The organism is Clostridioides sp. ZZV15-6383 (genome assembly GCF_020657735.1).
Lineage (GTDB): Bacteria > Bacillota > Clostridia > Peptostreptococcales > Peptostreptococcaceae > Clostridioides > Clostridioides difficile_D.
This window is the reverse complement of record NZ_JAGWCV010000002.1, coordinates 1-57,671: the sequence shown is the minus strand read 5'-3', so window position 1 is coordinate 57,671 and position 57,671 is coordinate 1. Positions and strand designations below refer to the sequence as shown.

The window sequence follows — 57,671 nt, the reverse complement described above, 5'->3', positions numbered from 1 at the left end:
CTCAAATGTCCCAATTATATCCACTGTATCTTTGTTTATATCTTTAATCATTTCCCTGTTTTCTTCTATTAATATTTTTGATACTTTTTTATCAGGTCTAAATTTAAAAGTTAGGAAGCTCTGATAATTTATAGAAATCATCCCCAATCCTATGACTCCTAAAACTAAACTGGTACCTATTATAGCCTTAAATTTTTTAATATCATTAGGAAATAATTTATTCATATCTATGTAAATAGCAATTCCAATTATACCACCTAATGAGTTTAAAATAATATCGTCTATGTTACTACTTCCAAGAGCTAGAATATATTGTATTGATTCAAATCCTAAACTGACAAGTATAATTGATATAACGATAGCTTTTTTATTTAAATTTTTGAATATTATAGGAAAAAAAATTCCCATCGGAATAAATATCCCTATATTTCTTACAATATTTACAGTAGCTCTCATAAAGTCAATATTACTATCTGTGATAAATTGACATATCGTATAAAATGGAATTAAATTTACAGACCTAAATATTCCCTTGAAAATAGAGTAAATTGCTGAATCTTTAAATAAAATTATTCTTATAGTCATTAAAATATATATTAAAAATATTATGTATATAATTGATAGTAACAATTTTTCTGACTTTTTACTTTCTACCACTGATAAGTCACCTCTCTTTACTAATATTTCAATAGTACCAATAAATATTTAAGACGATTTTAAAATTTTCTTAAAATTTCCTTAATTTTTAAATAAAAACATAAAAAAGTCTACACTTAAATGTGCAGACTTTAACAAGTTCTCATACAAATATATTTTATTGAATAATGAACAATCTAAGTGTAGAAAAAACAATAACTAAAGTTAAAAGAAGTCTAGCATATAAAAAATTTTTATCTTTCAACATAACTCCTGCAATTCCAAAAATAAAAAATAGAAAAGCAATAAATTTACCAATAATATTATTATTTGGATAATAGCTAAAAAGCATAAAACAAAGTACAAATGCAAGTACTCCTATTGCATTAAATATAATTTTATTAGATGCTATTTTTCCTTTATTAAAAAAGAAGCAGAATATTGATACTAAATCTAAAAATAAAAATACATAAAACATTCCTTTTAAAACGTCCATGTTTATCCCTCCCCCCTAAAAATTCTAATTATAATATCCAATCTATTTCATATAATTATTGATATACTAAATAGTTTATAGTATTAATACAATAATGCTATAAATTTGTATTGCTAACGTATTACCTCATATTCATACATATTATAATCACACTCATGCATATTTAAAGACTCATATGTTGCTTTTGCATTTATGTTTTCTTTTTCTACATATAATCTCATTCCAACAATATTTTCATCTTTATCACATATATTCTTTATATAATTAAATAAATAATTAAAGATACCTTTTCTTCTATATTCTTTCTCTACATATACACTTTGAATCCAAAGGAAATTTCCATTTCTCCAATCGCTCCACTCATATGTATACATAATCTGTGCAACAACTTTATCAAAGACTGTATATACATGATATTTTCCTTTTCTCTCATCTAATAATAATGCTTTTACACCTTTAGTTAAAACATCCATATCAAGTTCTTTTCCTTCAGTTTCTTTAACTAAATTATAATTAAATTTTGCTATTACATCCAAATCATCTATACGAGCTTCTCTTATTTCTATTAATTCTTCATTTTCATATAGCTCTATGTAATCTTTTTGTTGTTCCATATTTATTCCCCCATATCTATTTTATCTATTAATATTTTTTCTATAGTATATTTACAAAGTCTTTTCTAGCTTCATAAATGCATAATCAAGTGTAGCTTCTAAATTTCCATTATTCTTTCCACCACCTTGGGCTAATATTTGACTTCCACCACCCTTGCCATCTATAAGGCTTATTGCATCCTTTAACAAAGTTCCCATATTAATATTTTTTAAATTTTTAGAACAGGCAAAAACTAAATTTATTTTATCATCAAATTTAACAGCTAATAACGCAATATTATTTTCATCCTCTGTAATTTTATTTGCTATCTTATTCACATATTTTAAATCTTCATCATTATAAATTTTTTTAATGACTGCAATATTACCAACCTTATTCGCATTTTCAACCATTTCTTTAACCTGATATGTAGCTACTACTTCTTCAAGCTTTCTTTTTTTACTTAAAACCTCTTCAACTTTATTGTTTAAATTTACAATACCATTTATAGCATCTTCTTCACTACAACTCAAATATCTGCATATTTTAGTTAAATATATATCTCTTTTTAATACTTCGTCTACTGCCCTTTTACCTGCTAAAAATTCTATTCTTGTGCTTGACTTATGTTTTTCCCATTTTTTTATTTTTATCATTCTCAACTCGCCAGTCGATTTTGGGTGTACTCCACAACATGCATTCGTGTCTAAATCGCCTATTTTTACTACTCTTATTTCTTCATCAGTATTTGGCAAATCACGTCTTAACCAAATTTTTTTCAATTCTTTTTTTGTTGGAAGTAATGTCTCTACTTGTATATTCTGACGAATAATTTCATTAGCAAGCAACTCTATCTCTCTAATTTTATCCTCACCTAAATTACCTTCTATATCTACTGTACTATATTCATTCCCTAGATGAAAACCTGTTGTATTTGCTTTGAAAGTCTTAAAAAAGCAGCCTGATAGTACATGTTGCCCAAAGTGTTGATGCATACCATCTTCTCTTCTATCCCAATCAATACTACACTTTACTCTATGTATCTTTATTGGTTTTTTATCTAATACATGGTATACTTTTTTGCCCTCTTCATAGACACTTATTACATCATAATTATCTATTTTTCCTAGGTCTGCAAACTGACCTCCTCCACCAGGAAAAAACGCTGTCTTATCTAATAAAACATGAAACTTATTTTCTACTTCTTTTATTTCAATTATTTCTGCTGTAAAATCTTTTATATACTGATTTGTATAGTATAACTTTTCCATTATAATTCTCTCTCCATTTCCTTAGTTGTAAACTACTTTACTTTTTAAATATATAAATTTTAAGATAAATTTAATTTAATTGTTCTAAAATAGAACTTATCCTATTTTTTACTAATAATCTTCTACTATATTTTAACATAGAGATATCAGTGTTAACAAATTTATAATTTTATATTATTACGATATTTCACAGTGTACGTGCTTACATATTTTCTTACATAAAGTTTCTAAATATAAATAAGATTACATATTTTAATACTTATTAATAATTTTTAGTATTTATTTAATATTCATTAATACAGAGTATATTAACATTGCTTTTTTAAAAATTTTAGTATAAAATCATATTGAATAAATTTTCTGAAATAATAGAATATTAAAATACATAAAAACAGCTTTTTATAATGTATAATTTTCTTATAAATCTATCGTTGTTTTAGGGGGAGTGATTTAAAATGTCAATAAAAACAAGAAAAATATCTATTGTGGGGTCAGGACACGTTGGTTCTCATTGTGGATTCAGTTTGATAACTCAAGGAGTTTGTGATGAACTCTTTATGATTGATATAGATGAATCTAAAGCAAAAGCTCAAGCTTTAGATTTAGCTGATGCAGTTTCATATCTACCACATAAAATACATATAGAAAAAGGAACTTTTGCTGATTGTAAAGATTCTGATATAGTAGTAATAAGTGTTGCAGACTCTTCAGAAGGCCCTTTACGTAGACAAAACACAACTAGATTAGACTTATTAAGACCAACCATTGGAATGATAAAATCTATAGTAAAACCTATAGTTGATTCTGGTTTTGATGGTATATTTATAGTCATATCTAATCCTGTTGATGTAGTTACAAATTATATTTGGGAAAAATCTGGTTTTCCTAAGAATAGGGTCATTGGAACTGGTACAGCTCTAGATTCAACAAGACTTAGAAGACTTTTATCTGAAGAAACTGGAATAGCTCAACAATCAATTCAAGCTTATTGCATGGGTGAACATGGAGATTCTCAAATGGTTCCTTGGTCTCATGTTTCAATTGGCGGTAAACCAATATTGGACATGATAAAGGATAATCCAAATACTTATGGAAAATTAGACTTACCATCAATAGTTGAAAAAAATAAGAAAACAGGCATAAGTATAATAAATGGTAAAGATTGTACAGAATTTGGGATAGGTACTGCTTTAGTAGAAATTGTAAAAGCTATACTACACAATGAGAAAAAAGTTCTGCCAGTTTCTACATTATTAGAAGGTCAATATAATGAAAAAAATGTATTTGCAGGTGTTCCTTGTATTATAGGAAAAGATGGTATTGAAGAGATTATTGAAATCAACCTAACTGAAAATGAAAAAAATGAGTTTAGCAAATCTTGTTCTGTCTTAAGAGAACATATTTCACTTTCAAAAACACTTTAGATTTAAAACTATTTCAATGAGTTTCATTGGCTCATTTAGATACTATTTAAAGTTGATGAAAATGTTCAAATTAGTAACAAAAGTAATACAACTTTAGAGTAATAAAATAATCTTAAATACTTTTTAAATATATATTAAGTTTTATATTAAAAGCAGGTAAATTGTTCATAACAAAAACCATTTAACTGTGTTAATGTTTAAATCATCTATACCTGCTTTTAATTTTAAAACTAAAATACCAGTCTACTTTTTCCCATCAAATTTTATAACTTTATTTTTTTTATTTATATTTTGAGATAAGAACCCTTTCTTTAAACCCATCAATAACTCTAAGTCTTCTGGATAAAGATTTATCCCAAATTCCTCTAAACTTGATACTATACTATTTACACTCATTATTTTATTCTCTATCAATAATTCAACTGCTCTTTTTAAACATGTTGGACTTGAACCTTTTATTTTGTCTAATGGTTCTTCCCTTAACCATCCTTTTTTATCCATCTCATTCATAAGATAATTGTATTTTTTGTAATTTATCTTACCTAGATTATATGCTCTAAAAATCATAGCAGATATAGGTACAATCCACTTTTTCTTTAATTCTATATAATAGTCTAAATCTTCTGCATGAATCAAATCTTCTAAAAAACTCTCTTGTGGCAGTAAAAAGGCACAAGCATACTCATCTGCTGAAAATTGCTTATTTGGTATTCTTAATTCACTTGATATTATGTAACCAAGCTCATATGCTAAATTATAATTTCTAATTGATGCTGATTTTTTATCATTACCAAGAGATATCAGATATTTAACCTCTTTACCAATCCTCTGTTTTTGAGTAAAGACGGTTGCCCCTTTTCTGTCTACATTCATATCTGATATTATAATCCCTTTAGACTCTAACAAATTTACCATATTTACTATTGGATTATTGTTTAAATCCCAAAATTCTCTAGTATTATATGCTAGTTTTTCTATATCATTTATATTAATGTCTGTCATTATTTTTTTATTTGGCAAATTTTCGTTTGGAAACTTAATGTAACTTTCCATAAACGAATATATTTTATGAATGATAATTATTTTTTCCCTGTAAGAAATTTCTTCTACTCTAGGTAGTTTCGATTTAGGATTAAAGTGGCTATCTTCTACAACAACATTTATATTTTCATTTTTATAAAAATACTCTTTTGGAAAATTTAATATATTAGATAGTTTCAATGTATTTTCTATATTTGGTATATACTTATTTTCTTCAAAAGCTTTTAAGTCCTTTTTATTTATTTTAGTTTCCTTAGATAATTGCTCTATCGTCTTTGCTCTAAAAATTCTAGCTGATTTTAATCTCTTTCCATTAAAGTCTTTTAAATTCATTTATTTTCTCTCTTTCAAAATTAAATTATTAATCTATTGATATAAATTATAAGATTACAATTAATAATTTATCATATTATTGAAAAAAAAACAAAAGGTGAAAATATTTCCTTATATTTTCACCTTTTCGATAAGTTTATAATAAATAATTTTAATTATTTAAAAAGTTTTAGGTATTCTACATAACCTAACGCTTCCATATCTTTTTTAGGTATAAATTTAAGAGAAGCAGAATTTATACAATATCTTAAACCTCCAAGTTCTTTTGGTCCATCATCAAATACATGACCTAAATGAGAATTTCCTTTAGCACTTCTCACTTCGACTCTATACATACCTTGTGAGAAATCACTTCTCTCAATTATAGATTTATCTATAACTGGCTTTGAAAAACTTGGCCAGCCACATCCAGCATCAAATTTATCTTTTGAAGAAAATAAAACTTCTCCACTTACAATGTCAACATAAATTCCTTCTTCGTCATTATCATAGTATTCATTTTCAAAAGGTACCTCTGTCATATCATTTTGAGTAACCTCAAATTGTATAGGAGTTAAAGTCTTTTTTAACTCTTCTCTATTTATATTGTTTCCATCCCAGTGACTTTTTACAAAATTATATCTACCTGAACCTTTATAATACATATTGTAGTTTAATGGTCTTTTTTTATAATAATCCTGATGATTATTTTCTGCTTCATAGAATTTAGTTGCTGGAATTATAGAAGTTACTATTTTACTATCAAATATTTTACTATTTTCCAGATGCTCTTTTGATTTTAAAGCTATATTTTTTTGTTCTTCATCATGATAAAATATAGCAGTCTTGTATTGAGTTCCCCTGTCACCAAATTGTCCACCATCATCTGTAGGATTAATCTGTTTCCAAAATATATTTAGGAGCTCATCATAACTTATTATATCATCATCATAAGTTATTTGAATAGCTTCAACATGACCAGTTGTCCCCGAACATACCTCTTGATATGTAGGATTTTCAATATGCCCACCTGTATACCCAGAAATTACCTTTATAACTCCATCATACTTATCAAAAGGTTTCACCATACACCAAAAACATCCACCTGCAAAAGTAGCAAGTTTTATCATTTTCATCACTCCTTAAAAAATTATATTTTATTTATTCCCTAAGAAGTAACTTAATAATCTTCTATTTTGTTATTTTTACCTACTTGATGAAATAACGTGCACAAACAAAATTTCAAATTGAATCTAATTTCTATAAAAGCTCTTTTTATTTATCCATCCAAAAGCATCTTTTATATCACAATTTTCTCCTAAAGATATCAAATATTCTAACGCATCACAATCATCCATTGCTACATCTTTTTCCATCTTAGGATTTAGTCTATAGTAATTATCTCCAAGAAGTTTTTGAGAAAATAATTGACTCATTTGAGAATTTCCTTCTAATGTAATAGATATAATTGGCAAATCGGGCTCTTTATTAATTATCCAATCAATAGCTCCCCATTCAGTAGTATCTGCCTTTATACTATTATATACATATCCAGTTCCTATAGAAAAAAGTCTAGTATTTTTAAGCTTAAGCCCATTATCAATGGCGTGAATTATACACGCTAGACTTGGGTCAGTTGCTATTATTCCACCATCAACATGGCGATTATAGGTTGGGAAAAACACTGGCGCAGCACTGCTTGCCATTGCTACATCTACAACTTTACTAGTCTTTGTAATAGAGTTTGGCATATTGTTATAAAACACTGGTTTCCATGCATTTTCTTCATTTCCTATATAAAAACTTGGTATCATCACTAATTTATTTAAATCTTTTAATTCTAGTTCCTCTGGAAATATACTTAGTAAAACTTCTTTTAAATTTTTGTTTTCATACTTTGGTCTGAGCATTTCTGTATAACTTTTACTAAAAATACGCTTTGAATTTTCGATTGAATAAAGTTCTTTTATCTCTTTAGTACTTACACCGTATGCAAGTCCTAGTGCAATTAGACTCCCTGTAGACGTACCTCCAAACATATTTATATTATATAATAAGTTTGGATACTCTTTTACTATCCTCTCAAGTATGGATATACTCAATGCTCCTTTTAATCCACCACCATCAAATGCCAATATATTAAAATTAGAATTTCTCATATTATATACCCCCACATAAAACACCTTATATACTTCAAACTTTGGTCAAAATAATTTAACTATAGTATATATATTTTATGCAAGTTACATATTACAATGTTCCTCTTTTAATATTTAAGTTCTATACAAACTTGTAATACTTAAAATAAAAGTTATAAGATATTATATATCTAAGTATTATAAGTTTAATACAAAGCTTATTAAAAAGAATATACTAAAAGCAGGTTTATTTTTCAATTATTACAAAAAATAGATAAAGGGTTGTCTTAAAATTGATTTTTTCTAATCAAATTTTAAGTTTAACCCCTTATTTTAATTTCATCTATACTTAAAAATATTTCAACTATAAATATATTTATTTTCTTTATCCTAAAATCTTCTTCATATCTTCTTCAGGAGTAGATATAGGTGTCAATGCAAATTTGTCAACCAATATATCTAATACATTTTTAGATAAAAATGCTGGTAAAGAAGGCCCTATATAGATATTTTTAATACCTAAGTGAAGTAATGTAAGAAGTATACAAACAGCCTTCTGCTCATACCATGATAGTATCATACTAAGAGGTAAATCATTTACTCCACATTCAAAAGCATTTGCCAATGAAACTGCCACTTTGATTGCACTGTAGGCATCATTGCATTGTCCCATATCCATTAAACGAGGTAAACCACCTATTTCTCCAAGATTTAAGTCATTAAATCTATATTTTCCACATGCAAGAGTCAATATAATAGTATCTTTAGGAGCTTGTTTTACAAATTCAGTGTAATAGTTTCTTCCAGGTTTTGCACCATCACAACCTCCAACTAATAAAAAATGTCTTATAGCTCCACTCTTTACAGCATCTACTACTTTATCTTGCACAGATGAAACTGTACCTCTTGCAAAACCAGTAGTTAATGTATCTCCACCATTAATACCCGTCATATGAACATCTTCTTTATATCCCCCAAGTTCAAGAGCTTTTTCTATTACACTAGAAAAATCTTTATCATCATCAATATGAACCATACCTGGATAAGCAACTACTTCTGTAGTAAATACTCTATCTCTATAACTATCTTTAACAGGCATTAAACAATTTGTTGTAAATAGGATTGGAGCAGGTATATTATCAAATTCTTTCTGTTGATTTTGCCATGCTGTACCAAAGTTACCTTTTAGATGTTTATATTCTTTTAATTTTGGATATGCATGTGCTGGCAATAGTTCACCATGAGTATATATATTTATACCTTTATCTTTTGTTTGTTCTAATAATTTGTGTAAATCATAAAGGTCATGCCCTGTAACTACAATGAATGGACCTTTCTCAATCTTCATAGATACTTGAGTTGGTTCTGGTGTTCCATAAGTTTCAGTATTTGCTCTATCAAGCAATTCCATACATTTCAAGTTTATTTCTCCAGTTTTCATAACCAAACCTAAAAGTTCATCAATAGACAAGTCTCCTCCAACTGCTATTAATCCTTCATAGAAAAATTCATTTACTTCTTTTTCTGTATAGCCAAGTACCATTGCATGATACGCATAGGCAGCCATACCTCTTAATCCAAATAAGATTAATGATTTTAATGAACGTATATCTTCATTATCATTCCACAAGTCCTTCATATCATAGTTATCATTTCTACTACAAGTTGTTGAACAATCTGAACATCTAGGTACAAGTTTACTTTTTTCCATCTCAGTTTTTTCAATTTGTCTTTTTATAGCTTCATCGTCAAAGCTCACATTTGTTATAGTAGTGAATAATCCCTCTATCATGACTTTATCTGTTTCACTTGTTGGTCTATTTTTATTTCCAATAGTTGCTCTTGAAAGACCAATTAACACTCCTGTAAGTTCATCTTGTAAGTTGGCTGTACCCCCCTTTTTACCACAAACTCCATTTATAGTACACCCTTTTCCTCCTGCTGTTTGTTCACATTGAAAACAAAACATATTTTCCATTTTTTATTCCTCCATTTTTTTATTAAAATTTATTAGATTTTTCTGTAATTCACTTAATTAAAGTTCTCCATCTACAATTTTTCCATCTACAGATATCGTAACTATTTGCCATGGTATCATCTTTCCACTATTTTGTAGAGCTGTCTTAACAGCATTTACTATACCACCACAACAAGGAACTTCCATACGTGTTACTACTATATTTTTAATATCATTCACTTTTAAAATCTCTGTAAGTTTTTCAGCATAATCAACCTCATCAAGTTTAGGACAACCAATTAATGTAACCTTGTTTTTCATAAATTTATTATGAAAGTTTCCATATGCATATGCTGTACAGTCTGCTGCTATTAAAAGACTTGCATTCTTTAAATATGGTGCATTAGTTGGTACTAATTTTATTTGTACTGGCCATTGATTAAGTTGGGAACCTTTTGTCTCTACTTCTAAATCATTATTTAAAGCTACACTATTTGAAACTTCTCTATTTATTTCCTTAGACTGAGAACCTGGACATCCACATGCTAAACTTTTGTTTTGTGCTTTCTTTGCTTCCATATTTGCTTTTACTGCTGCTTCGTCATATTCTGCTGCTTCTCTATACTCAAATGAAATCGCATTTGTTGGACAAGTTGGTAGACAATCTCCTAAACCATCACAATAATCATCTCTTAAAAGTTTTGCCTTTCCATTTATCATTCCTATAGCTTCTTCATGACAAGCTTCAACACACAATCCACAACTATTACATTTTTCCTCATCAATTTTAATTATTTTTCTCATCATTTATATCACCTCATAAAATTTTTTTAGTTTAAAATATTAATTTCTTAGATATTTATTTTTAAGACCTACATATTTTTCTTTCAATTGTTTTATAGTAAGATTTTTATATCTCCTTGCTTTTATAAATTTAGTATAGTACAATAAAAACAAATTATCGGTTGCATATGCAACAAGGAAGTGATTATTTGAAAAAAATTTTAGAAAAACATATAGACCTACTAAAAAAAATTCCTCTATTTGAAGGAATTAAAAATGATGAACTTGAAGCAATGTTAGAATGTCTGGGTGTTGTTGATAAGACTTACCCAAAAGATAGCATAATATTCTCTGTTGGAAGCGAAGTTACCTCCATTGGAATTATGCTTAAAGGAAGTGCACACATAATAAAGGAAGATATTGAAGGTAATAGAAATATTGTAGCTGAACTTTTACCTGGAGATTTATTTGGAGAAGTATTTGCATGTACTAGACTACACAAAAGCAGTGTTACAGTAACCACAACATCTTTTTGTGAAGTTTTATTTATAAAGTTTAAAAGTGTAACTGGCATTTGTTCATCTACATGTGTCTTTCATAATAGACTAATTGAAAACATGCTACAATTAATAGCTGAAAAAAACATTTTACTTCATAATAAAATAGAATTACTTTCTCGTAAAACGACTCGTGAGAAATTACTTATGTATTTTTCAAAACAAATAGAACAAACAGGTAGCCACAAGTTTACAATTCCTTTTTCGAGAAATGAAATGGCTGATTTTTTGTGTGTTGACAGAAGTTCTATGTCAAGAGAACTTGGAAAGATGAGGGATGAAGGCTTGTTATCTTTTAATAAAAATAAGTTTGAAATATTTTGTTTTCAAAATAAGTTAGATATTTAGACTTATATAACGTCCATATTCAAATAATATTGTTTTTTATTAGTTATTTTCTAGAAATCTTTATACAAAAAAGGAGTATTAACAATTAATGCTCCTTTAACTATGCTCTAAATTAAAATTTTATCTATTCATTGATATCAATGGCTATTTTCATTCCAAGATTATAGGACTTTCTCAATACCTTAAAATTTTTTTTAGTGGAATTCCTTTCAAATGCTTTGGTTACAACTATAGTTTTGTAGTGATTTAAGCCCATGCCCTTTAAATGTTTTGCAGTATACTTAAAATATTTTTTAAATAAAAACGAAATAGGAGCTGCTTGAGTATAGACCATTATTAACCTTTTTTGACCAAACCTAGGTGTATGCTTAGACTTATTTATCTCTGTTAAAGGATACAATCTATCTAAAAGTAGCTTTGTTTGAGCTGATACCTGACATATATATACTGGCGAACCAATTATTATATATTCGGCACTTTTTATATCTTCATATATGTCAATCATATCGTCTTTAAATGCACAAGTAGGAACTTTTCTACAGTATAGACAGCCTTGGCATCCTTTAATATTCATATCATTTAGATAATATTTTTTAACTTCAACATTATTATCATTTACACCTTTTATTATCTCATCAAGTATTGTGTCTAAATTCCCGTTTTTCCTTGGACTGCCCATAAAGGCTAATACTTTTACCATATTGAGTTCTCCTGTCTAATTTATTTTTCTAAATTTAACCTAAAACACACTTTATTCTAACAATATATTTTATATACTTTATCAGAAAATACTTTATATCTGTTTTATGTTATATTTTATATTACAAAAGTATAGCAAAAGATAATTCTTAACACAAGTATTTAAAAGGAGTATAGCAATTTAATCCAGTTATTTATTAAACTCTAATGCTCCTGTAGGACATACCATTACACAAGGCGAATCCATACCACACTTATTTCTTTCAATGCAACCATTACATTTATTTGCCTTACCATCCTTTCCATAAATCAATGCTCCATATTCACAAGCTTTTTCACAAAGTTTACATCCTATACAGTTTTGATTATCTAATACAACGAACCCATCTTCTTTTCTAAAGCATCCTTTAGGACATACATCTAAACATTTTGGCTCATCACAATGAATACATGATAATGAAAAATATTCTACATTTTCACCTTTTTCCACTGTAAATACATGTCTAAAAAGTTCACCATTATCTATATTATTATCATTTTGGTCTATACAAGCAAGTAGACATGCTCCACATGCTGTACATAACTCTTTGTTAAATTTAAATAAACTTTTCATTATATCCCTCCATTTATCTATTCATCTTTTCAATCTTACATTTACAACTTCTATATGCAGGGAATCCACTATAAGGGTCAAAATTATCACAGACAATACTATTTATATCAGCTTCTCTGTATCCATGATACATATGTATATTTCTGTATAAAACTCTGTCAGTAACATTGACCTTTACATTCAAACTTCCTATCTTAGTAGTTATTTTTATATAATCTCCACTAATAACATCCAATTCTTTTGCATCTAGACTAGAAATATCGCAACTAGCTTCATTTTTTAATATTCTTGAAAGTTTGATGTCATGAAGTCTTGAATGTAGTGCATTTGGAATTCTTGCTCCTGATGTCAATAAATAAGTATAATCATCATCTATATCACCATTAAAATCTTTATATGTTGGTAATGCGTCCAATCCAAAATCTTTATACTTTTCAATAATTGTAGATTTTAATTCAAACTTAGATGTACTAGTATCGTATCCATCTCTTGTATATGAGCCTACTATGTATGGCTTAAAATCTCTACATTTTAATGGTAAATCACTTTCTTTAAGTTTATCTATATCTACACAGGTATCTTTGAACATATGTCTTATACTTGCTTCATAACCTGCCTTCAATAAATCATCTTCTATATCCATAACATTTGCTAAATCTGAAAGTATTTCTACATCTGATTTTGAATCATATAATGTATCAATAACTTTTTTAGTATATGTAATATATCCCCCTGGATAACTCTTACATTCTTCTCTCTCAAAAGATGTACATGCAGGCAAAAGTATATCTGCATATTTTGATGCATCTGTCATAAATAAATCTACATTTACAAAAAAATCTACAGTGTCCAATGCTTTGAAAAGTCTTCCTGAGTTAGGAAACATTCTAGCATTTATACCATGACAAAACAAAGCTCTTATTTCATATGGTGTCTTTTCTTCTATCTGTCTAGGTAAGTCCATAGCTTGAAATTGAGTCACCATCTCATTCCATAGAGGGAATCTTTCTCCACCAATTCTTTCATTTATGTTTTTAGGTAGAACTTCTTTTACGAACTCTTTTTCTAGTGATTGAAATCCACCTATCTTACCAGCAAAGTAATCTTGTTTTGGTATATTACCTCCTATCCTGTCATAGTTTCCTGTTATGGCAGATAAAGACATCATTGCTCTATAGTTTTGGAATCCATTTTGATGATGAACTATTGGAGCTGCACTTTCATTTATACAAAATGGACCTTGTGACAACATCTCTACAGCTTTTACTATATCGTCTTTAGAAACTCCTGTAATTCTACTTACAGTATCTAAATCAAATGATTTTACATATTCTTTATATTCATTAAATCCATGGACATGTTTTTCTATGTATTCTTTATCTATTAAATCTCTTTGTATAAATAAATTTGCCATTCCAAGAGCTAAAGCCCCATCAGTTCCAGGTTTAACTCTTAAATGTAAATCTGCTACTTTTTGAGTTGTTGGTGTTATTCTAGGGTCTACAATTATAAATTTTAAACCTTTTGCTTTTAATTTTGTTAGATTTACACTATTTAAAAATTTAGAGTAATATGGATTAAATCCCCACCCTAAATAAGTTTTTGCATTCTCCATATCTTGCATTGTAAAGTTTCTTCCAGTAGCAACATTTCCAGCCATCTGTGCTGATGTTGAACATGAACTAGATTCTGTACCATAATTAGGAGATCCAAATGAAGATGCAAACCTTTGTAAAAACGGTCTGTACCACTTTCCATAACCTGTAAAAAAAGCTACATGTTTTGCTCCATACTCAGACTTTACTTTATTTAATTTTTCTCCTATTTCTCTATAAGCCTCTTCCCATGATATTGTCTTAAATTTACCTTCACCCCTTTTTCCAACTCTCTTTAGAGGTGTCTTTATTCTATCTTCTCTATAAATATATTCTCTATTACAAAGACCTTTTGTACATAACAATCCTTTATTCATTGGATGCTCTTTTGTACCTTCTATTTTTATTACTTTACCATCTTTAACGTATGCATCAATTCCACAGTGTACTCCTGGAGAACAAATATCACATAAAGTTCTCTTTATTTCTATACCAGTTTCCTTACATGGTATTTTAGCTTTAAGTTGTTTGCAACTATCCATATTAATATTTTCCTTTCCTAATAATAAATACAAATTACTAAACTCATTATACATTCTTTTTATTCAAATATCATACTCTATATTTTATGTATTGTAATTTCCAAGAATATTTCTAATAATAAAATTTTATATTTACTAATAATCTATTTGTATAATTATTTTTCACTCATAGTTTATAAGATAATTCAACAAAAATCTAATAGTAAATTGTTATTTACATATATCTTGCAATAGATAAAAACTATTCATATCTACCTTAATTTTAGTCTTAAATTTAGAGTGTAAATTGAATGTATTTAGATTATAATATATACAGTGAGGTAAGGTGAATAATATGAAAATAGATATGATATATAAATTAATAAGAAGAAATACAGAACCATCAAGATGGTCAAGAGGTGTAAAATACTACACCAACCAACTGGTTGATTATATAGACATAGATATTGATGACCTACAAAATAACCTATTAACATTTCGTGGTGGAGTCAATTCTGAAGATAATTATAGCTTTTATTTTAATTCAATAACTATAGATATAATACATTTTAGGATAATTGAAAGTGATTGTAGTTGTGCTGATTGTCAATCAAATAGTACAAATAAAAGTATTTTCATATGTAAACATATAGTTGCTATTGTGATAAAAAGCTTAAAACAAATAAAAAATAAAAAAGATGTCCCTCCTATTCTAGTAGAAATATTAGGTAGTGATAAAATTTCTAATACTAATTCTAAATCCAGCTTAGACTTAAGTAAACAACTACTTTCTTTTCTAGATAACACTAAAAGGGAAAGAGTTAATTTAGATGTATTGATAAACGTCGATTCAAATAAAGCAATTGCTGAATTTAAAATCGGAATTGATAAAATGTACATTTTAAAAAACATTACTGAATTTGCATATTCAAAAATTAATGGATATGAGTTAGATTTTGGGAAGAAATTTATTTACAACCCCAACATTCACTATTTTGCTGATGAAGATGAGCAGTTAGTAGATATCATAGAAGAATATGGTACAAATCTTTCATACAACTTTTCTTCATCATACTCAAAAAAATTTATGGAAATAAATGCAAGTTCTTTAAAACAATTTTTAAATGCTATTAAATACAAAGATTTTACTCTTATTTTTTCTAAAGAAGAATATCATCCAAAAATATTGAATGATAATTTACCAATAAAGTTTAATTTTAAAAATATAGAAGATAAAATAGTCTTATCTTCTCAAGATTCACTGCCTGTTCCACTTACTAGAAAAAATGATGTACTTTTATATAACGGTAATATCTACTTGTTATCACATAAAAAAGCTCATGATTATTCAAAAGTCTATCAAGTGTTATCAAAATCTAAAGAGTTGAAATTTGATAAAGAAGATTCTAAAGATGTTTTAGGATTGTTAGTTCCTAGATTAAAATCAATAGCTCAAGAAGTTTATTTGGATGATAGCATAAAAAATAATATAACAAAAGATTTTAAAGCTGAGTTCTATTTTGATATAATTGATGGCAATATATGTTGTGATGTAAAGTATATATATAATGATGAAGGCAAAAAATTTGTACTTCCCGACACACAAAAAGAAACTAAAATTGAAAATAAACTGACTTCTTCACAATTTATAAAAGAAAATAATAATTATGTGTTTAAAGGAACAGACTATGACCTATTTACATTCTTAGATTTACAATTAGAATCTTTAAAAGAATTTGGAGATATATATTATTCTGAAAAGTTTAAATTGAAAAAGATATATAATTCTTCATCAATTCAAGCTTCAATCAATCAGACTAATCAAAATTATCTAGAATTTAACTTTAATATATCTGATATAAATCCAAAAGAGTACAAAGCTATTTTAAAAGCTTTTCAAGAAAAACGTACTTTTTATAAACTTAAAGATGGAAACTTTATAGATTTATCAGAAAGGGAGACAAAAGATTTTTTTGAATTAGTTGAAAATCTAGATATAATTGATAAATCAAAAAATAATAAGATTCATAATAATAAAGCCCTATATATAAATGACATGATACAAAGTAAAAATTTAAAATTTATAAATGGCAAAAAAGAACTACACAGCATATGCGAAAAATTTAGAAATTTTGATAACATAAATTTAGAAATTCCTCAAAATTTAAAAGCAAACCTTCGTGACTATCAAATAAATGGTTTTAATTGGTTTAAAGTTTTAGATTATTATAAATTTGGTGGTATATTAGCTGATGAAATGGGGCTTGGTAAAACAATACAGACTATTACATTTTTATTATCATTAGCCAATAAAAAAAGTCTAATTGTGACACCAACATCACTCATTTATAATTGGAAAAATGAATTTGAAAAATTTGCCCCAGATATAAAAGTTTTATTGATACATGGAAGCAAAAGAGATAGAGAAAAATGTTTTATGGAATTAGAAAATTTTGATGTAATACTTACAACATATGGTACTCTTAGAAATGATTTAGAAAAATATAGTGAAGTAAAGTTTGATTATTGTATAATAGATGAAGCTCAAAATATCAAAAATCCAGTAGCTTTAGTAACTGAATCTGTAAAAAGTATAAATGCAGAAAACAAATTTGCACTTACTGGTACACCTATGGAAAATAATCTGCTAGAATTATGGTCTATATTTGATTTTGTAATGCCTGGTTATTTATATAGTAAAGCAAAGTTTCAGGAATTGTTCATAAATAAAGAAAATAATGTTAAAAATTTGAAAAAACTAATAAAACCTTTTATTCTTAGAAGAAGTAAAAAACAAGTTATGAAAGAGCTTCCAGATAAGATTGAGAAAAACTTTTTTGTTGAATTGAATAAAGACCAGAAAAAGATATATAGTGTATATGCAAAAGATATACAAGATAAAATAAAAGATAAAAATCTAAATAAAGATAAAATAGTTATCTTTTCTTATTTAACCAAATTAAGACAACTTTGTTTAGAACCAAGCATAGTAGTAAAAGATTACAATAAAAAAAGTTCAAAAATTGAAACATGTTTAGAAATACTTAGGGATAGTATAAACGAAAACCACAAAATATTGTTGTTTTCACAATTTACTTCTGTACTTAAGAGCATAAGTAAAGAACTTGATAGGTATAAAATTAAATACCATTATATAGATGGTAAAACTAATGCTAAAGAGAGACTTGAACTTGTAGATGAGTTTAATAATAGTATGGATAAAAAAGTTTTTTTAATATCTTTAAAAGCAGGTGGAACTGGATTAAACCTTACAACTGCTGACATGGTAATTCACTTTGACCCATGGTGGAATCCATCAGTAGAAAATCAAGCTAGTGATAGAGCTCATAGATTTGGACAAAAAAATTCAGTACAAGTTATAAAACTAATTGCTAAAGGCACTATAGAAGAAAAAATAATAAAGTTACAAGAAAGTAAAAAAGAACTTATAAACCAATTTATAAATGGAGAACTTTCTAATGAAGGTGTATTAAGAAGTCTATCTGATGATGAGATAATGGATTTATTTAATTAAATTATTTAATCTTAAAGTTCCACTACATAAATTTATTCTAAAACTTATGTAGTGGAGCTCTAAAGCTTATGTAAATAGAATTTGATATTATATTCACTAAAATAGATATTATCAATACATAATAAATACACTAACTATTCTTTTAAAAATTTTTTTGCTACATTTGAAAAATTTAGTCCATTTGATAAAATTGCAGGATGACCACCTTCATCAAACAAGTGCATTTTACCATTTTTAATTTTTTCAATAAGCCTTAAAAACAAATTTTCATAAAAGTCATAAGTTACAAATTCATCTTTTCTACTACCAGTTAAAAGTACCTCTGATTGAATAGTCTCTAGTGGTTTATGAAAAAATTTTCTTATAGTTTTATAGTGTTCAAGAATAGCTTCTGTATCATTATCCACAACTTTTTCCCAGTTTTCTCCTTGATTATAAATATAAAAAGCTTTTGCACCATCATCTTGTTTCGATGCTTCACGCTCTATTTTCACATTTTGCACAAATGACTCTAGAGGAACTTCTCCTTCAAAACTATCTGCAATTACCTTATTCACTAAATCAGGTCTTTCAAGTGCAACATTTAGTGCAACAAGAGCTCCTCCACTACTACCAATTATGTTTACTTTTTTATAATTCATTTTTTCTAAAAAACATATCACTTGCATAGCCTCATCAAACCATAAGTCAGCAGAAAACTTATCAACCATTTGAGATTTTCCATGACCTACAAAATCAATTAATATTACTTTATATTCATCTTTATAAAAATCGATTATATCGTTAAACATCTTAGAAGAGGCTGTATTCCCATGTAAAAAAAGTAATGGTGTACCATCTCCAATTTCATTATAGTAGCACTGTTTGTTATTATAGTTAAAATATGCCATATATTTTCCCCTTTAATATTTCTATAATATATATTTATTACTTATATTTAAAATAACTATTATCATTATTAAGGATAGTATAATTCAAAATATAGATAAAATCAATAATCCCTTTATTTTATTTGTTGTTTATTTAATTTATTCCAATTTAACTTCTATAAAATTTCTTTTTTGTGTGAAAATGTTCCTTCCATTTACAACAATCATTCAAATGAATTCTTTGTGTACTTCGCTTAGTCCGTTTCCGAAATATTTCATATAACACCTCTTAATTAAATTCTTTTTCCTATTAATTTTATTTTATCTAAACAAATAATAAGTTCTTTCTCATTTTTATAAAGATATAAAACTAATTCACTTGATTATACTTAGTTAATAGCAATAATTAAATTATCGTATATCTCTTTTCACCTTAGCCATCTTTTTCTTTATAGGTATCTCCTTATATTTTTTTAATATCAAATCTCCCTTATAATTTAATATATCTACATATGAACATAAATCTTGAACTTCAATTACACCTATATCATCATTAGTGATACCTTTTATATTACTAAATGCTCCAACTACATCTAAGACTCTTATTTTCTTCTTTTTACCAGCATTTAAATATAATTTAACAACTTCACTTTCTGTATTTGGTTTTATCTCTTTACTTTTGTAAGAATTTTTATCAGCTTTTTTTCTCTTTGATACTTTTTTTAGGATTGCTTTTGAATGTTCTTCAAATAAAACTTTGCCCTGCGTAATTCTACTTTGTTCTATATCTTTTAATTCATTTATTTTATATCCTATATACATTTCTATACTCTCTATATATTTTTCATCCTTTTCAGTTACTATAGTAATGGCCTTTCCACTATTTCCTTTTCTTCCAGTTCTACCTATTCTATGTATATAGTTTTCTTTGTCTTGTGGCACATCATAATTTATTACTAAAGAAATATCATCAATATGTATTCCTCTCGATGCTACATCACTACTAACTAATACATTAAACTTTTGATTTTTAAAATCCTTAATCACAAAAATTCTTCTTTCTTGCGATAAATCTGCATGTAACTCTCTTATCAAAAAACCTTCTTTACTCATTTTATTATATAATTTAGATACTTTTTCTTTAGTATTACAAAATATTATTACACTCTTTGGATTTTCGCTGTATATTAATTCTTTTAAAATGATATACTTCTCTCTTTCATTTGCCTTGATTATTTTGTCATCTATTTGTCTTGTTCTTTGATTGGTATTACTTTCATTTTCCTTTATATTTATAACACTGTAATCTGGCATATATTTTTCATATACATATTTTATCTCTTCACCTATTGTAGCTGAGAAAAGACCTACTATCTTCTCTTTAGGTAGATTTGTTAATATATTTTCCATTTGTTCAACAAATCCTTTATTAAACATTTTATCAGCCTCATCTATTACTAAATATTTTATGTTTTCCAACTTAACAGTACCTTTATTTATATGGTCAATTATTCTACCTGGAGTAGCTACAACAATATGAACCCTTTGCTTTAACTCAGCTATTTGTTCTTTTATAGATTGTTTGCCAAATATAGCACTACATCTCACCTTTTTTAGCCTTCCTATATTTGATACCTCATCTTTTACTTGCAAAGCTAATTCTCTTGTTGGAACTACTATAAGAGCTTGAATATTATTGCACTCTACATCTATATTCTCACATATAGGTATTGCAAAACTTGCTGTTTTTCCACTTCCTGTATTTGACTTCACTGCTATGTTTTGACCATCCAACAATTTTGGAATAACTTCTACTTGTACTCTAGAAGGTATATTATATTCTAAACTCTTTAATGACTTAAGTATCTTTTCATTTAATTTAAAACTTTCAAATGTATATTTCATATATTCCCACCTTGTTATATTTATCTTGTTTCTTATATTTTTCTACATTATATTATTATAATACAAAGTTGTGATATTTTTATATTATTTATTAGATTGAAGATAAAAATAGATATTATACAAAGCTATAGTTTAACACCAAATCAATTAAATTTTTACATTTAAATACCCCTTGAAAATACTGATAAATCAATATTTTCAAGGGGTATTTCTTGTTGATAACTAAACTAATATATCTTTTGTAAGTTTAAATTATACTAATATATTGTATTTTAGTTTGTATCTAAGATTAAAAGGTATTAATCAACACCTAAATCACCGTAATCTCACATATTTATATCTTTATTCAATATACCTTCTGTAATCAATCGTGCTATATAATCATAACCTGCTTCATCTGCTTTGTTACAATCATCCACATTATCACAGAAAAAACTTTCAATCTGTATTGCAACTGGATTTGTATTTCTCAATATATATAAATTTTCTCTTTTTTTAGCTCCTCTATTTTCAAATAATTCTCCAAGTCTATTAGATACTCTTTTAGCATATTCTAAACCTTCATTACCATAATAAAGCACTTCTGTACCAGATTTTGTTCCGTCACCTTTATTTAAATGTAGCTCTACTAACAAATCGTATTTACCACTATTTACCTTTGGAACTCTATAGAAAAACTCTTCTCTCTCTGACATAAAATGTCTTTCTGGGCAAATTATTACATCTACTGTATTACCTTGACTTATAAGCATCTCAGCTAATATAGGAGCTAATTTTTTGTTATAATTATATTCATCAACTATACCATTTACACCTGTACTTTTACCACCTTTTAGTATACTATGACCTACTGTTATGCATATTTTCATTTACTTTTTTCACCCTCTTTTAAGCCAATTTTTATATAATAGTAATATAATTTTAAAGTTATTACTAATAATAATATATTAATTGGAGAAGGCAAAAGTTCTCTGTGATTATCATTTTTTCAACATATTTGTCTTATTTTATCGTAAATCTATACATTTGAAATATTATATTACACATAATACTTATCATTATTTAAAACTAACAATTTCTATTAATCATTTGCATCTATAAGACATATGATAATATCTTTCTTCCTTTAATCAAAGACTAATGCAACAAATTCAAATTTTAGGTTTGAATAATTAATAATACAATAATAGTGATGTATTTATAAATAATTCATCTGGATTCAATTCATTTATTGATGTATGTTCAATTTTTATATTTATCTCTTTCATATCTTCATAAACAATTCCAACTGGTGAACAAATTAAACAAGAAAATCCAAAAGTTTTCATTATCTTTTTGATTTTATTGTCACTAAAACTTATTTGTTTTCTATAATCACTTATATTTTCATTATTATTTTGTACATCATTGTTATAATAATCATCTTCTTGAATATTATTAGATTTTTTTACCATTTTAAATCTACTCCGATTTTTATAACTATAGTCCATTTCAAACTCTATACTTCCAAAAACTATTAAATCACATAGTTTCGTATCTTTGCCTTTATTTATAGAGTTTTTCATAATTTTAACATCAAATACTTTACTATTTATATTTACTTTTAATATTTCCTTTAAATTTTTAGGTGCCTTTAAAGTATTACTTATATTTAACTGCTTAAAAACAGTTTTATTTATACTCGTATAGACTTTATTGCTTTCTACTGATATTCTTGTTGGAAATTTTTCTAAATCATACTTATAGTAATAGTATATATTGGCATTATTCTTTATAACTCTATATGACGAATTTGGCAAAACCACACTTTTAAAAGATATTATTTTTTTGCAACTTGCATCTATTCTTCCTATGTAAAAACCTTGTTTTGGGTCTAATCCACACTTTATAATACCATTAACTTTTACAGTATTATTTATAAACTCTATATATTTAGAAATATAGTCTTTGAAAAATATATTTCCAGTTTTATACCTACTCATATTTGTAACAATAACAGTATAGGTCAAAATATCAAATACAGATGCACATTTTTTATCAACATATTTTTCTACTTTTAAAATACTTCCACTTACATCATTTGAAAAGACATCATTAAAAGTAGTTTTCGCTATTCTCATTGCATCCACCTTTCTATAATTTAAAGATTACTCTCTTTTAGAATTATTTTCATAACTTATAATTGCAGTCACACTAATAAATAAATTATTATAATCTAAAATAGACGTTGTCATGTCTTGTATAAAATACTTTAAATTAATTTTATCTTTATTTTCTGTCTTTCTAGGCATTTGTATAAATGTGCTAAATGGTATTTTCAATTTAAGTATATTTTTTTTGTTAGAATTTTTATTTCTCTTATTACCTACATAATCTAGTATTACATCAGTATCTATATCGCCAACTAAAATCAACTTCTTTCCTGTCATTTGCTCATCTTCTAATGATGCACATTGCATAGTATCAATAAGACTTATATTATGAACATTCATATTGCAAACAGATGCATCTAATGAATTTATTACATATTTTTTAGAAGCTAATTTAAAATTTTTATATGTATTAAACTGAGATAAATAAAAAGTATTTTCTAGTCTTTCACATCTTTCAAAATTATAGATTACCTTATTATTTTCATACATAATCACATCAATCTCCCTATATCTATATATTAATACTATTCATAAAAACTACTTCAAATTACCATTTTTAATTATTCACTATCTAGTTGCTGCTCATTTTAAGACATCATAATTTTTGACATGCATTAATTTCTATTTGACAGTAAAAATCTATCTTGGCATTTTTCATTTTATATACCCATTGACTTTTTTTATATAATTGATTATAATTTTTATAGACTGACGGTCAGTCATAAAAAAAGAGAGGTGTTCTATAAATGCAAAATTTAGATAAAATAAATAATTCTTTTAACAAAAACTTTAACCTTATGATATTTGGTCAAATTATATCTATACTGGGTTCATCATTATTAAGATTTGGTCTTTCTACTTATATTTTAGACATAACAGGGCGTGCAGATATTTTTGCAACTTTATATGCAATCTCAAATATCCCCCTTCTATTGTCTCCAATTGGCGGTGCAATAGCTGACATATTCAATCGTAGAAATCTAATGGTTATATTTGATTTTATGAGTTCTATAATTATTCTCACTTTTATCTGTCTTTTTTCTACTCTAAATAATTCTATTGTATTAATTGGTATTGTTATGATAAGCCTATCTATTATTAGTTGTATGTATCAACCTACTGTACAGGCAAGTATACCTTTAATAGTAAATGAAAAAGATTTAGAACAAGCCAATGGAGTTGTAAATGGAATAGGTGCACTCTCAAGTATGTTTGCTCCTGTACTTGGAGGTATTTTATATGGTCTTATTGGAATTAAAATGCTTCTTATTATAAGTTGTATTGCTTTTTTTTTATCAGCAGTAATGGAAATGTTTATTTATATACCTTTTAACAAAAGAGAATTTAATGGAGACATAATAATGACCATAGTTAGTGACATGAAAAAAGGCTTCTCTTATGTTATAAAGCAACCTTATATTAATAAAGCTATGATTCTAGCAGCTTCTTTAAATTTATTTTTAACTCCATTCTTACTTGTAGGAATACAATACATTTTACGTATAACAATGCATAGTAGTAATAATATGTATGGCATAGGGATAGGAATTATTGAATTTAGTAGTGTTTTAGGTGCACTTTCAATAGGTCTGTTTGCTAAAAAAATGAAAATGAATACACTATATCGCTGGTTAATGCTAATTAGTATTTTGATGATACCAATGGCTATTTCTATTTCACCTTCAATGCTTAGACTAGGATATTATCCATCTTTTATATTACTATTTATTTGTGTTATACCTATAGCCATGTCTATGACAATTATTACTATATTCGTTTTAACTATTGTTCAAAAACAAACACCTAATGAATTATTGGGGAAAGTAATGGCTACTATTACAGCTGTATCACAGTGTGTTGCTCCAGTTGGTCAAATTATGCATGGAAAATTATTTGAAGTTTTCAGTTCTAAAGTTTATATACCTATAGTATGTATGTTCATAATTATGCTATCAATTTCAATCATTGCTAAGTATCTGTATAAGAATGAATCAAAAGCATAAAATATAAAAGAATTAAAAAACATTTAATTGTTTTATAAAAAGCAACAGATAAATAAAGTATGACACATTATTATTTGTTGCTTTATTCATTAGAACTATCTTTATTAAATATACAATTATACTTCTATGTCTTCAACTTTTGAGATAAGCCATAAATACGAAAGACTAGCTAATACTGCTACTATCCAGACAGTAATAAAAGGAATATATGTGTGAATCATAGTTGTTACAATGTTTGATAACCTCTTGATTATCAAATACTTTTACCAAATCTTGGACTTTAATGACTGTATTTATCTTCTTTAATATTTTCCTTTCTCCATGAATCAGTCTTTGTTTTTAGTGTTTATTAAACCTTTCAAATTTGATTCTTTCATAAAATAATATCACTTTAAATAGACAATATAGTATCTTATTCAAGAATACTATCTTCAATTTAAAAAGTCAATATATTGTCTAAAATAAAATTTATATTTATTGAAAGGTGCAATGGGTATGGTATATATTGAAATAATTCAGATATTTAATATTACTTGGGCAAGGTTTTCAATATTAAAAATAATATAAAAATAGTGACTATCTTAATTATTAAAATTAATACAGTCACTATTTTGTATAGTCTAATTAAATATCATTTTATTTTATATGTGAGTTTAATATAATTTATTTTAATTAAATCTATTGTTCTGGTTTATAAATAACTTTCTTATTATTATCATATATTACCAAAGAATTTGATTTTACAATTTCATTTTTATACTTAACATCTTTTTCAGAGAAATTAGCCACTACTTTTAAATCATCTCCATATTTAGTCATTTGAACTAGTCTATCATCAGAAATAAACTTAAAATCTGTCATTTCTCTTTTAATAGCCTTTTTATTAAACTCTGACCATACTTTATCGTGAGAAATTATTTCTCCTTTATGTTTTTCCCATTCAGTTCTATCTATATAATACATAGGTGGTGTATTATATAGTACTTCTTTCATCATTCTACTTCCAACTTCTCCCTTAATTTTGAGAGTTCCCCATAGCCATTGATGAGAAGATACAACAGAATCATTATAAACTAATCTAAATAAGGGTAAAGAATAAGTTGGGTCTATAAATATTTTTTTATATTTTTCTTTTACAGGTATCTGTTTTGAAAAGACTTCTGGTACTCCTCCTGTTGGAGAATAGTATCTACCAACATAATATTCACTTTCTTTGTTCTTACTCATATCTTTATCTACCCAAGCAAATGCTGGTGTCTCAAGCCCATGTGCAAATGCTATAGTACTACTTGAAAAGTCATTTCCTCCTTCTGAACCTATAACCATATTAGCATTATCTCTTATATATGACATTCTTTCAAGTCTAGCCTTTAAATCTTGTGACTGTGTTGTTATATGATTTGGAGAATAATCATCATATATTTCTCCTGTAGCATCACAGTCTATAAACCAAGAATTAAATTCATATCCTTCATCCAATATACTTTGTACTCTATCTTTTACACTTGGTAAAGATAATGTAGGATTTAGCTTTCTTCCTTCTCCTTGAAATCCAGTTTCTTTTTCACCTTTTTTATTTTCTATAGTAGCATTTTCATATAGTGACTTATCTTTAAATGATGCTGTACTCCATTTTTCTTCTCCTGGCTTGTGTATAGAATGGTATGAATCATATGGTCCTACAAGATAACCTAAATCATTAGCTCTTTTAACCATTTCTAGAGAGATATAACCTTCCTCCATATCATCAAATCCTATCCAAGCATTTTTAATACCAGATTTATTTATATCATTAATCACATCAACAGTATTATATTTTGCCCATGTAGCAACATCATTCACAGCATATCCTAATTTTGATTTTAATAACTTCTTGTTAAACTCTATAAGCTCTACCCTACTTAATTTAGATACATCTTTATCCAATACTTTTTTTATCTCTTTATCCTTGCTTTCAAAAACTTTTTCATTATAAAAAGTATTCATCTGCATAACTTCATTAAATGCTTGTACTATTTGATTCTTTTGATATTTATCTATATAATCTTGAGTTTTTATTTGATTTATTACTTTTAAAAATTCACTATCGCCAGACTTCATACTTAAAAGCTCTTTTATCCAATTAGTCAAATTATCTGATAAGTTTTCTTTTAATTTATTCCATTTAATGTCATTTATTGTGATTATAGATTTATCTCCAAAATAAATCTGTGGCGCTCCATAAAGTTTTTTAATATTTTTATTTTCCTTAGATTTTTCTTCTAATGTTTTAAACTCTCCTTTATCAACTATATATTTTTTATAAGTTTTTGCTACATCTGTAATATTCTTATTAGTCAAATATATCTTAAACCCATACTCTTTATTTTTATTGATACTTGGATATTCATGTTTAAATGTAAAATTAATCTTATCTTTAGAACTAAATTCAATTATATTATTAAATTCATTTTCAATAATGTAAAGTACAGAATATTTTTCCTTGTTTACTGCGAAGAATTGCATTGAAAAAGATTCTATAACACTATAAGTTGACTTATTTAGGTACTCCTTCCAATCCTTATCATTACTTGGTATAAACTTCCCTTCATAAAGTGGTAGTACATAGCTTTCACCTTCAACTTTAGGCCAATTGAAGCTCGTTTCTTTTTCTGAATTAGATTTAATATTTACATCTAAATAGCTGTCCTCTTTTTTTATATTTATGTCTATATTTTCATCAGGATATGTCCATGATGCTTCTGTCTTCGTCTTTTTAAAATTTGATACTTTCCTTTCTTTTGATGGTTCAGATATCTTTTCTTTTGAACCATCAGATTCAACTGATACCTCAAATGTTTCAGGTTTCACCTCAAAACTAAAATCTAAATTTTTAACACTATTAATGGATGCTGTGTTTTTAGTCACCTCACCACTACTGCATCCACAAATAGTAGTTACAACAACCATACAACCTATAAATATCGAGACTATTTTTTTCATAAAAGCCACCTCCTCGATAAATATATCATCCTTGTGTTACGTCGAAGTTACATTTCACTTTGAATTTCACTATCTATTAATTGAAGATTATATTGTTGAATTAGTTCTATCAGACGCATTGCATATATATTATTTCCATTTTCATCCTTTGCAGTACTATAACCTGCTTTTTCTAATGCTTTAGCTTGATATATATACGTTTTTGCATCAAATACACCATTAGTTCTATATCTTTTATTTGTGGCTAAAAACTTTGCATGGTCTTTTATAGATTCATTTTTATCATCATATATTCTAAATTTATCATCTATAATTGTGTCTAAATGTTCTTTTGTTTCTAAAGTTACTGACCTACCTTTCCAAGAAGCATCAGCCTTTATACCAAATAGATTATTATATTGTTTTGCTAAAGTTGACTTGCCCCAACTAGATTCTATTATAGCTTGTGCAATAGTTATAGATGGAAGTATTTTATAATCCTTATAATTTTGTATAGCTTCTGTTTTAATTTCGTTGATAAACTTCATATATTGTGTGTCAGATTTTAACCTTTCTGGTTTTATACCATAATACTTAAGGTCGTCTATATAATTATCAACCAATTTTTTTTGTTTATTATTAAATTCTAAATCATCCAAAACATTACTTAACTTATTTACTTTATCATTTTTAGAAAAATTCTTAACAAATAAATCTGATACTTCTTGTATTTGTGAATCTTTAACATTTTTCAAGTTATTTTTATTTAACACAGCAACAATGGAAGCTACATACTTCCAGTTAACTTGTACATTATTTTCACTTGCTAAATCAGCATATTTTATATACTTACTGACATTTATATCATCCTTATTTATATCTCTAGATGAATATTCCTTCACTAATACACCTATAAAAACTGATATTATCAGTATTATAACAATGAATTTTTTATTCTTCATAAATATTGTCCTCCCTTATATTATCTGCTGAATACAATATATCTTACTTTTGTGACATATTCTTTACGAAATTCTGAAGATTTTATGAAGATTTATGAAATATATTTAATTAAAAGCACGATTATTGTTATAACATATAGTTTTCTATTAAACAAAAAATAGTTAAAATAAATTCATAATTAGATAAACTTATTTTAACTATTTACATAATAAAAATATTATTTAAATCTATTTTTATCAATTTTTATATATTTTTCTAATATATATTTTTTTCCATATACAATAATTTTTATTGGTTTGCCTTTTAAATTTTCTATTTTAATTAAATCACTACATACATCTACATTAATAATATTATCTCTATAATTTATATTGAAAGAATAATTTTTCCACTCTTTAGGCAACTTAGGGTCAAAAGACAGTGTTTCATCCCATGTTCTCATACCTGCAAATCCATGTACAATGGAAAGCCATGAACCAGACATTGAAGTTATATGAAGTCCATCATTTGTATCATTATTGTAATTATCTAGGTCAAGCCTAGCTGTTCTTGAGTATAGTTCATAGGCTTTTTCTAGGTTATCTATTTCAGAAGCAATAATAGAATATATACTAGAAGATAAAGAAGATTCATGGACAGTATATTTTTCATAGAAGTCAAAATTTCTCTTTTTCTCTTCTTTAGTAAATTTATTTCCAAAATAGTAAATTCCCTGTAATACGTCTGCTTGTTTTATAAAACACGACCTAAGAATCTTATCCCAAGACCAATTTTGATTAAGAGGAAGATTTTCTTTTGATAAATCCTTTACTTCTATAAATTCTTTGTCTAAAAAATTATCGTTTTGAATTATTATTTGTAATTCCTCATCATATGGCAGATACATTTTCTTTGATATTATTCTCCAGAATTCAATTTCTTCCCTAGTCACATTATTTCTGTCAATACATTCATTATACTCTTTGTCTAATCGTAAAATATTTTCTACAGCATAATCTAAGCACCATTTAGCTATATAGTTAGTATACCAATTATTATTGATATTGTTTTCAAATTCATTTGGCCCTGTAACTCCATGTATCATATACAAATCTTTTTTTGTAGATAAATGTACTCTACTTGCCCAAAATCTAGCTATTTCTATTATTACATCTATTCCTTTTTCTTTTATGTATTCAAAGTCACCTGTATAATTTGTATAGTTATATATTGCATATACTATACTTCCATTTCGGTGGATTTCTTCAAATGTTATCTCCCACTCATTATGACATTCTACTCCGTCAAAAGTAACCATTGGATATAAAGCACCTTTAAGTCCTAGTTTTTTTGCATTATCCTTCGCCTGTTCTAACTGATTGTACCTATACTCCAAAAGATTTCTAGTTACTTTCTTATCTGCTACACCTAGATACACTGGAACACAAAACGCTTCTGTATCCCAATAGGTAGCACCTCCATACTTTTCTCCAGTAAATCCTTTTGGGCCTATATTTAATCGTGAATCTTCTCCATAATATGTTGAAAACAATTGAAATAAATTATATCGTATTCCTTGTTGACTGATTTTATCTCCTTTTATTTTTACATCTGCACTTTCCCATCTTTTATTCCATAGCTTTGTGTGTTCATTTAATATATCATCATAATCTTTAGATAGCTCTCTATTTAAAATATCTTCACATTTTCTTAATAACTCACTTTCATTATAATCTCTAGTTGAAGTTATGGATACATATTTTTCTATATTTACGACCTCATTTTTTAGAACATCCATTGTTATTGAATTATCACAGTAATTATAATCACTTTTATGAGATATAGATTGTACTTTACCACTTGCCTTAATATGCATCATTGCACCCACAGTGAATACAGGTGTATTAAATGTATTTTCCTTTGTTCGTGAAAGTATACTCCCTTTATATTCTAAAGAATTTGAAGAAATTCCATTCCAAAACTCTTCCTCATAATTTGAATCTTCATTTTTTATATTTGAATCTAAATATGGTATAAATTTTACTTTAGAATCAAAATTTAATGCTTTTATACTGTATTTAATTACTGCTAACTCCTTAACAGATATACTTAAAAATCTAGTGACATTAGCTTCAAATTTTTTATCATTTATATTTACAATAAATCTACGATTTAAAATACCATTTTTCATATCTAATTCTCTATAAAAATCTTCAATTTTACATTTTGCTAAATCTAATTCTACATCATCAATGAAAACTCTTATACCTATATAGTTGACTGAATTAGGAATTTTACCAAAGTATTCTGGATATCCATTTTTCCACCATCCAACACGAGTTTTATCTGGAAACCATACTCCAGCTATATAAGACCCCCTATGTGTATCTCCACTATAATTTTCCTCATAGTTTCCTCTCATACCCATATAACCATTACCTATACTCATTATGGATTCTGCTAATCTATTTTCTTTGATTTCAATATTATCTTGTATAATCTTCCATTCATCTATATTATCAAATAAACATTTCATATAATTCTCCTAACTATATATTCATTATACTTTTCTTGTATATATTTAAAATTTAATTGGCTTGTTGAATCTACAACTAAATTTGCTTTTTTTAAATTATCATAATTTCCAACACCAACAGAAAACATATTGGCTGAGTTTATAGCATCTATCCCTGCACTTGCGTCTTCTATACCTATACAATTTTGTGGATTTACATCAAGCCCTTTCGCTGACATAAGAAATATATCTGGATGTGGTTTGCTGTTTTTGCATTTTGCTGCGTCAGCTATAAAATCAAATTTATCACTTATGCCCAAATGATTTAATACATTTGTTGCATTCTTACTTGAAGAAGATAGACCTATTTTTATATTATTAGATTTTATATCAATTAACAAGCTTTCTATTCCAGATAAAATATCCTCTGAAGTTATATCATTTATTAGCGATACATAATAATTGTTTTTTTCTTCGGCCATTTCCAATTTTTCTTCTTCTGAAAATAAATCTTTTTTGTTTCCAAATTCTAATATTCTATCTAGTGACTCCATCCTACTTATGCCTTTTAAAGATTCATTAAATTTTGTATCTATATTTATACCAACCTTATGTGCTAGCTTTTTCCAAGCCATATAGTGATAATATGCAGTGTCTGTAATTACGCCATCTAAATCAAATATAAATGCTTCAATCATTCTTATTTCCTCTTTCTACAAGAATTTTTATACTAATAATCAACTTATTTTTTTACCTTATCTCTTGTATTTAAGATACTATTTATAGAATTACTTATTTTAGTTCAGTCTTTAATTCAAAATCTACTTCAATTTTACTTTCTTGCACACCATATTTTTTTATTGTTCTATAAAAATTTGACCACATTCTTCCAGAAAAAACTTTTAAATAGTTTATATTACAAACAAATTTTCCCTTTTCAATTTCTTTCTTATATAATTGTGGTCCCACTATATATGTTGGAAACATAGCCCATGCTTCTTTTCCCCCGTATTTTTTTGCAAGCTTTGTATAGTTTCCGTTCTTCATAACACACACTATGAATACACATACAAACGGATTTTCTTCAAAATCTATTCCAAAAGAAAAAGATATATAAGAAATACATTTACAACAATTCCAACTAATAAAAATATAACGCCTAAAATTAGATTTACATTACCAGGTTTTACTATAACTATATGTTCTTTATAGTCATTCATCTCTTTCCTTCCCCCTACTTATTCAGTAATTACCTATTTTTTACTGAATAACAAATCATTAGAAGTTTTAACATTTGTTTTTGTGCAAATAAAAATTTTACTTAATAAATTTTACTAAAAATAATTTCTCTATAAAATTATACTGAATTTATTTGTAATGATTAATAATTCTTTATTTAAATAGTATAACAATTTATCATGAAAACCAAAATAAATACATTTTTGTATTATTTTAAAATAATAAACTTGTATTTCTTTAACATTATTTCTTCTTTTAAATCAACTATTTCTTCTTCATATAAATCTTTTACTTTTTTATTTGCTAAATAATCTGGTAATGTTAAAGTTATATCTTTAGATGAGTTATTTATTATTATATAAATGGATTCTTTTTTTAACATAATTGTTCCATTTTCTTTATCTACTAGCATCCATTCATTAGACACAGACCTAAGTTCTCTATTTTCTTTACGAAGTCTAATAATCTTCTTCATAAAATTAAATATATCCTTATTCCATTTTTCTTCATTCCATTCCATACATTTTCTTTGTCCTTCAGATATTGAACTTAGTTCTCCTTCCATCCCAATTTCGTCACCATAATATATACAAGGACTCCCTGATTGTATAAACATAAATAAGTATGCAAGTTTAAATTTATCAACATTACCATTAGCGTAGTTCAATATTCTTGTAGTATCATGACTTCCAAGCAAATTAAAAATAACTTCACTAACTTGTATTGGATAGCTTACCATTATATCATTTATCATATACTTAAATTCTTCAGCGTTTATCTCATTTGTGCAAAAGAATTTTTTCATAGCTTCATACATTAAATAATTCATAACTGAATCAAATTGGTCTCCCATCAACCATGGTAAGCTACCATGCCAAATTTCTCCCAATATATATATGTCTGGTTTTATTTTTTTAACCTCTTCTCTAAACTTTCTCCAAAATACATGGTCCACTTCATTTGAAACATCCAATCTCCATGCATCTATATCGAATTCCTGTATCCAATACTTGCCTACACTCAGTAAATATTCTATTACTTCTGAATTTTCTGTGTTAAGTTTAGGCATATATTTTTCACATCCAAAGGTTTCATAAGGTATGTTTTTTTCATCTATTTGTTCTATTGGAGTATCAATTTTACTCATATCTTTTATATAAAACCACTCTTTGTATCGAGAATTTTCCTTATTTTGAACTACATCTTGCCACTGTTTAGAATAATATCCTATATGATTAAAAACAGCATCCAACATTATTTTTATATTTCTCTTATGTGCTTCTTTTATTAGTTTTTTTAGAGTATCTTTATCTCCCAATGTAGGGTCTATCTCCATATAATCTATCGTATCATATCTATGATTTGTTTTTCCAACTGTAATAGGACAAAAGTAAATTCCATTTACTCCTAAATCACTCAAATAATCTAAGTGTTCTAACACACCTTGTAAATCTCCACCTGTAAAATTGTCTCTTGTTGGAATAGCCCCCCATTCTTCCACTCCTGTTGGGTTTATAGATGGGTCACCATTTGCAAATCTATCTGGAAATATCTGATACCAAATAGTCTCCTTCACCCAATTTGGTACTTTAGGTATATCTATATAGTTTAAATATGGATATCCAAAGAAATTACTTATTTCACATAGTTCTTTTTCATCATTTTCATTTCCTAATTCTACTATTCTTTTTTCTGTAAATAAAATCTTTTCTTCTTGACCTTCTATTATAAAACTATATCTTGAACGTTTATTTAAAGGTTTGCACTTAGCTATCCAATAATCAAATAAATCAGTTTCTACTTCTTTGCTCATTATTATATTTGTTCCACCAGACCAACCAACTCCAGATGCATTCAAATTTCCTCCTCCTGCACCACCCTTATCCCATACATATTGGTCTCCTATTCTCAAAATTACTCTTTTTACTTCATTTTTTTTAGTTCTAAGTCTTATATGTAATGTTTCTCTATCGTAACCATAGGCATAGTTACTCATTGGTATATGTAATATAGCTTCTTTCGTTAAACTACTTTGAGTTGTTCCTTTGATTTGATTACTTAAAGTTATATTCTCTTTATTTTTATTAGACAATTTAAATTTTCCCTCCTTTATAATAATTTATATAATTTAAAGATAGGTTAATATATTTTACTATTATATCACAATAAAAATATATAATAGTAAAATATATTAACAATAACTATTCAATTTAAAATAAACAATCTCATTTAAACTTAATTTCCTTTAGTTATTTTTGTAAAATAAAAACCTCTAGTATTTTTCTAGAGGATACAATATTATAACTATTAACTTTTTGACTATACATTAATTCACTTCAAAACACGCTCTAAGCTATATTGTTAGATTTAACTTTTTCTATGTCAATAAAATAAGTTTCTCTTTCTTTAAATAAAGATACATATTTAAAATCAAGATACTTAAGCATATCATAAGCCACATCAAAATCTTTACATATATCTTCTACTCTATGAGAATCAGAACCTACAGTAACTATGAATCCTCCAAGTTCTTTATATCTTTTTAATATATCTTCATTAGGATGTATAGCATTTAGTCCATATCTATAACCAGAAGTATTTAGCTCTATACCACTCCCATTATTGATTATTGACTTCAAAACCTCATCAATAACATCTTTAAAGTCATTGTATATAACTCTATTATCTGAATATATTCCATACCTAGATATATAATCCAAATGCCCATATATATTGTAATCTCCAAATTCACGATTAGTTTCAAGTATACTATTAAAATATTTATAATATGCACCTTCTTTGCTCAGCCCTTTAAAGTACTCATTTGATGGAACAGGTATATTATCAATTGTATGAGTTGAACACAATATAAAATCAAAAGGATTAGAATTTATTATTTCTTCTATTTTATTTTTTAGATGTTTTCTATAACCAACTTCAACACCTAGTAATAACTCTATGTCCTTTTTATATTTTTCTTTAAACTTATTAAATACTGGAACATAGTCATTATAATTTATACAAAAACCTCTATCTTCATCATGTTCTAAATGGTCTGTAAAAGTTAAATATCTAACACCAATACTTATAGCCTTTTTTATTGTATCTTCCATTGAATCCTTTCCATCACTTGAAAAATTAGTATGAATATGATTATCTATTAAATTCATATTATCCCTCCCTTTATTTTATCTATCTTAATTATACAACAAGTTTATTGTATGCAATTGTTAAAAGCAAATTATAATGGTTAAATTTTATTTACATATTTATCTTTTTACACAAAAAAGAAGTATCTATGTTTGATTTTAGAAAATCATTAAAGATACCTCCCATTTATTCCATTTATATAGCCTTCAATTTAACTTTTAAAAGTCTTAATTTTGTAATAGAGCTTAGCTGTTATATGTCCAATCATATAAAAAGCTGCATACAGTAAAACATATATATATGCTGAATCGTTTAAAAATATATACATTAATACTATATAAGTTGATAAAGACACAATAAGTGATAAAATCCAACTAATTTTATTTAATGCACAAACTATCCCTTGTATTAAAAAAGAAATTGGAAAAATCAAAACCAGCCCTATTACAAAAATTCCCATAGATTGAATATCTGGAATATTAAATATATCTGTAGCAAAAGTTAAAAATATTAATACCATTATGATTGTAGGAAATATGATACTAAAAATGCTACTCTTTTTCATAATAATCATTCCTTATTTCTTGACTATTTGATAAGCTTAAGTAAGCATATCCTTAAACTAATACTTCAATTACTTTATTGACTCAATTTCTCTCATCATTCTAACTAAATCTTGTCCATATTGACCTCCAGCCCAATTATTAGATAGACTTTCAACTGTTTTGGCTTTCCCAAATAAAGATTTTTCATGTCTAGGGTCTACTGGATTTGAAAGTGGATAACCATCTTGTCCTGCATATAAGCATAAATGTTGAATTTGAGCTAGTATTCCCTCTTCCCAAGTATCAAATCTTGAATGTGCGTTCTTATCAGTATCAGAACCACCTACAGAAGTCTTAAGTCCACAAGGATTTTTAAATGACGCATCTAATACTCCACCAAAATTACAAAAACCAGTTTCTTTTGCAGATTGAGCTACTGCTAAGACAGGATTCACACCTTCCTGAACAGCAGTATCATATAATATTGGTATTAACTCTATAAATAAATCATTAGCTCTTTTAGATTTAGCCCATTTTAAGCAAGCTTCTAAGCTAGCTGTTGGCTGACCTAATATGCTTGTCTCATTTTTCATAGGTGAGTCACCTTTTGTAGATGAATCACCATTATTTTGTGCAGAAGAAACACACTTATTATACACACTATCACTTATTGAACCTAATCTAGTAATCTTATCTGCTCCTGCTAATATAGACTTATCACTACTTTCAGACACCAATACAATTGGATTTTCCTTAGCAATTGTAGAACCTGTAAGTGCATTTACTAAATCATATCCATCACTTAAATAAAATTCTGATGCATCTGGATAAAATTCTTTTATAACTTTCTTATTTGTGTCATATCTATCTGAACCACCAAGTCTTTTAGCATTAGTTTTGTTAACTAGGCTAGTACTCATAGATATACTTCCACCTACTGCATATGTTTTTACATTACTTGTTGAAAAAGGCACACTCTTTCCATCGGTAAGTACGATAGGCGCTACGTCTCTTACTGACACAGGTGCAGCACTTATAGTATCTGCTTCTCCTTTATATGCATTAGTTAGTATCACTTCATCAACTTTTTTAATACCACTTACCTCTTTAGCAACACTATAACTAGTCTTTATTCTGTCATCTCCGCCCAGTCTAGTTACTTGTGCTCCTGTTTTTTTCAGTTCAGTTTCAACTGACTTACTTATTGATAATTCTTTACCTATTATGTATATTTTTTTAACATTTTTTAATCTTTGTCTTGTTTCATTTGGTATTTTATTTTTTTGTGCAAGTAAAATTGGAGCATCAACAGCACCAGCAAGACCACTCGCTGAAAGACCATCTGCTATAGAATTATCCATATTTACCATGATTGCTGTATCATAACTCTTTTTATCTGCTATTAATCCAGCAGTCTCATATATATTGTTACCTTTAATCGTATCTGATGTTAATGCATTTACATTAGGCACATTTATTAGAAATATAGCTAATGTTAGACCTAATGTTAAAACTCTTCTAATTGTTCTCATATTCTTCCCCCTTGATATATCAAGTTTAATTCAAAAATGACTATAGCATAGTAGTACATCTACGCTATAGTCATTTATTATAATTTAATAATTATATATTTGTTATTATATCATAAATTACAAAAAGTTTCCATAATATTGTATAGATTAAAGGAAAAATTTACATTTTAGTTACAATTTCCCATATTTTACTTCTATTTTATATATATATGGTAACAATTTGTAATAAAAATCAATATTTATATTCTATATTTATTGTACTGCTTTACAAAATGAAATTTTATTGTATACAACAAATAGATTACAGCTTTACATAATCTATTTATTAATAAATCTTTTATCAATATCATTAAGGATGCACCCTGCATCAAGTTTATTATGTTTCAATTTTTTGATTAAGTATTTACTATTTATTTATATGTCAATCTACTTTTCTACCTTTAATTTAATTCTAACATATTTTTTATGTGTTTTATGATATATAATATGATATATTCTAATTAATGATATTTTCAAGTAAAAAAATGTTACTCTATTATAAAGTGATAGTATGCTTGAAAATAAATAAAACACTTAACTTTATTTAAGGAGATTTACGATGAGTAACAAACAAGGTTCTAATATAAAAGATGTAAAAATTAAAAATAAGTTAATAATATTGAAATTACTTTCTACAAATACACCTATGTCCAGAGTTGATTTAGCTAAGTCTACAGGTCTTACTAAAATGACTTTATCAAATCTAGTTACTGAACTTATTAATGAAAACATGATTAGAGAAATAGAGTCATCAACTTTAAATGCACATTCATCAGGTCGTAAACCTATTTTATTGGATATTTCTAATATATCACCTTGTATCTGTGGAATTCTAATAAGAAGAAATATATGTAAGGTAATTATTTCAGATTTGAAAGGTAATATTGTAAAACAACTTTCTGAAACTTACCCTAAATATCTATCAAATGATGTCTTAAAAGATATAATAAAGAGAATGTTTACTAAAATAATGAAAATCAATAATAGAGATATAATTGGAATTGGTATTTCTTCAATAGGTCCAGTAGATAATATAAATGGTACCATACTAAATCCTCCAGACTTTGGAAATGTATCAAACCTAAATATAGTAGATTTTATAAAAGAAATGTCTGATTTTCCAATATTTTTGATAAATGATGCTAATTCGGGTGCATTAGCAGAAAAAATGTATGGTTTAGGTAAGAATATATCAAATTATATATACCTACACATAATGAATGGTATTGGAGCTGGTCTAGTTCTAGAAAATAAACTTCATACTGGTAATCTAGGACAGAGCGGGGAAATAGGACATACATCAATTAATTTTAGTGGACCATTATGTAGTTGTGGTAATAATGGATGTCTAGATTATTACACAAGTGTCAGTAATCTAATTAAAAGAATTGAATCATTGAGCCATATTTATCCCAACTCTCCATTAATTAACTGTAAAGACTTTTCTTTAGTCAAGTTAATAGATGAGGCAAATAATAAAGATGCTCTTTCTATGTTTTTGCTTGATGAATTTTGTACATATGTATCATATGCATTGATTAATACACTTACATTGATTGATTGTAGTTCTATAATAATAGGCTATGACTTTAATATCCCTGGTACATTTATAGAAAATACATTATTAAAAAAATTGACTGCTTCAGCAAGTTTTTCTAAATATAAAAAAATAAGTGTAAGACATTCAAATTTTGGAGCAAATGCACCACTAATCGGCTCTATAGCCATTGTCAGTTATAATTTTTTTAATGGTAGTATAAATTTTTATTAAATATGTAAAATATTTAAACACTTTTATTGAATATTTTTCCATTTAATATTATTATATTTTATAAGAGCATTTAAAATTTGGAGGTATAAAAATGATTTCAGCTAAAATGGAAAAATTACTTAACGAGCAGATTAACCATGAATTATATTCTGCGTATCTTTACCTTTCTATGTCTTCTTACCTTGAAGCAGAAGGACTTAAAGGATTTTCTAATTGGTTTTATGTTCAATATAAAGAAGAGACAGACCATGCTATGTTTTTTTACAAATACTTACATAATGTAGGAGGAAAGGTTCAGCTTGATGCTATCCCAATGCCAGATTCAGACTTTACTTCTGCAATGGATATTCTTGAGCGTACATTGGCTCATGAAAAAAAGGTTACAGCTTTAATAAACAATTTAGCAGCTGTAGCAAACTCTGAGTCAGACTTTAGAACTTCTCAATTCTTACTTTGGTTTATATCTGAACAAGCAGAAGAAGAAACAAATTGTGAAGACAATATAAAACGTGTTAAACTTGCTGGAGAGGGTGGTCTATTCTTTGTTGACCAAGAATTTGCTAATCGTACATACGCAGCTCCAACAAATCCACCTGTGACAATATAATGTTTAAAAATTTTTAATATAATAAATAAGGTGTTTTAATGAAAATCAAGATTGATTCTGCCCATTAAAACACCTTTTATTATTCGTTTTATATGTAGTATTTTATTGTTTATACAGTACTATTTCACAATTAGACTTAAAACTATACTTTAAAATATTTTAACTTTAAATTTGGGGTGACTGAAAATCATACTATTTAATTTATAAAATGTGATTTTCAGCCGGTGCTTTAATCATGGTTGAATACCAAAACTTATAAACTATTTATATTTAACTATTAAGGCGTCTACTGCACATACACCTTTTCCTTTAGGATATACAAACATTGGATTTAAATCTATTTCCTTAACCTCATCCTTATTTTCATAAGCATATCTTCCTAACTTAACCATCATATCTGCAAGAACATCAATATCGCAAGGTTCACTTCCTCTATATCCATTTAAAAGCTTAAATGATTTTAATTTTTTAAGCATCATGATAGCTTCATCGTGATTTATAGTCGGAATTTTTATTTGGATATAGCTTATGAAGAAGCTATTTTAAGCTATCAACGAAATGTAACTGAAATGGTTATGAAAAGATATGTTAATGATAAAGAATCTATAGAACATGATGAGTTAATACTTTCTTGTATTGGTATACTTGCTATGAAACCTGAGATAATTAGGGTTTATATTTCACACAAGTACAATATATCTTCTCAAGCTGTAATAAAGTATTTTACAAAACAATTTCTCATTAACCTTGGTCATAGCACTGATTTATGCGAAGATATTTTAGAAGAGCTGAGTAAATACTATATAGATATAGTTGATAACTTCACTCCAATAATAACTCGCATAAGAACTTAATAGAATTTTATCGGATTCTTAGAGACTGAAATTTTAAAATCGCAATTGGATTTTAGGTTTTCAGTCTTTACTATATCTAAAGATATTTTAGAGTATTTTTTCTTAATAGTGCAAGTATTCTACACAATCATATCTATAAATTTTTTTATCCATAAATTCCAAAGACGCCATTCATGACCTCCAACACACTCTTCATATGTAATATCTATATTTAAAGACTCTGCATACTTCTTAAATGTCTGATTATTTTTATATAAAAAATCTCTATCACCACAGAATTGATAAATTTTAGGAATATCTTCATTTCTTTCTTTAAGATTCTTAAGTATGTAGAGCAAATCATTCTCACTATTTCTAGCACCTTCTGGTCTTCCAAAATCATGAAATAGGATATCTGCGTTAGTTTCTATTTGTTGATTTTCTAACTCATGAATCATATCAGGTGAACCAGAAAAACTTGCAACTGCTGAAAATTCTTTTGGTTTTGAAAGTGCTAACTTTAAAGCACCATACCCTCACATAGACATTCCAGCTACAAAGTTATCTTCTCTCTTATCTGATAGAGGAAATATAGCTCTTTACCAATAAAAAGTTCTTTTCCATTTGCTACAGGTAAAACTACAATTACATCAGTTTCTCCTCCTGTATATTTAGATTTAAATTTACATTCTATAAATGCCACAAAAAACACCTCTTCTATAATGATTTTATATCTAAAAAGCACCAAGAGTTTAGCTTTCTCAGTGCTTTAAATATTTCTTAACTTATATATTTTTAACTACAAATAACATCTGTTTTTGGCTACATATAATCGGAAGTATCTGTTGGTAATCCCTTCTTATCCAATTTACCTTCAATAATATCTTTAATTATAGAATAAATCACAGCAAACATAGGAACTCCTATAACCATTCCAATAAAACCTAATAGCTTTCCTGCAACCAATAATGAGAATAAAATCCAAAATGCAGATATACCAATTGAATCTCCAAGTATTTTAGGTCCTATAATATTTCCATCTATTTGTTGTATTATTAATATAATCAACAATAACCATAAAGCTTTTATAGGAGAAACAAACAATACTATTATTGTAGATGGTATCGCTCCAAATAAAGGTCCAAAGAAAGGAATAATATTTGTAATACCAATTATAACTGATATTAATAATGCATATGGCATTTTAACTACTGTAAGTATCACAAATGTTAGAATACCTATAATGAATGAATCTAATATCTTACCGCCTAGAAATCTTCCAAATGTATAGTTACTTCTGTGAGTTAACTCTAAAATTCTAGAAGCTTGTGTTTCTGTAAATAGGGCATAAGTTATTTTTTTACTTAATCCATAAAATTTTTCCTTATCAATTAGTAAGTATACTGAAACAATTAGTCCTAACACAATGTTCCATATACTAGAAGCTACATTCTTTAATATATTTCCTAATATTGGTATTAAATCTGTTACAAATTTTATGATGTATGCAACAAACTCATTCCATTTGTCTACTGCCAAACTAAAGTATTGTTCATCAAGATTTAAATCAATCATTAATTTATCAATAAGCTTAGTTGCATTATTTACATACATAGGTATATCATTTGCTAGTCCAACAATACTCTCAATTACTTGAGGCAATACGAAATACATAAATAAGTAAAGTATCAATGCGGCTGTTGCATATGTTAATAAAAGACCCAATCCTCTTTTTGATTTTTGTTTTAGGTTTTTTAATTTCTCACTTTTTATAAAAACTCTATCTTCATAAAACTTTAAAATAAAATTAAGAAGATATGCAATAGCAAATCCTATTATAAAAGGCTGTAAAGTTGTAAATATAGCATCTAAATTATTAGAAAACACATCAATTTGTGATGATACTAGATAAAATATAATACTAGAAGCAGTTATTATAAATGTATAAATTGCTATCGTTGTGTACTTTGTATTCCAATTAATTTTCATTTTTTCCTCCTTATTTCTATATAATTAAATTTTATCACAAAATCACCACTATTATAACAAATATGCCAAATTAAAATTTTAATTGCATAAAGTATATTCAAAATATAAACTTTTAATTTTATTTATGTTCATTTTTCTACAATATAAGCTACATTATCTTTTTAAGAATCTTAATTAATTTATCATTATATGGCGCATATCTAATAGGAATATCCAAATTTAATTTTTTTAACACACTCTTATAATGTGTAAATGTGTCAAATCCAGATTTTCCATGATATGAACCCATACCACTTTCACCAACGCCACCAAATGGCAAGTAATTCGTAGCTATATGCGTAATGGTATCATTTATGCAACATCCCCCTGATGGAATCATTTCTAAAATTTTATCTTCTAGATACTTATTTTTTGTAAAAATATAAACGGCTAATGGATTTGGTCTTTGTATAATTTCTTGTATGACTTCATCCAAATCTTTGTAAGTTAAAATAGGAAATATAGGGCCAAATATCTCTTCTTTCATTATATTATCATCCCAATTAGCATTGTCTACTATAGTTGGTTCTATTTTTAATGTTTTACTATTATAACTTCCACCATATACTACTTTGTCTGTATCAATAAGAGATACTATTCGCTTAAAATGTCTTTCATTTATGATTTTAGGAAATTGCTCATTATTACATGGATTATCTCCAAAATACTTATTGATATAATATTTTATTTTTTCTATTAATTCCTCTTTTCTATCTTCATGTACCAAGATATAATCTGGAGCCACACAGGTTTGCCCTGCATTTATTAGTTTTCCCCATGTAAGTCTTTTTGCAGTAAGGTCTATATCTGCATCTTTTAAAATAATACACGGACTTTTTCCTCCAAGCTCTAAAGTTATAGGAGTCAAATAATTTGATGCCGACTTCATAACTATTGTGCCAACATTAGTACTTCCTGTAAAAAATATATAATCAAATCTTTCTAAAAGTAATTTTTCACTTTCTTCCTGATTTCCTTGAACAACTGCAATATATTCTTTTGAAAAGTTATTTTCAATTATGTCATTAATAATATTGGATGTTGATACAGCGTATTCAGAAGGCTTTACTATGATGCAATTTCCTGCTGCCAATGACCAAACTAATGGTATAAGTGCTAATTGAAAGGGGTAATTCCAAGGTGACATTATGAGCGTAACACCATAGGGTTGTGGAATAATCTTAGATATAGATGGAAAATTAACCATACTTGATCTAACTCTTCTTGTCTTACTCCATTTTCTTATATTCTTTATAGCAAAATCTAATTCACTATAAAACATACCTACCTCTGTCATAAACCCTTCAAATTCCGATTTATTTAAATCTTTCTTTAGTGCTAAAAGTATTTTTTCTTCATTTTGTAATACAACTGACTTAAGTTTCTTTAACTGCTCTAAACGAAACGATATATCTCTTGTTTTACCTGTATTATAATATTTTCTTTGCATTTTAACTAACTCTTTTATCTCCATTGTTAGAAATCCTTTCTTTAAGAATTATACCAGTACATTTTTAGAAAAAGATTTAAATTTATCTTAACATTGTTTTTTATATCATAATAAATTCATCTCAATATAACATAAATCTTCCAATAAAAAAAGCCCCCTTATTAAGTATAAGTAAGCTTATAAAATAATTTATTTTAAAATCAACACTTTTTAAAATTATACCCTTATTGAAACAATTAAATTATCCATCTTTAATAATATTATTATTTTATAAATAATGTCTAATAAATTTCTATAGAGTCTAACTTTAGATAATAAATAATTGTAAGTATATACCTCTTAAAGTGCTCTTATATAATCGAGTATTGGGTCTAGATTTTCTTTATTACACCAATCAAAAGCTTCTCCAGACAATAAAGGTGCTTCTATTGGTTTAAGACCTTGACGTTCTTTTTTAGCTATAGATTTTTTAAAAAAGCTACAAAGAGTATAGTCTAGCAAAGACATTTTTGTCTCATCCCATGCCCCACGACAATAAAAACAAGGAACATTATTTAATTCACCCTTAAAGTTTACTTCTTTTAATCTCTTTATTACTTCATCATTATATGGAGTAGCTCCTACACCAAATACTACTAGATTTTTTTTCTGTAATTCTTTATAATTTTTTTTAAAAAAAGAAATTCCTGCTATATTACAAGCATAAAGACCTCCTCCTAAAATAATCGTATCATACTTCAAAACCTTTTCTATATTAATATTCTTAGTTTCAAAAATATCACAAGACAATAATTCTGAAAGCCATTTAGCATACTTCTTTGTTGAACCATATTTACTCTTATAAATCACTACTACATTTTTCATATAAATTGCCCCCTTTTTGATACCATACAAAGTTGATTTGACACTTGCTTACTCTCCAAGGTCATTATTTTCTACATAATTCTTTATATTTTCAATTCCTGTACTTAATTTCATAATTCCAAAAAATAATTGTTCCACTTCTTTCTCTGTAAAATCTTTAAATAAAAGCTGTAATACTTTTTCCTGCATACCTCTTACTTTTTCAGAATACTCTTCCACTTTATCTTTTGTTAGAAGACAAGTAGCTCTTGAATCTTTTTCATTTTGCTCAATTTGTATAAAACCTTTCTTTTCTAAAGCAATAGCCAATTTTTTTACATTTTGTCTTGAACACCCCATTAGTTCTCCAAGTTTAGTTAAGGTAAGAGTTTCATCTACAGACTCTGCAATAGCTAAAAGTAACCATTGTTTCATTGTTAGTTCTGGGTCTAATTTATCACATGTAGTTTGAAGTTTATTTTGCATTACAAATATACTTGCAAATATAGCTTGTTTTCTACTATCATCATCTACCATAAATTTTTTCATTAAAGTTTCTACATCCATTATTATATACCTCTCTTTATCTTAGATTTTAATTTTTTAATAATTTCAAATAGTAACTAGTTACTATATATTATAGTAATTAGTTACTACTATGTCAATAAATTTATTTTTATTATAAATAGCAAAACGGCATAGCTTTATGCCATACCGTTTCACAAAATCATATTTTACAATCATTCTATAAGTTATTATAAAATTATACATTAAATATATTTCAAGTTATAATAACTTTTCAAAACTTACTCTAAAACATACTTTCTATACTTATTATATTCTATATTGCTACATTCCACATCTAAAAGAGTCCCTTCTTCTCTGTATTCTGTATTTATAACACTTGTATTCTCATTAAAATAAGAAGCTACATGACCTTTGTCATATGGAATTAAGAGCTTGCATCTTATATAATCTTTAAATATACTATCACAAATACATTTTATCATTTTGTCTATGTTTATATTTTCTTTAACCGAAATAAAGAGACCTTCTTTATCTATACCACCTACAACATTATCTAATAAATCTTCATCAATTAAATCAATTTTATTATATATATGAATTATAGGTATATCATTTGCACCAATTTGTTTTAGAGTATCTTCTGTTACTTTAATATGACTTTTATAGCTTGGATTTGAAATATCAACAACATGTAACAATATATCTGCTTCACATGCTTCTTCTAATGTTGATCTAAATGCTTTTACTAAATCATGTGGTAGATTACTTACAAACCCAACAGTATCATACAATAAAAATTCTTTGTTATTTACAAGAACTATATTTCTAACAGAAGTTTCTAGTGTGGCAAATAGCATATTCTTCTCAAACACTTTCTTTTCTTCAGAATTCTTAATAATACTCATATACTAAGACAATTCTTTATTACATTGCTTCATCTTCTTCAAATTGAGAATTGTAAAGATTAGCATAGAATCCGCCTTTCTTTAGAAGTTCCTCATGATTTCCTTGTTCAACTATATCTCCATCATTCATAACTAGAATCATATCAGCATCACGTATAGTTGATAATCTATGGGCTATTACAAAACTTGTTCTACCTTCCATAAGATTATCCATAGCTTTTTGAATCAGTACCTCTGTTCTAGTATCGACAGAACTTGTAGCCTCATCTAATATCAAGATTTTAGGGTCAGCTAAAATAGCACGAGCTATAGTCAATAATTGTTTTTGACCTTGAGAAACATTACTTGCTTCTTCATTTAATTTCATCTTATATCCATCTGGTAATGTCTTAATAAATCTATGAACATGTGCAGATTTAGCAGCCTCTATAACTTCTTCATCTGTAGCATTCAACTTACCATATCTTATATTTTCCATAATTGAACTACTAAATAACCATGTATCTTGAAGAACCATACCAAACATTTCTCTAAGCTCGCTACGATTGAAATCTTTAATATTATGACCATCAATCAATATTGAACCACTATTAACATCATAAAACCTCATTAAAAGTTTAACTATTGTAGTTTTTCCCGCTCCTGTAGGTCCAACAATAGCAACTTTTTGACCAGGTTTAACATTTACTGAAAAATCATTTATTATAGTCTTGTTTGGATTATATCCAAAGTTAACATTTTCAAAATCAATTTTGCCTTCTAGGCCATCTATTGAAACTGCATTTTCAACAATTTGGTCTTCCTCTTCCTCTTCTAAAAACTCAAATACTCTTTCAGAAGCTGCTGCTGTTGATTGTAGCAAGTTGGCAACCTGTGCAATCTGAGTCATTGGCTGTGTAAAGTTTCTTACATATTGTATAAATGATTGTATATCCCCAACCTCAATAGTTTTCTTAATTGCAAGCCAACCTCCTAAAATTGATACCATTACATATCCTAAGTTTCCAATAAACATCATAAGTGGTTGCATTATACCTGATAAAAATTGAGATTTCCATGCTGAATTATACAAGCTATCATTTAACTTATCAAATTCTTCAATTACTTCATCTTCACAATTAAATGCTTTTACTATTGTTTGACCACTATAAGTTTCCTCAACTTGACCATTTACATTTCCTAAATATTCTTGTTGATATCTAAAGTATTTTTGTGATTTCTTTACTATTCTTGAAATTACAAACATTGATATTGGTAATATTAAAATTGCTACCAATGTCATAATCCCACTTATAGATAACATCATTATCAAAACACCTATCATAGTTGTTACTGATGTTATAAGCTGTGTCATACTTTGATTTAAACTTTGGCTTAGAGTATCTATATCATTCGTAATTCTTGATAATATTTCACCATGTGTCTTAGTATCAAAATATTTCATTGGCAATCTATCCAATTTTACGGAAATCTCTTTTCTTAAATTATAGGATACTTTTTGAGAAATTCCACTCATTATAAATCCTTGTACAAAAGAGAATAATGCACTTATCAAATAAAGGCAAAGTAAAAATGCTAAGATTTTTCCAATTGCATTGAAATCTATACCTACATTTCCTCCAGAAACCTTACTCACTAATCCTTCAAATATCTTTGTAGTTGCCTTACCTAAAATTTTTGGACCTACTATAGAAAATGATGCACTACCAATAGCAAATACAATTACTAAAATTATTGATATTTTAAATTTAGATAAGTATGCAATTAGTTTTCGCATAGTCCCTTTAAAGTCATTTGCTTTTTGTCCTACTCCCATAGATTTTCCCATAGGACCTCTTCCCATTCTACTCATTAGCTAGCTCCTCCTTTGAAAGTTGTGATAAAGCTATTTGCTCATAAACTTCGCAATTTTTTAGAAGCTCTTTATGTGTTCCTATTCCAACTATTTCTCCTTCATTTAATACAATTATTTGTTCTGCATGTAAGATAGTACTAATTCTTTGTGCAACTATTAGTACAGTACTTTCAGCGGTTTTTGATTTTAAAGCCTTACGAAGAGCTGCATCAGTCTTTAAGTCAAGTGCTGAAAAACTATCATCAAATATATAAACTTCTGGATTTTTTGCTATTGCTCTTGCAATAGAAAGTCTTTGTTTTTGACCTCCAGACACATTTGTTCCACCTTGAGAGATTTCAGTTTTAAAAGCTTCTGGTTTAGAATCAATAAATTCTATGGCTTGAGCTATATCAGCTGCTATTCTCATTTCTTCCTCTGTTGCGTCTTTTCTACCATATTTTAAGTTGGATTCTATAGTACCAGAGAATAATACTCCTTTTTGAGGTACATATCCAATTTTTTCCCTTAAATCATGTTGAGAAACATTTTTTATATTAACTCCATCAAATAATATTTCTCCCTCAGTAACATCAAAGAAACGGGGAATTAAATTTATAAGAGTTGACTTACCGCTACCAGTACTTCCTATAAAAGCAGTTGTCTCTCCTGGTTTTGCTGTAAAAGATATATTTGTTAATATAGGTTCTTCTGCATCTGGGTACATGAATGAAACATTTTTAAATTCAACAAGACCTTTTTTATCTTCTTTAAATTCTTGTGCTTCTGATTTTTCTGGGTCTTTAATACTTATATCTGATACTAATACTTCATCTATACGTGTAGCTGAAACAGACGCTCTTGGAAGCATGATAGATATCATTGATATCATCAAGAATGACATTATTATTTGCATTGTATATTGTATAAACGCCATCATATCTCCAACTTGCATTACTCCAGAATCAACACTATATGCACCCCTCCAAACTATAAGAACTGTGATAAGGTTCATTATAAGCATCATAGCAGGCATCATACATGTCATGACCCTATTTACAAAAAGATTTGTTTTAGTTAGATTTTTATTTGCTTCATCAAATCTTTTTTCTTCATGTTTCTCAGTACTAAAAGCTCTGATAACTGGAATACCAGTAATTATTTCACGACTTACTAAGTTTAACTTATCAACAAGCTTTTGAACTAGTTTAAACTTAGGCATAACTACTGAAAATAACACTACAATTAATGATAAAATAGCAACTACTGCTACTGCTATAATCCATGCCATTGAAGTATTTGTGTTTAAGACCTTTATTACCCCACCTATAGCCATTATAGGTGCATAGAATACTATTCTAAGCAACATAACCATCAACATTTGTATTTGTTGAATATCATTCGTACTACGAGTAATTAACGAAGCTGTAGAAAATTCATTCATTTCAGTATTTGAAAATGACATAACTTTTCTAAAGACTCCACTTCTCAGATTTCTACCTACACTTGCTGCTACTCTTGCTGCTAAGAATCCTACTGTTATTGTTGCTACCATACTAATCATAGCTATCCCAAGCATTTTAGCCCCAGTAAATAATATATAATTATTTTGAGTTTTTTCTGTATCAATACCTATTTTCTCATACTCTGACTTTACATATGATACTGAACTTTGTGTTATCATGCTCTCTGGCATACCTTCAAAGCCTTTGCTCATCTCTTTAGTCAATGTATCTAACTTATCTTTTGGCATTGCTGATAACAATTTAAATACATCAATATCTCCACCTTGAGTAGCCTGTGGTGGAAGTTGGCTCATTAGTTGAGCTTTCATCACTTTGACTTCTTTACTATCACCTTCAAGTCCTGATACTATTAAAATAGCTTTCCCAAAAATAGTGTTTAAATCATCTATAGTATCTTTATCTTTAGTATTTAACTCATAAAGAGATTCATCTTTTAGTCCTGGATACTTATCTTTATACTTAGTATAATCCTCCTTATTCAATAAAGTATAATTATCTAGTACTTTATCCTTACTATTTTTATCCATGAATAAAGTAATTTTATCTAATTCTCCCTCTCTAATCACAGATGGAACAGAGTTTTCTACTCCACCTTGTTGTATACCTACATTTACTATATTGGATGTGTATTCTGGTAAAGAAAGGTCACATACCGCTTGAACTACCAATAGACAAACTATTATTGCTATTGATAATGCCGATTTCTTTAAATATTTAATTAATTTAAACATACATTTCTTCCTTTCTGTAATATTAATTAGTCTAATGACATTGAATTGAAAAATATTATTTTAACTTTAAAAGTATTTTTCATCTTCATGTTTATGACACCCTTCTTTTAAATTATCTCGTACTTGCATTAGGAGTCTTCTAAGTACTATTTTTTCCTCTTCACTAAATCCTAAAAAGAATTCTCTTTCTAATTCCTTATTAAATTCCTCAACTTTATTGCATGTTTCTAAGCCTTTATCTGTTAAAAAAATCCTAGATACTCTTTGGTCTTTTTCATCTTGTTTTCTTTCTACAAGTCCAGCTTTTTCCATCCTCTTTATCATAACTGTAGTTGTAGATGCTTTTACTTTTCTTTTATCTGCTAATTCCTTTTGACTTTGCCCATTTTTCATTTTTAGAGAAAAAAGTATTTGTGGCTGACCATGATACAAGCCTAATTTATCAAAATAAAAATGAGTTCTTATAAAATATATTCGCATTAATTGCAAGAAAACATCATTTAATTTTTCTTCAGAATTACTATTCATACTTGCCCTCCTTATTTTTACATTACTTAGTCGGCTAAGTATTATTTTACTATATCGTATACTTTTTTTCAATATATTTATAAAAAATTCATATAAATTTCATTTATTAAATGTTTTTACATCATATAGTTATAATTTTAATAAGTAATAGTAAGATTTTTAATTAGTCAGCTACTTATATTTTTATTGTAAAGCTTCAAATAAACCCTTTCATATCTTTCCAAGCAAAAAAATTGTCCCAAAATAAATTTTGAGACAACACCCTATTTAAGTAGTATATTTCTTATATAATACTATAATATCCTACTTATCTTCATATCCATTTACAACAACATCTAACTTTCCAGTCTCTGGTGATATGATTAGTCCATGTACAATAATCCTATCTGGAATCAAAGGATGTCCTTTTATTAAATAAATACTATCTTTTACAGATTCTTCTGCAGAATCAAATCCATGTAACCATTGTTTTGTATCAATGCCAGCACTACGAAGTGTAAGTATCACATCATTAGATATTCCCCTATCTAAAATTTTACTAAGCAATTTATCTGTATCAACATTACACATACCACATCCATGGTGTCCTACAACTATAACCTCATCTACATCAAATTCATAAATTGCAACTAGAACACTTCTCATAATACTTCCAAAAGGATGCATTATAGTAGCTCCTGCATTTTTTATTAGCTTCACATCTCCATTTTTCAAATTCATAGCCTTAGGCAAAAGTTCAGTTAATCTTGTGTCCATACAAGATAAGACTACTATTTTTTTATTTGGATGTTTTGAAGTCACATATTGTTCATATTCTTTGCTCTCTACAAATGATTTATTATATTCTAATATCTCTTCAAGTTTTCTCATATGTAATCTCACTCTCTTTAAAAATTTTTTTATTATTATATCACTATTGAACTGCAATATATACATATATAATTTAATTTATATTTATTAAGTATTTTTATAAAATTATTACTCTACTGTAAATCTTACATATAACTTATGTTTATAAGTATTTACATATTTATTTTTTTATAATCGAAGCTAGTATTATATATTTTCATTATTTATTTAATTAAATATTTTTTTGAAATCTTATTCAAAAAATTCTCACTTATAATTACTTTTTTATTTCACTTCTATATTATTAGATTTAAAAATATTGACATTACTAATGGAATAATCAAGCTTAAAATACTCATCAAAAAATTTTCTAGATACATTAATTATTCAACACTATGAAATCTAAAATTATTTAAATTTTCAAAATATATTCCATGTATATAATATGTAATTGTAATAAAAAATGCTATAATTAACATATTATTATTTCATTTTATCATTGTAGTATGGGTATGAAATTACGAAAAATATTTGTCTAGTTGAAAATATGATTTATTCGTATTTGTTTATTGTAGATACAGACTATGCAAAATAAATAGTACTTATTTCAGTATATAAACATATATAGTCTACATTTAGACCAAAAAAGCATAAATAGTCTATATAAAACAGCTTAAACTATGAATATAATCTAAGGTAGAGGGATAATAATTGGCAAATATTGGAAAAATAATAGGAGATAGAATAAAAGTCTATAGAACAAAATTAGGATATAGTCAAGAATTTCTTGCAGAAAAGGCAGGTTTACACACAACATATATTGGTCAGATTGAAAGAGCTGAAACAAATACATCTATCAGTATTATAATGAAAATTGCTACTGCTTTAAATATACCACTGGAATTGTTATTTGCAAATATTATTACAGCAGAAGGCATTGATAACTCTATACCTTTAGAATGTTATGAAATGATTAATAAATTAACTAAAAAAGAACAAATTGCAATGTTAGAGTTAATAAAATGTATCATTAAATATAAAGAAATATAAGTGAGGGAAATAGTGAAAATAATGAATTACATAGGTAAAAGACTTAAAGAAGAACGTAAAAAAGCGAATTTAACTTCAAAAGAGTTTGCAAATATGGTTGGAGTATCGCCTTGGTATATAACTCAAATCGAAAGTGGTAAAAAAAATCCAAGTCTTAAAACATTCATAAAATTTGTAAGTGTATTAAATATCTCTGCAGATGTTCTTATAAAAGACATTACTCCCATTGGAAAGACATATTTAGAAAATGATATAAACGAAGAGTTAAAACGCTTAAATTCAAGAGAGTTAAATCTGATATTACAAATTATAGATACCATAAAAAAGAATAGAATATAATTCCTTATATTTTATATAAACAAAAAGGTTATTTGAAATAAATAACCTTTTTTTGTCTTTTTGTGTTAACATTGTCTTATAGTGCTAATGAGTACTATTAGACCATGTTCTGTGGCCTTATTTTAATATAAAACGATTGGGGATAAGCTATGATTGTGATTGAAGGTAGCGATAAATTTAAGATTGCAAAAGAATATATTGATGTAGAATATACTCTTTTTATCAAAGTGACTTTCAGGTATAAAAAGTTGAAATTTAAAGATAATACTGAATTGAAAAAAATTAAAATGTTTAAATATGAGAATGACTACATACCTAATAAATTAAACCTTTCTTTGAGATATGAGTTTTGTTCTTATAAAAAACATATACTTAGAGAAACTGTGGACACTTTAAGATTGACAGAAATTTTTTCAAGTGACAATATAGAAGATATTAAATTTATAAAAGATGATACAAAAAAACTAGAAATTAGCATAGAGAAAGTTGTAAAATTTAAACGTCGAAAAAACAGAAATTATGTTTGTTGTTATTGTCCTGATATGTATAAAGACATAAAACTCGACAAGGAATCTATAAATAAAATATATAACAGAAAAATAAAAATTGAAAAAGAAGTTAATATTTTTGAAGATGAAGATGTTCTAATAAATAAAAAAGTATTTAAATTTCCAAAATCTTGGACAAAGAATATGCAAAAATATTGGTTAAACGAAAATAAGTATCCTATATATTCTAGTGTCATTGATGATGATAGGTATAAATGTTGTAACGTACAATATTCCAAAAATAGAGTGATAATCTTATATTACATATATAATTTTTAGAGTACATGATTATAAAAAAGTAAAAAGAATGACAAACATAAATAACACAAATTTTACATCTAAAGGTACATAGTATTAAAATGCACTATAAAAAATAACAAAGTGTAAAATTGCTTATATAGTCTAATATGTTTCTATATCAAAATTTTCACTTTTTCAATATATATCTTCTAATTTAGATAAAATCGTCATTATTGAAACTTACTGTCTATAAATAACAGAAATATTAGCATATTATCTATAATCTAATATTTAATAGTTTTTAATGGCATATTTTAAATATGCCATAGTTGATTTATAAGATTTCCTACAATCCAAGTTCACTATATAACATCAGACAACATCATTTTCTATAATTACTTTCAGAATACATACATTAAATAGTTACTTTTCAGATATCACGTAATTACCTAATTTAAATTTTACTATCTGAAAAGTTTTTTATATTTGATTTATACATCTTAAAGAGTATTCACTTTTCATTAGATATACATAATGTAAAAACATACCAATAAACACTATCCAATATTACTTTTCAGCTTTAATTAAACTAGTTAATACTCTTATGCAATAAATTGAGTGCTGAGTTTAATTCTTTAAATGATATCTGCCCTGGTGCTGAAACATTTTTAGCTGCTCCAAAGGTCAACGCAGAACCAAATATTTCTCCACATAATCGACTTATAACTCCCACTCCTGACATTGACATTGTTACTATTGGTCTATCTGCATAAATTCTAAACATTTCATTTGTAGCTTCAAGTAGCACCAACACATCTTTTTCATTTTGTGGCATAACAGCTATTTTAGGTAAATCTGCCCCTAATTCCTGCATCCTACATAAACGAGATATAATCTCTTCTTTTTTTGGAGTTTTATTAAAATCATGATTAGATATAATTACTTTCACTCCTTTTTTATGAGCAAAATTAACTACTTCCTCTACAATTTCATCTCCTATAAATAACTCTACATCTAATAAATCTATTAAGCCTGTATTGGAAATTTCTTTATTCAAAGTAATATAATAATCTTTTGATATTAATTTTTCTCCCCCTTCTACTATACTTCTAAATGTGAATAATAAAGGTATATTAGATATGTAACTTTTTAATTCATAAAGAGTATTCTTAACTTCTTGAATATTTTCCACATTCTCAAAAAAATCAACTCGCCACTCTATAACATCTAAACATTCTTCTTTTAATTCTTTGACCTCTTTTATAATATCTTCTTTATTTTTTCCGATAATTGGTACACAAATTTTAGGTACACCTTCTCCAATATTAATATTTTTTACTTGCACTATCTTTTTCATATTCCCCTCCATAATTAGAAATCTCATAAGATATTTTCTCTTTTCTTCACAGTTCTATTATACAGTAAAAATCCTATACTCTATAACAATACTAACTCAAAAATAATTTATATAAGCATAGTTCTACCATATCTAACATATCATAGTCAAATTACTATTAAAAATTAAGCATCTACTAAACATTAATATTATTCAAATTAAAAATTATTTTATATTAATGTAAATTAAATAGTTGCAAGTTTTATTATCTTGATATATAATCAATTAAAAATATAATTGTTATAAAATACTACATAGTTAAAAGTCTGTTTTTAAATACAAAATATATAGATTATAAATTGAAATATGGATACTATCTAAGGAGTGATTTTGTGAAGAGATGTATTGTAATAGTGGAATAGTCAAAGCACAACATATTACAAAGGAGAGATTTAAACATGACTATTCCAAATTCAAATAAAATATACCCAAGAAGTAATGATTATCAAACTGTATATCTTAAAAATGTAATCACAAGAGAAAATATAGAAGTTGGAGATTATACAATATATAATGACTTTTATAATGACCCAAGAGATTTTGAGAAAAACAATGTATTATATCATTACCCTATAAACAATGATAAATTAATAATTGGTAAGTTTTGTTCAATAGCATGTAACGCAAAGTTTCTAATGACTAGTGGAAATCACACAATGAAATCACAATCTACATATACTTTTCCTATCTTTTATGAAGAATGGGGACTAGATGTCAATCATATAACTGATGCTTGGGACAATAAAGGAAATATTATAATTGGAAATGATGTATGGATAGGCTATGATGCTATAATTATGTCAGGTGTACATATTGGTGATGGTGCAATTATTGGAACAAGAGCAATAGTTACTAATGATGTCCCACCATATTCTATTGTTGGAGGAATACCTGCAAAGATTATAAAAAAGAGATTTAGTAATGATACAATTTCAAAGTTATTAGAAATTAAATGGTGGGATTGGTCATCAAAAAAAATTCAATCAAACATTCAGCATATTAAATCACGAAATATTGATAAATTAGTTTAATATTTTGTGATTCTTTATCTTAAACTAGATTTTAATGATTCTCTTTATAAGAGCTTCTTTAAGACTTTAGTATTGTATTTAATATATTCAAAATTAATGCAATACTAAAATCAAAAATAAAAAGTAAAGTAACTTTAGGGTCTTTAAAATAAAGTGTGTATTCTTCTAAAAAGTGGTGATAATTAAAATATTAAATATCACTATATAAAGGAAGGTGCACACTTTTTATGTTTAACAAAAACGAAATATTAAAAAAACTTA

At 26.7% G+C, this 57,671-nt stretch carries 49 protein-coding genes and 2 pseudogenes (1 of these 51 running past the window's edge); 11 read left to right on the top strand and 40 right to left on the bottom strand.

Annotated features, from left to right (window positions below):
• The 4 genes from KGF42_RS01270 to KGF42_RS01255 all read right to left on the bottom strand — a co-directional run.
• Positions 1-657, bottom strand: partial view of a VanZ family protein gene (locus KGF42_RS01270; RefSeq protein WP_227822727.1) — the 5' portion only. It extends 303 nt beyond the left edge of the window; the window shows 657 of its 960 coding nt (coding positions 1-657); its start codon is at positions 655-657; its stop codon lies off the left edge, out of view.
• A 157-nt stretch (positions 658-814) separates the two neighbouring features.
• A complete protein-coding gene (locus tag KGF42_RS01265; RefSeq protein ID WP_227822726.1) occupies positions 815-1,132 on the bottom strand; it encodes a hypothetical protein in 318 nt (105 codons plus the stop codon).
• A gap of 113 nt (positions 1,133-1,245) precedes the next feature.
• Positions 1,246-1,746, bottom strand: coding sequence for a GNAT family N-acetyltransferase (locus tag KGF42_RS01260; RefSeq protein WP_227822725.1), 501 nt, complete (start codon positions 1,744-1,746; stop codon positions 1,246-1,248).
• A 51-nt stretch (positions 1,747-1,797) separates the two neighbouring features.
• On the bottom strand, positions 1,798-2,997 hold the full coding sequence (locus KGF42_RS01255; RefSeq protein ID WP_227822724.1) for an alanyl-tRNA editing protein: 1,200 nt from the start codon (positions 2,995-2,997) through the stop codon (positions 1,798-1,800).
• Positions 2,998-3,452: 455 nt separating this feature from the next.
• Here KGF42_RS01255 and KGF42_RS01250 point away from each other — a divergent pair, with 455 nt between their 5' ends.
• Complete coding sequence (locus tag KGF42_RS01250) at positions 3,453-4,421, top strand: L-lactate dehydrogenase (protein ID WP_227825579.1); 969 nt, start codon at positions 3,453-3,455, stop codon at positions 4,419-4,421.
• 243 nt (positions 4,422-4,664) lie between these two features.
• On the opposite strand, the gene KGF42_RS01245 is transcribed toward KGF42_RS01250, so the two are convergent.
• From KGF42_RS01245 to KGF42_RS01225, 5 genes are all read right to left on the bottom strand, one after another.
• Entirely contained in the window at positions 4,665-5,795 is a 1,131-nt protein-coding gene (locus tag KGF42_RS01245; RefSeq protein WP_054274113.1) for a helix-turn-helix domain-containing protein, read from the bottom strand.
• Between the two features lie 155 nt (positions 5,796-5,950).
• Complete coding sequence (gene msrA, locus KGF42_RS01240; protein WP_227822722.1) at positions 5,951-6,904, bottom strand: peptide-methionine (S)-S-oxide reductase MsrA; 954 nt, start codon at positions 6,902-6,904, stop codon at positions 5,951-5,953.
• A gap of 123 nt (positions 6,905-7,027) precedes the next feature.
• Entirely contained in the window at positions 7,028-7,933 is a 906-nt protein-coding gene (locus KGF42_RS01235; protein ID WP_227822721.1) for a patatin-like phospholipase family protein, read from the bottom strand.
• 364 nt (positions 7,934-8,297) lie between these two features.
• Positions 8,298-9,890, bottom strand: a complete 1,593-nt coding sequence (hcp, locus tag KGF42_RS01230; protein ID WP_227825578.1) for a hydroxylamine reductase — start codon at positions 9,888-9,890, stop codon at positions 8,298-8,300.
• Positions 9,891-9,947: 57 nt separating this feature from the next.
• Positions 9,948-10,676, bottom strand: a complete 729-nt coding sequence (locus tag KGF42_RS01225; RefSeq protein ID WP_227822719.1) for a 4Fe-4S binding protein — start codon at positions 10,674-10,676, stop codon at positions 9,948-9,950.
• Positions 10,677-10,840: 164 nt separating this feature from the next.
• On the opposite strand from KGF42_RS01225, the gene KGF42_RS01220 reads away from it, so the two are divergent.
• Positions 10,841-11,557 carry a Crp/Fnr family transcriptional regulator gene (locus KGF42_RS01220; protein WP_227822718.1) on the top strand — a complete coding sequence of 239 codons (717 nt, stop codon included), beginning with the start codon at positions 10,841-10,843 and terminating at the stop codon, positions 11,555-11,557.
• Between the two features lie 124 nt (positions 11,558-11,681).
• On the opposite strand, the gene KGF42_RS01215 is transcribed toward KGF42_RS01220, so the two are convergent.
• From KGF42_RS01215 to KGF42_RS01205, 3 genes are all read right to left on the bottom strand, one after another.
• Positions 11,682-12,257, bottom strand: coding sequence for a flavodoxin family protein (locus tag KGF42_RS01215; RefSeq protein WP_227825577.1), 576 nt, complete (start codon positions 12,255-12,257; stop codon positions 11,682-11,684).
• Between the two features lie 189 nt (positions 12,258-12,446).
• Positions 12,447-12,869 (bottom strand): 4Fe-4S dicluster domain-containing protein, encoded by a 423-nt coding sequence (locus KGF42_RS01210; protein WP_227825576.1) that lies wholly within the window; start codon positions 12,867-12,869, stop codon positions 12,447-12,449.
• A gap of 13 nt (positions 12,870-12,882) precedes the next feature.
• Positions 12,883-15,060 (bottom strand): molybdopterin-dependent oxidoreductase, encoded by a 2,178-nt coding sequence (locus tag KGF42_RS01205; RefSeq protein WP_227825575.1) that lies wholly within the window; start codon positions 15,058-15,060, stop codon positions 12,883-12,885.
• Positions 15,061-15,340: 280 nt separating this feature from the next.
• Here KGF42_RS01205 and KGF42_RS01200 point away from each other — a divergent pair, with 280 nt between their 5' ends.
• Positions 15,341-18,520, top strand: a complete 3,180-nt coding sequence (locus KGF42_RS01200) for an SNF2 helicase associated domain-containing protein (protein WP_227821357.1) — start codon at positions 15,341-15,343, stop codon at positions 18,518-18,520.
• A gap of 134 nt (positions 18,521-18,654) precedes the next feature.
• On the opposite strand, the gene KGF42_RS01195 is transcribed toward KGF42_RS01200, so the two are convergent.
• The 5 genes from KGF42_RS01195 to KGF42_RS01175 all read right to left on the bottom strand — a co-directional run bounded on the left by KGF42_RS01195 (position 18,655) and on the right by KGF42_RS01175 (position 23,936).
• Positions 18,655-19,410 carry an alpha/beta fold hydrolase gene (locus tag KGF42_RS01195; RefSeq protein ID WP_227825574.1) on the bottom strand — a complete coding sequence of 252 codons (756 nt, stop codon included), beginning with the start codon at positions 19,408-19,410 and terminating at the stop codon, positions 18,655-18,657.
• A gap of 390 nt (positions 19,411-19,800) precedes the next feature.
• Positions 19,801-21,294, bottom strand: a complete 1,494-nt coding sequence (locus KGF42_RS01190) for a DEAD/DEAH box helicase (RefSeq protein WP_227825573.1) — start codon at positions 21,292-21,294, stop codon at positions 19,801-19,803.
• 326 nt (positions 21,295-21,620) lie between these two features.
• Positions 21,621-22,163, bottom strand: coding sequence for an N-acetylmuramoyl-L-alanine amidase (locus KGF42_RS01185; RefSeq protein WP_107595858.1), 543 nt, complete (start codon positions 22,161-22,163; stop codon positions 21,621-21,623).
• Positions 22,164-22,466: 303 nt separating this feature from the next.
• Entirely contained in the window at positions 22,467-23,414 is a 948-nt protein-coding gene (locus KGF42_RS01180; protein WP_054274145.1) for a DUF11 domain-containing protein, read from the bottom strand.
• A 27-nt stretch (positions 23,415-23,441) separates the two neighbouring features.
• Positions 23,442-23,936: a hypothetical protein gene (locus tag KGF42_RS01175; protein ID WP_227821361.1), complete on the bottom strand. Its 495-nt coding sequence runs from the start codon at positions 23,934-23,936 to the stop codon at positions 23,442-23,444.
• Between the two features lie 257 nt (positions 23,937-24,193).
• On the opposite strand from KGF42_RS01175, the gene KGF42_RS01170 reads away from it, so the two are divergent.
• Entirely contained in the window at positions 24,194-25,450 is a 1,257-nt protein-coding gene (locus KGF42_RS01170) for an MFS transporter (RefSeq protein WP_227825572.1), read from the top strand.
• Between the two features lie 678 nt (positions 25,451-26,128).
• On the opposite strand, the gene KGF42_RS01165 is transcribed toward KGF42_RS01170, so the two are convergent.
• The 10 genes from KGF42_RS01165 to KGF42_RS01125 form a co-directional block, all read right to left on the bottom strand.
• Positions 26,129-28,432: a glycoside hydrolase gene (locus tag KGF42_RS01165; RefSeq protein ID WP_227825571.1), complete on the bottom strand. Its 2,304-nt coding sequence runs from the start codon at positions 28,430-28,432 to the stop codon at positions 26,129-26,131.
• 47 nt (positions 28,433-28,479) lie between these two features.
• Positions 28,480-29,373 carry a glucosaminidase domain-containing protein gene (locus KGF42_RS01160; protein ID WP_227825570.1) on the bottom strand — a complete coding sequence of 298 codons (894 nt, stop codon included), beginning with the start codon at positions 29,371-29,373 and terminating at the stop codon, positions 28,480-28,482.
• Positions 29,374-29,591: 218 nt separating this feature from the next.
• Entirely contained in the window at positions 29,592-31,889 is a 2,298-nt protein-coding gene (locus tag KGF42_RS01155; RefSeq protein WP_227821365.1) for a glycoside hydrolase family 65 protein, read from the bottom strand.
• Positions 31,886-32,566, bottom strand: coding sequence for a beta-phosphoglucomutase (gene pgmB / locus KGF42_RS01150; protein WP_054274151.1), 681 nt, complete (start codon positions 32,564-32,566; stop codon positions 31,886-31,888). Before pgmB ends, KGF42_RS01155 begins: the two co-directional genes overlap by 4 nt.
• 94 nt (positions 32,567-32,660) lie before the next feature.
• A complete protein-coding gene (locus KGF42_RS01145) occupies positions 32,661-32,915 on the bottom strand; it encodes a hypothetical protein (RefSeq protein WP_227825569.1) in 255 nt (84 codons plus the stop codon).
• 44 nt (positions 32,916-32,959) lie between these two features.
• Positions 32,960-33,088 carry a hypothetical protein gene (locus KGF42_RS19760; RefSeq protein WP_255643241.1) on the bottom strand — a complete coding sequence of 43 codons (129 nt, stop codon included), beginning with the start codon at positions 33,086-33,088 and terminating at the stop codon, positions 32,960-32,962.
• Positions 33,089-33,315: 227 nt separating this feature from the next.
• Positions 33,316-35,199, bottom strand: a complete 1,884-nt coding sequence (locus tag KGF42_RS01140) for a glycoside hydrolase family 13 protein (protein WP_227825568.1) — start codon at positions 35,197-35,199, stop codon at positions 33,316-33,318.
• A 256-nt stretch (positions 35,200-35,455) separates the two neighbouring features.
• Entirely contained in the window at positions 35,456-36,277 is an 822-nt protein-coding gene (locus tag KGF42_RS01135; RefSeq protein ID WP_227825567.1) for a histidinol-phosphatase HisJ family protein, read from the bottom strand.
• A gap of 191 nt (positions 36,278-36,468) precedes the next feature.
• The gene (locus KGF42_RS01130) at positions 36,469-36,822 is read right to left on the bottom strand and encodes a hypothetical protein (protein WP_227825566.1); all 354 of its coding nucleotides are present in this window, start codon (positions 36,820-36,822) and stop codon (positions 36,469-36,471) included.
• Between the two features lie 69 nt (positions 36,823-36,891).
• The gene (locus KGF42_RS01125; RefSeq protein WP_227825565.1) at positions 36,892-38,334 is read right to left on the bottom strand and encodes a cell wall-binding repeat-containing protein; all 1,443 of its coding nucleotides are present in this window, start codon (positions 38,332-38,334) and stop codon (positions 36,892-36,894) included.
• A 598-nt stretch (positions 38,335-38,932) separates the two neighbouring features.
• Between KGF42_RS01125 and KGF42_RS01120 the strand changes: the two genes are divergently transcribed.
• Both KGF42_RS01120 and KGF42_RS01115 read left to right on the top strand, forming a co-directional pair.
• Entirely contained in the window at positions 38,933-40,144 is a 1,212-nt protein-coding gene (locus KGF42_RS01120) for an ROK family transcriptional regulator (RefSeq protein ID WP_227821371.1), read from the top strand.
• 91 nt (positions 40,145-40,235) lie between these two features.
• Positions 40,236-40,751, top strand: a complete 516-nt coding sequence (locus KGF42_RS01115; RefSeq protein ID WP_003433890.1) for a ferritin — start codon at positions 40,236-40,238, stop codon at positions 40,749-40,751.
• Positions 40,752-41,011: 260 nt separating this feature from the next.
• Here KGF42_RS01115 and KGF42_RS01110 read toward each other — a convergent pair whose 3' ends face one another.
• A complete protein-coding gene (locus tag KGF42_RS01110) occupies positions 41,012-41,230 on the bottom strand; it encodes an acetate--CoA ligase family protein (protein ID WP_255650911.1) in 219 nt (72 codons plus the stop codon).
• 36 nt (positions 41,231-41,266) lie between these two features.
• Between KGF42_RS01110 and KGF42_RS01105 the strand changes: the two genes are divergently transcribed.
• The gene (locus tag KGF42_RS01105) at positions 41,267-41,605 is read left to right on the top strand and encodes a hypothetical protein (RefSeq protein ID WP_227825564.1); all 339 of its coding nucleotides are present in this window, start codon (positions 41,267-41,269) and stop codon (positions 41,603-41,605) included.
• Positions 41,606-41,724: 119 nt separating this feature from the next.
• Here the strand turns inward: KGF42_RS01105 and KGF42_RS01100 are convergent.
• From KGF42_RS01100 to KGF42_RS01050, 11 genes and pseudogenes are all read right to left on the bottom strand, one after another.
• Positions 41,725-42,060 (bottom strand): annotated as a pseudogene (locus KGF42_RS01100) (esterase family protein); the annotation flags it as partial.
• A 77-nt stretch (positions 42,061-42,137) separates the two neighbouring features.
• Positions 42,138-42,287, bottom strand: a complete 150-nt coding sequence (locus tag KGF42_RS01095) for a hypothetical protein (protein ID WP_227821373.1) — start codon at positions 42,285-42,287, stop codon at positions 42,138-42,140.
• Between the two features lie 119 nt (positions 42,288-42,406).
• The gene (locus tag KGF42_RS01090) at positions 42,407-43,573 is read right to left on the bottom strand and encodes an AI-2E family transporter (protein WP_227825563.1); all 1,167 of its coding nucleotides are present in this window, start codon (positions 43,571-43,573) and stop codon (positions 42,407-42,409) included.
• A gap of 148 nt (positions 43,574-43,721) precedes the next feature.
• The gene (locus KGF42_RS01085; RefSeq protein WP_227825562.1) at positions 43,722-45,086 is read right to left on the bottom strand and encodes an aldehyde dehydrogenase; all 1,365 of its coding nucleotides are present in this window, start codon (positions 45,084-45,086) and stop codon (positions 43,722-43,724) included.
• A gap of 315 nt (positions 45,087-45,401) precedes the next feature.
• Entirely contained in the window at positions 45,402-45,926 is a 525-nt protein-coding gene (locus KGF42_RS01080) for a flavodoxin domain-containing protein (protein ID WP_227825561.1), read from the bottom strand.
• 48 nt (positions 45,927-45,974) lie between these two features.
• Positions 45,975-46,472 (bottom strand): MarR family winged helix-turn-helix transcriptional regulator, encoded by a 498-nt coding sequence (locus KGF42_RS01075; protein WP_054274170.1) that lies wholly within the window; start codon positions 46,470-46,472, stop codon positions 45,975-45,977.
• A 239-nt stretch (positions 46,473-46,711) separates the two neighbouring features.
• A pseudogene (locus KGF42_RS01070) lies at positions 46,712-47,338 on the bottom strand (HflX GTPase family protein); the annotation flags it as partial.
• 19 nt (positions 47,339-47,357) lie between these two features.
• Positions 47,358-49,190, bottom strand: coding sequence for an ABC transporter ATP-binding protein (locus KGF42_RS01065; RefSeq protein ID WP_227821379.1), 1,833 nt, complete (start codon positions 49,188-49,190; stop codon positions 47,358-47,360).
• Positions 49,183-51,429 carry an ABC transporter ATP-binding protein gene (locus KGF42_RS01060; RefSeq protein WP_227821380.1) on the bottom strand — a complete coding sequence of 749 codons (2,247 nt, stop codon included), beginning with the start codon at positions 51,427-51,429 and terminating at the stop codon, positions 49,183-49,185. The genes KGF42_RS01065 and KGF42_RS01060 overlap by 8 nt, the downstream gene beginning before the upstream one ends.
• Before the next feature lie 66 nt (positions 51,430-51,495).
• Positions 51,496-51,957, bottom strand: coding sequence for a MarR family transcriptional regulator (locus KGF42_RS01055; RefSeq protein ID WP_227821381.1), 462 nt, complete (start codon positions 51,955-51,957; stop codon positions 51,496-51,498).
• A gap of 303 nt (positions 51,958-52,260) precedes the next feature.
• On the bottom strand, positions 52,261-52,827 hold the full coding sequence (locus tag KGF42_RS01050) for a beta-class carbonic anhydrase (RefSeq protein ID WP_227821382.1): 567 nt from the start codon (positions 52,825-52,827) through the stop codon (positions 52,261-52,263).
• 690 nt (positions 52,828-53,517) lie between these two features.
• On the opposite strand from KGF42_RS01050, the gene KGF42_RS01045 reads away from it, so the two are divergent.
• The 3 genes from KGF42_RS01045 to KGF42_RS01035 all read left to right on the top strand — a co-directional run bounded on the left by KGF42_RS01045 (position 53,518) and on the right by KGF42_RS01035 (position 55,022).
• Entirely contained in the window at positions 53,518-53,856 is a 339-nt protein-coding gene (locus KGF42_RS01045) for a helix-turn-helix domain-containing protein (RefSeq protein WP_227821383.1), read from the top strand.
• A 21-nt stretch (positions 53,857-53,877) separates the two neighbouring features.
• Positions 53,878-54,195, top strand: a complete 318-nt coding sequence (locus KGF42_RS01040) for a helix-turn-helix domain-containing protein (RefSeq protein ID WP_227821388.1) — start codon at positions 53,878-53,880, stop codon at positions 54,193-54,195.
• 149 nt (positions 54,196-54,344) lie between these two features.
• Positions 54,345-55,022, top strand: coding sequence for a hypothetical protein (locus KGF42_RS01035; RefSeq protein ID WP_227825559.1), 678 nt, complete (start codon positions 54,345-54,347; stop codon positions 55,020-55,022).
• Between the two features lie 550 nt (positions 55,023-55,572).
• Here KGF42_RS01035 and aroD read toward each other — a convergent pair.
• Positions 55,573-56,340, bottom strand: a complete 768-nt coding sequence (gene aroD / locus KGF42_RS01030) for a type I 3-dehydroquinate dehydratase (RefSeq protein WP_227825558.1) — start codon at positions 56,338-56,340, stop codon at positions 55,573-55,575.
• A 437-nt stretch (positions 56,341-56,777) separates the two neighbouring features.
• Between aroD and KGF42_RS01025 the strand changes: the two genes are divergently transcribed.
• Positions 56,778-57,410, top strand: a complete 633-nt coding sequence (locus KGF42_RS01025) for a CatB-related O-acetyltransferase (RefSeq protein WP_227825557.1) — start codon at positions 56,778-56,780, stop codon at positions 57,408-57,410.
• Positions 57,411-57,671 lie beyond the last annotated feature (261 nt).

Coding starts and splice junctions, on each gene's coding strand:
- KGF42_RS01040 (WP_227821388.1), top strand. CDS start 53,878: ATGAATTACATAGGTAAAAGACTTAAAGAAGAACGTAAAAAAGCGAAT.
- KGF42_RS01060 (WP_227821380.1), bottom strand. CDS start 51,429: ATGTTTAAATTAATTAAATATTTAAAGAAATCGGCATTATCAATAGCA.
- KGF42_RS01120 (WP_227821371.1), top strand. CDS start 38,933: ATGAGTAACAAACAAGGTTCTAATATAAAAGATGTAAAAATTAAAAAT.
- KGF42_RS01205 (WP_227825575.1), bottom strand. CDS start 15,060: ATGTATAATGAGTTTAGTAATTTGTATTTATTATTAGGAAAGGAAAAT.
- KGF42_RS01220 (WP_227822718.1), top strand. CDS start 10,841: ATGCAACAAGGAAGTGATTATTTGAAAAAAATTTTAGAAAAACATATA.
- KGF42_RS01195 (WP_227825574.1), bottom strand. CDS start 19,410: ATGGCATATTTTAACTATAATAACAAACAGTGCTACTATAATGAAATT.
- KGF42_RS01190 (WP_227825573.1), bottom strand. CDS start 21,294: ATGAAATATACATTTGAAAGTTTTAAATTAAATGAAAAGATACTTAAG.
- KGF42_RS01260 (WP_227822725.1), bottom strand. CDS start 1,746: ATGGAACAACAAAAAGATTACATAGAGCTATATGAAAATGAAGAATTA.
- KGF42_RS01075 (WP_054274170.1), bottom strand. CDS start 46,472: ATGGATGTAGAAACTTTAATGAAAAAATTTATGGTAGATGATGATAGT.
- KGF42_RS01130 (WP_227825566.1), bottom strand. CDS start 36,822: ATGAAAAAGAGTAGCATTTTTAGTATCATATTTCCTACAATCATAATG.
- KGF42_RS01255 (WP_227822724.1), bottom strand. CDS start 2,997: ATGGAAAAGTTATACTATACAAATCAGTATATAAAAGATTTTACAGCA.
- KGF42_RS01235 (WP_227822721.1), bottom strand. CDS start 7,933: ATGAGAAATTCTAATTTTAATATATTGGCATTTGATGGTGGTGGATTA.
- KGF42_RS01115 (WP_003433890.1), top strand. CDS start 40,236: ATGATTTCAGCTAAAATGGAAAAATTACTTAACGAGCAGATTAACCAT.
- KGF42_RS01225 (WP_227822719.1), bottom strand. CDS start 10,676: ATGATGAGAAAAATAATTAAAATTGATGAGGAAAAATGTAATAGTTGT.
- KGF42_RS01055 (WP_227821381.1), bottom strand. CDS start 51,957: ATGAATAGTAATTCTGAAGAAAAATTAAATGATGTTTTCTTGCAATTA.
- KGF42_RS01025 (WP_227825557.1), top strand. CDS start 56,778: ATGACTATTCCAAATTCAAATAAAATATACCCAAGAAGTAATGATTAT.
- KGF42_RS01200 (WP_227821357.1), top strand. CDS start 15,341: ATGAAAATAGATATGATATATAAATTAATAAGAAGAAATACAGAACCA.
- KGF42_RS01155 (WP_227821365.1), bottom strand. CDS start 31,889: ATGAAATGTTTATTTGATAATATAGATGAATGGAAGATTATACAAGAT.
- KGF42_RS01170 (WP_227825572.1), top strand. CDS start 24,194: ATGCAAAATTTAGATAAAATAAATAATTCTTTTAACAAAAACTTTAAC.
- KGF42_RS01035 (WP_227825559.1), top strand. CDS start 54,345: ATGATTGTGATTGAAGGTAGCGATAAATTTAAGATTGCAAAAGAATAT.
- KGF42_RS01215 (WP_227825577.1), bottom strand. CDS start 12,257: ATGGTAAAAGTATTAGCCTTTATGGGCAGTCCAAGGAAAAACGGGAAT.
- KGF42_RS01090 (WP_227825563.1), bottom strand. CDS start 43,573: ATGAAAATTAATTGGAATACAAAGTACACAACGATAGCAATTTATACA.
- KGF42_RS01135 (WP_227825567.1), bottom strand. CDS start 36,277: ATGAATTTAATAGATAATCATATTCATACTAATTTTTCAAGTGATGGA.
- KGF42_RS01160 (WP_227825570.1), bottom strand. CDS start 29,373: ATGAAGAATAAAAAATTCATTGTTATAATACTGATAATATCAGTTTTT.
- aroD (WP_227825558.1), bottom strand. CDS start 56,340: ATGAAAAAGATAGTGCAAGTAAAAAATATTAATATTGGAGAAGGTGTA.
- KGF42_RS01050 (WP_227821382.1), bottom strand. CDS start 52,827: ATGAGAAAACTTGAAGAGATATTAGAATATAATAAATCATTTGTAGAG.
- msrA (WP_227822722.1), bottom strand. CDS start 6,904: ATGATAAAACTTGCTACTTTTGCAGGTGGATGTTTTTGGTGTATGGTG.
- KGF42_RS19760 (WP_255643241.1), bottom strand. CDS start 33,088: ATGAATGACTATAAAGAACATATAGTTATAGTAAAACCTGGTAATGTA.
- KGF42_RS01080 (WP_227825561.1), bottom strand. CDS start 45,926: ATGAAAAATGTAGTAGTGATTTATAAGAGTAAATATGGTTCAACAAAG.
- KGF42_RS01180 (WP_054274145.1), bottom strand. CDS start 23,414: ATGAGAATAGCGAAAACTACTTTTAATGATGTCTTTTCAAATGATGTA.
- KGF42_RS01245 (WP_054274113.1), bottom strand. CDS start 5,795: ATGAATTTAAAAGACTTTAATGGAAAGAGATTAAAATCAGCTAGAATT.
- KGF42_RS01175 (WP_227821361.1), bottom strand. CDS start 23,936: ATGTATGAAAATAATAAGGTAATCTATAATTTTGAAAGATGTGAAAGA.
- KGF42_RS01165 (WP_227825571.1), bottom strand. CDS start 28,432: ATGAAAAAAATAGTCTCGATATTTATAGGTTGTATGGTTGTTGTAACT.
- KGF42_RS01065 (WP_227821379.1), bottom strand. CDS start 49,190: ATGAGTAGAATGGGAAGAGGTCCTATGGGAAAATCTATGGGAGTAGGA.
- KGF42_RS01265 (WP_227822726.1), bottom strand. CDS start 1,132: ATGGACGTTTTAAAAGGAATGTTTTATGTATTTTTATTTTTAGATTTA.
- KGF42_RS01210 (WP_227825576.1), bottom strand. CDS start 12,869: ATGAAAAGTTTATTTAAATTTAACAAAGAGTTATGTACAGCATGTGGA.
- KGF42_RS01250 (WP_227825579.1), top strand. CDS start 3,453: ATGTCAATAAAAACAAGAAAAATATCTATTGTGGGGTCAGGACACGTT.
- hcp (WP_227825578.1), bottom strand. CDS start 9,890: ATGGAAAATATGTTTTGTTTTCAATGTGAACAAACAGCAGGAGGAAAA.
- pgmB (WP_054274151.1), bottom strand. CDS start 32,566: ATGATTGAAGCATTTATATTTGATTTAGATGGCGTAATTACAGACACT.
- KGF42_RS01085 (WP_227825562.1), bottom strand. CDS start 45,086: ATGGAGATAAAAGAGTTAGTTAAAATGCAAAGAAAATATTATAATACA.
- KGF42_RS01110 (WP_255650911.1), bottom strand. CDS start 41,230: ATGATGCTTAAAAAATTAAAATCATTTAAGCTTTTAAATGGATATAGA.
- KGF42_RS01145 (WP_227825569.1), bottom strand. CDS start 32,915: ATGAAGAACGGAAACTATACAAAGCTTGCAAAAAAATACGGGGGAAAA.
- KGF42_RS01185 (WP_107595858.1), bottom strand. CDS start 22,163: ATGAAAATATGCATAACAGTAGGTCATAGTATACTAAAAGGTGGTAAA.
- KGF42_RS01125 (WP_227825565.1), bottom strand. CDS start 38,334: ATGAGAACAATTAGAAGAGTTTTAACATTAGGTCTAACATTAGCTATA.